Source organism: Nitrospinota bacterium, assembly GCA_027619975.1.
Lineage (GTDB): Bacteria > Nitrospinota > Nitrospinia > Nitrospinales > VA-1 > JADFGI01.
In genome coordinates this window covers 1-53554 of the sequence record JAQCGX010000023.1, presented here as the reverse complement: position 1 = coordinate 53554, position 53554 = coordinate 1, and the positions used below count along the sequence as shown (strand labels likewise).

The 53554-nt window shown below is 48.8% G+C and carries 40 protein-coding genes; 14 read left to right on the top strand and 26 right to left on the bottom strand.

The genetic code is table 11. The annotated features are described in order from the left end of the window. The first annotated feature begins 233 nt into the window (after nucleotides 1–233). The 3 genes from O3C58_09325 (at nucleotide 234) to O3C58_09315 (ending at nucleotide 5086) form a co-directional block, all read left to right on the top strand. Nucleotides 234–1265, top strand: coding sequence for a methyltransferase domain-containing protein (locus O3C58_09325; protein ID MDA0692056.1), 1032 nt, complete (start codon nucleotides 234–236; stop codon nucleotides 1263–1265). 80 nt (nucleotides 1266–1345) lie between these two features. Continuing rightward, the gene (locus O3C58_09320) at nucleotides 1346–2881 is read left to right on the top strand and encodes a radical SAM protein (GenBank protein MDA0692055.1); all 1536 of its coding nucleotides are present in this window, start codon (nucleotides 1346–1348) and stop codon (nucleotides 2879–2881) included. Between the two features lie 225 nt (nucleotides 2882–3106). Then, a complete protein-coding gene (locus O3C58_09315; GenBank protein MDA0692054.1) occupies nucleotides 3107–5086 on the top strand; it encodes a glycosyltransferase family 39 protein in 1980 nt (659 codons plus the stop codon). Nucleotides 5087–5119: 33 nt separating this feature from the next. Here the strand turns inward: O3C58_09315 and O3C58_09310 are convergent, their stop codons facing one another. After that, a complete protein-coding gene (locus O3C58_09310; protein MDA0692053.1) occupies nucleotides 5120–5551 on the bottom strand; it encodes a tetratricopeptide repeat protein in 432 nt (143 codons plus the stop codon). A gap of 155 nt (nucleotides 5552–5706) precedes the next feature. Here O3C58_09310 and O3C58_09305 point away from each other — a divergent pair, with 155 nt between their 5' ends. After that, a complete protein-coding gene (locus O3C58_09305) occupies nucleotides 5707–6261 on the top strand; it encodes a zf-TFIIB domain-containing protein (GenBank protein ID MDA0692052.1) in 555 nt (184 codons plus the stop codon). 51 nt (nucleotides 6262–6312) lie between these two features. On the opposite strand, the gene O3C58_09300 is transcribed toward O3C58_09305, so the two are convergent. The 3 genes from O3C58_09300 to O3C58_09290 all read right to left on the bottom strand — a co-directional run bounded on the left by O3C58_09300 (nucleotide 6313) and on the right by O3C58_09290 (nucleotide 9190). Beyond that, nucleotides 6313–6690: a tetratricopeptide repeat protein gene (locus O3C58_09300; GenBank protein ID MDA0692051.1), complete on the bottom strand. Its 378-nt coding sequence runs from the start codon at nucleotides 6688–6690 to the stop codon at nucleotides 6313–6315. 352 nt (nucleotides 6691–7042) lie between these two features. After that, nucleotides 7043–8521, bottom strand: a complete 1479-nt coding sequence (locus O3C58_09295) for a hypothetical protein (GenBank protein ID MDA0692050.1) — start codon at nucleotides 8519–8521, stop codon at nucleotides 7043–7045. Between the two features lie 3 nt (nucleotides 8522–8524). Beyond that, nucleotides 8525–9190, bottom strand: a complete 666-nt coding sequence (locus O3C58_09290; protein ID MDA0692049.1) for a hypothetical protein — start codon at nucleotides 9188–9190, stop codon at nucleotides 8525–8527. A gap of 95 nt (nucleotides 9191–9285) precedes the next feature. On the opposite strand from O3C58_09290, the gene O3C58_09285 reads away from it, so the two are divergent. Together O3C58_09285 and O3C58_09280 are read left to right on the top strand one after the other, a co-directional pair. Continuing rightward, the gene (locus O3C58_09285) at nucleotides 9286–10917 is read left to right on the top strand and encodes a peptide ABC transporter substrate-binding protein (GenBank protein ID MDA0692048.1); all 1632 of its coding nucleotides are present in this window, start codon (nucleotides 9286–9288) and stop codon (nucleotides 10915–10917) included. Between the two features lie 243 nt (nucleotides 10918–11160). Beyond that, complete coding sequence (locus O3C58_09280) at nucleotides 11161–12621, top strand: flippase (protein MDA0692047.1); 1461 nt, start codon at nucleotides 11161–11163, stop codon at nucleotides 12619–12621. A 220-nt stretch (nucleotides 12622–12841) separates the two neighbouring features. Here O3C58_09280 and O3C58_09275 read toward each other — a convergent pair whose 3' ends face one another. The 3 genes from O3C58_09275 to O3C58_09265 form a co-directional block, all read right to left on the bottom strand. Beyond that, the gene (locus O3C58_09275; GenBank protein MDA0692046.1) at nucleotides 12842–14047 is read right to left on the bottom strand and encodes a hypothetical protein; all 1206 of its coding nucleotides are present in this window, start codon (nucleotides 14045–14047) and stop codon (nucleotides 12842–12844) included. Between the two features lie 560 nt (nucleotides 14048–14607). Continuing rightward, nucleotides 14608–15021 carry a hypothetical protein gene (locus O3C58_09270; protein ID MDA0692045.1) on the bottom strand — a complete coding sequence of 138 codons (414 nt, stop codon included), beginning with the start codon at nucleotides 15019–15021 and terminating at the stop codon, nucleotides 14608–14610. Nucleotides 15022–15038: 17 nt separating this feature from the next. Then, complete coding sequence (locus O3C58_09265) at nucleotides 15039–15443, bottom strand: hypothetical protein (GenBank protein MDA0692044.1); 405 nt, start codon at nucleotides 15441–15443, stop codon at nucleotides 15039–15041. A 138-nt stretch (nucleotides 15444–15581) separates the two neighbouring features. Here O3C58_09265 and O3C58_09260 point away from each other — a divergent pair, with 138 nt between their 5' ends. The 3 genes from O3C58_09260 (at nucleotide 15582) to hutI (ending at nucleotide 19665) form a co-directional block, all read left to right on the top strand. Further along, a complete protein-coding gene (locus O3C58_09260) occupies nucleotides 15582–16499 on the top strand; it encodes a formimidoylglutamase (GenBank protein MDA0692043.1) in 918 nt (305 codons plus the stop codon). A 35-nt stretch (nucleotides 16500–16534) separates the two neighbouring features. Further along, nucleotides 16535–18238 carry a urocanate hydratase gene (gene hutU, locus O3C58_09255; GenBank protein MDA0692042.1) on the top strand — a complete coding sequence of 568 codons (1704 nt, stop codon included), beginning with the start codon at nucleotides 16535–16537 and terminating at the stop codon, nucleotides 18236–18238. 191 nt (nucleotides 18239–18429) lie between these two features. Continuing rightward, on the top strand, nucleotides 18430–19665 hold the full coding sequence (gene hutI / locus O3C58_09250) for an imidazolonepropionase (protein ID MDA0692041.1): 1236 nt from the start codon (nucleotides 18430–18432) through the stop codon (nucleotides 19663–19665). A 351-nt stretch (nucleotides 19666–20016) separates the two neighbouring features. On the opposite strand, the gene O3C58_09245 is transcribed toward hutI, so the two are convergent. Further along, nucleotides 20017–20865, bottom strand: coding sequence for a class I SAM-dependent methyltransferase (locus O3C58_09245; protein ID MDA0692040.1), 849 nt, complete (start codon nucleotides 20863–20865; stop codon nucleotides 20017–20019). Between the two features lie 164 nt (nucleotides 20866–21029). On the opposite strand from O3C58_09245, the gene O3C58_09240 reads away from it, so the two are divergent. Next, a complete protein-coding gene (locus O3C58_09240; GenBank protein ID MDA0692039.1) occupies nucleotides 21030–21497 on the top strand; it encodes a hypothetical protein in 468 nt (155 codons plus the stop codon). On the opposite strand, the gene sfsA is transcribed toward O3C58_09240, so the two are convergent. The 17 genes from sfsA to O3C58_09155 form a co-directional block, all read right to left on the bottom strand. Then, nucleotides 21490–22185 carry a DNA/RNA nuclease SfsA gene (sfsA, locus tag O3C58_09235; protein MDA0692038.1) on the bottom strand — a complete coding sequence of 232 codons (696 nt, stop codon included), beginning with the start codon at nucleotides 22183–22185 and terminating at the stop codon, nucleotides 21490–21492. The two genes, O3C58_09240 and sfsA, sit on opposite strands and share 8 nt — an antisense overlap. 54 nt (nucleotides 22186–22239) lie before the next feature. Further along, nucleotides 22240–23757 (bottom strand): NADH-quinone oxidoreductase subunit M, encoded by a 1518-nt coding sequence (locus tag O3C58_09230; protein MDA0692037.1) that lies wholly within the window; start codon nucleotides 23755–23757, stop codon nucleotides 22240–22242. Between the two features lie 7 nt (nucleotides 23758–23764). Continuing rightward, entirely contained in the window at nucleotides 23765–25633 is a 1869-nt protein-coding gene (nuoL, locus tag O3C58_09225) for an NADH-quinone oxidoreductase subunit L (protein ID MDA0692036.1), read from the bottom strand. Between the two features lie 5 nt (nucleotides 25634–25638). After that, nucleotides 25639–25938: an NADH-quinone oxidoreductase subunit NuoK gene (gene nuoK / locus O3C58_09220; GenBank protein MDA0692035.1), complete on the bottom strand. Its 300-nt coding sequence runs from the start codon at nucleotides 25936–25938 to the stop codon at nucleotides 25639–25641. 2 nt (nucleotides 25939–25940) lie between these two features. Next, nucleotides 25941–26477: an NADH-quinone oxidoreductase subunit J gene (locus O3C58_09215; GenBank protein ID MDA0692034.1), complete on the bottom strand. Its 537-nt coding sequence runs from the start codon at nucleotides 26475–26477 to the stop codon at nucleotides 25941–25943. A 26-nt stretch (nucleotides 26478–26503) separates the two neighbouring features. After that, nucleotides 26504–26998: an NADH-quinone oxidoreductase subunit NuoI gene (gene nuoI, locus O3C58_09210; GenBank protein MDA0692033.1), complete on the bottom strand. Its 495-nt coding sequence runs from the start codon at nucleotides 26996–26998 to the stop codon at nucleotides 26504–26506. 19 nt (nucleotides 26999–27017) lie between these two features. Then, nucleotides 27018–28037: an NADH-quinone oxidoreductase subunit NuoH gene (gene nuoH, locus O3C58_09205; protein MDA0692032.1), complete on the bottom strand. Its 1020-nt coding sequence runs from the start codon at nucleotides 28035–28037 to the stop codon at nucleotides 27018–27020. A 42-nt stretch (nucleotides 28038–28079) separates the two neighbouring features. Further along, nucleotides 28080–30572: an NADH-quinone oxidoreductase subunit NuoG gene (gene nuoG, locus O3C58_09200; protein MDA0692031.1), complete on the bottom strand. Its 2493-nt coding sequence runs from the start codon at nucleotides 30570–30572 to the stop codon at nucleotides 28080–28082. A gap of 14 nt (nucleotides 30573–30586) precedes the next feature. Further along, the gene (gene nuoF / locus O3C58_09195) at nucleotides 30587–31846 is read right to left on the bottom strand and encodes an NADH-quinone oxidoreductase subunit NuoF (GenBank protein ID MDA0692030.1); all 1260 of its coding nucleotides are present in this window, start codon (nucleotides 31844–31846) and stop codon (nucleotides 30587–30589) included. Nucleotides 31847–31853: 7 nt separating this feature from the next. Continuing rightward, entirely contained in the window at nucleotides 31854–32330 is a 477-nt protein-coding gene (locus O3C58_09190) for an NAD(P)H-dependent oxidoreductase subunit E (GenBank protein MDA0692029.1), read from the bottom strand. Continuing rightward, on the bottom strand, nucleotides 32330–33529 hold the full coding sequence (gene nuoD, locus O3C58_09185) for an NADH dehydrogenase (quinone) subunit D (GenBank protein MDA0692028.1): 1200 nt from the start codon (nucleotides 33527–33529) through the stop codon (nucleotides 32330–32332). The genes O3C58_09190 and nuoD overlap by 1 nt, the downstream gene beginning before the upstream one ends. Nucleotides 33530–33590: 61 nt before the next feature. Then, on the bottom strand, nucleotides 33591–34121 hold the full coding sequence (locus O3C58_09180; GenBank protein MDA0692027.1) for an NADH-quinone oxidoreductase subunit C: 531 nt from the start codon (nucleotides 34119–34121) through the stop codon (nucleotides 33591–33593). Beyond that, nucleotides 34118–34702 carry an NADH-quinone oxidoreductase subunit B gene (locus O3C58_09175; protein MDA0692026.1) on the bottom strand — a complete coding sequence of 195 codons (585 nt, stop codon included), beginning with the start codon at nucleotides 34700–34702 and terminating at the stop codon, nucleotides 34118–34120. The genes O3C58_09180 and O3C58_09175 overlap by 4 nt, the downstream gene beginning before the upstream one ends. After that, a complete protein-coding gene (locus O3C58_09170; protein ID MDA0692025.1) occupies nucleotides 34693–35046 on the bottom strand; it encodes an NADH-quinone oxidoreductase subunit A in 354 nt (117 codons plus the stop codon). The genes O3C58_09175 and O3C58_09170 overlap by 10 nt, the downstream gene beginning before the upstream one ends. A gap of 507 nt (nucleotides 35047–35553) precedes the next feature. Beyond that, the gene (locus O3C58_09165; GenBank protein ID MDA0692024.1) at nucleotides 35554–36894 is read right to left on the bottom strand and encodes a hypothetical protein; all 1341 of its coding nucleotides are present in this window, start codon (nucleotides 36892–36894) and stop codon (nucleotides 35554–35556) included. Nucleotides 36895–37266: 372 nt separating this feature from the next. Then, nucleotides 37267–39570: a glutamine amidotransferase gene (locus O3C58_09160; GenBank protein ID MDA0692023.1), complete on the bottom strand. Its 2304-nt coding sequence runs from the start codon at nucleotides 39568–39570 to the stop codon at nucleotides 37267–37269. Beyond that, on the bottom strand, nucleotides 39567–40331 hold the full coding sequence (locus O3C58_09155; GenBank protein MDA0692022.1) for a DUF4159 domain-containing protein: 765 nt from the start codon (nucleotides 40329–40331) through the stop codon (nucleotides 39567–39569). Before O3C58_09155 ends, O3C58_09160 begins: the two co-directional genes overlap by 4 nt. 200 nt (nucleotides 40332–40531) lie before the next feature. On the opposite strand from O3C58_09155, the gene O3C58_09150 reads away from it, so the two are divergent. From O3C58_09150 to O3C58_09140, 3 genes are all read left to right on the top strand, one after another. Next, the gene (locus O3C58_09150; protein ID MDA0692021.1) at nucleotides 40532–41623 is read left to right on the top strand and encodes an alanine--glyoxylate aminotransferase family protein; all 1092 of its coding nucleotides are present in this window, start codon (nucleotides 40532–40534) and stop codon (nucleotides 41621–41623) included. A 13-nt stretch (nucleotides 41624–41636) separates the two neighbouring features. Beyond that, complete coding sequence (locus O3C58_09145) at nucleotides 41637–42299, top strand: hypothetical protein (GenBank protein ID MDA0692020.1); 663 nt, start codon at nucleotides 41637–41639, stop codon at nucleotides 42297–42299. Nucleotides 42300–42360: 61 nt separating this feature from the next. Then, the gene (locus O3C58_09140) at nucleotides 42361–43281 is read left to right on the top strand and encodes a protoglobin domain-containing protein (GenBank protein ID MDA0692019.1); all 921 of its coding nucleotides are present in this window, start codon (nucleotides 42361–42363) and stop codon (nucleotides 43279–43281) included. Between the two features lie 287 nt (nucleotides 43282–43568). Here the strand turns inward: O3C58_09140 and O3C58_09135 are convergent, their stop codons facing one another. Further along, the gene (locus O3C58_09135; protein MDA0692018.1) at nucleotides 43569–51599 is read right to left on the bottom strand and encodes a tetratricopeptide repeat protein; all 8031 of its coding nucleotides are present in this window, start codon (nucleotides 51597–51599) and stop codon (nucleotides 43569–43571) included. Between the two features lie 258 nt (nucleotides 51600–51857). Here O3C58_09135 and O3C58_09130 point away from each other — a divergent pair, with 258 nt between their 5' ends. After that, nucleotides 51858–53381, top strand: a complete 1524-nt coding sequence (locus tag O3C58_09130; protein ID MDA0692017.1) for an NADH-quinone oxidoreductase subunit N — start codon at nucleotides 51858–51860, stop codon at nucleotides 53379–53381. Nucleotides 53382–53554 lie beyond the last annotated feature (173 nt).

Below are 53554 nucleotides of genomic sequence, written 5' to 3'. Positions count from 1 at the left end.
ATAATTGATAATCATTCAAATAGCCCAAGGGGATTATTCCCTTTGGGCTATTTTTTTGTTTCCGCTTTGAGCTATAATCACTGGCGCTCTATAATTTTGGATTTATAGACCGTGGTAAACTTGCTTTTTCAAACCAACTAATATAAAGCTACTTACTTCTACAAGTTCTGTTCAGGCGATAGGGTTCTTTTCGTAGGGATCAGGGCCATCTTCTTTGAATGCGCAGGATAGGGATGCTTAAAACTAATTTAGCTCATTCCAGTAATACGTATGAAATGACAAAAAGTAGCTGTCCTATGTTGCCGGTCTGCCCCCTTTGCAAAGATCAAATTGAGCTCTCTATTTTTGATGATGTGGTCAAAAATAATAATAAATACAATGTATACAATTGCTCATCCTGCCAGATTTGGGTAACCCACCCTTTTCCCACCCACGAAGAATTAGCGAGGTTGTACTCTACAGGAAATTACCGGACAAAAACTGGAAAGAGATTTAATCCAGTTCTGGAATATATCATTCATCTGCTAACTGTTAGGAAGCGGAAGAGAATCGAACGTTTTAGGGATCATGGGCGGATTCTTGATATTGGCTGTGGACGCGGACTTTTTCTTCATATCATGCAGGAAGATGGTTGGGAGGTGGCCGGGCAAGAGTTCAGTGAAACATCCGCTTCTTACGCGTCGAATATCTATGGGATTGATGTCCAAACAGGGGCATTAAAAGACTGTGAATACGACAATGAAAGTTTTGATGTGGTGAGCATCAACCATGTCCTGGAGCATTTGGAAAACCCGGACGAAGTGATCACTGAGTGTTATCGAATTTTAAAAAAAGGCGGCCTTCTTGTAACGGCAGTACCAAATATAGACAGCCTGCAAGCTTACTTTGGCAAAAGAAAATGGTTTCAGTTGGACCTCCCTTGCCATCTTTATCACTTTTCTTCAAAAAGTTTAATTGACCTGCTTGAAAAAAACGCGTTCAAGGTTGAAGTGGCAAGGCATTTTAAATTTGAGTACAACCCGTTTGGCTGGCTGCAGACTCTATATAATGCTACTGGAATCCGGGAAAATCTTTTGTATGACCTTTTAAAAAGTTCTGATCTGAGAAAGAAAGACCATGATACTTACCGAATCATGGATTACCTGAAAACATTTATTCTCATGCCTTTGTATTTGCCACTCTCATTAATGTTATCTATAATCGAGGCAATAATAAAAAAGGGTGGTACCATCGAAATATATTCAGTAAAGAACCCCTCATTGTGAGAGCGTACGGGATATATTGAAGATAAAAAATAAAACTTATACAGGAAGAAACCCCATAATTTTAGTCAGGGAATGAATTAATGGCAAAAGTTCTTTTAATAAATCCTTCCTACCAAGCAGCATATGGAAATTCAAAAGCATCGATCGTCAACCCATTTTTCCCAACTTTGGGCTTGGCGACCATCGCTGCAGTGGCCAAACAAGAAGGTCACGACGTAGAGATTTTAGACCTTTGCTGGCGCCCCTATGATTACAAGTTGATACAATCAAGTATTCGGTACGCCAAGCCGGATATTGTAGGGATCACCGCTACAACCCCTGGAATGAACCAACTGCGCGATATCAGTTGCATCATTAAAAATATATCGGAAAAAATTTTAATCGTGGGTGGGGGGGCTCACCCGTCCGCACTGCCGACAGAGAGTCTGCATGAATCCCGAATGGATGCAGTTTGTGTTGGTGAAGCCGATTACTCGTTCGCGGAAATCTGCAACGGGAAGTCTTTTCCCGAAATTAAAGGACTGTATTATCGGTCTGGGGGCGAAATTGTGAGTACCGGGCAAAGACCCCCCGTTGAAAATCTGGATGACTTGCCAATGCCTGCCTGGGAGCTTTATGATCCTGCCGATTACAAAAAGATTTCCAAACTTATTGCCTCATATCCACCTGTAGCTACCGTGGAGTTTTCCAGAGGATGTGTGTTCACTTGTGATTTCTGTGCCAGCAAAGTTACGATGTCTCTTGGTTATAGAAAAAAATCTCCAGAGCGTTGTGCTGACGAAGTCAAATACTTAAGTTCCTTGGGTTTCAGAGAATTCTGGTTGGCGGATGATATTTTCACCTCTGATCAAAAATGGGCAGGGGAGGTCAGTGATGCTATTAGCAGGGCAAATGTCGATATGCACTGGACCTGTAATAATGGAATACGCGTTGAAAGCGCTGATGATGATTTGTTCAAAAAAATGAGCAAAGCAGGCTGCTATCGGGTTTCCTTTGGATTTGAAAGTGGCAACGATGAGGTTTTGAAGGGCTTTGGAAAAGGAGGAAAAGCTACCATTGAACAGGGCAGAACTGCTGTTAAAAAGGCCAGGGCCGCTGGCTTGCAAACAAATGCATATTTAATGCTGGGTCTTTCCTGCGATGATGAAAATACCATGCTGGACACGATAGAATATGGACGGACCCTTCCAGTAGATTTGCTCAAGTTTGGATTGGCGATTGCTTTTCCAGGAACGGCAATGTTTGATAACTACGTGGAAAAAGGTTTAGTGAAATCTTTTGATTGGGATAAGTATGTTGTCTATTCCGATGAACAATTGTTTGCCCATGAAAAACTTTCTTATGAAACCCTGCAGAGTTTCATGAAGTACGCCTATAAACGAGCAGTTACATTGAACCCTGGGTTTGCAATCCGAAGATTTTCAAATGCAATCAAAAACGGAAACTTTTTGTCGGATTTATATCATGGGTTTCTTTTTGTTGTGATGCCCTCAGTATCGACAAAAAATACTTCTATTTACGCAGCCAAAGATCAATGGCCTCAATATGACTTTTTAAAAAATTCCCCCCAAAAATCGACGTACCAGACAGTTTCTAAAATAGCAGCCAATTATTAAACGGGATGAACCTGATTTATCCGTTGAAGGATTTATGATTTTCCCCCTTTAAGAGTTATGAAACCCCCTCCCTCGACGATTTGTTGCTACCTGAAATTCCTAGAAATATCAGAAATGGTTGTCCCTCAACCTAGAAAGCAAAATTTTTTTATTTTACTATACAATGATGGGCGCAGTGGTTGGAAGCGCTCAATTTGATTTTTAATAATACAATAAGCTTGGAAGATGAATATAAAGCAACCTGTTGAAAAAGTGACTCCTAAGTTTAGATTGTGGTTATTAATTTTCAATATTATCGCGGCCTTACTCATTTTTTTGGTTCTTGTAATACTCAGACTTCCTATTCTAATAAATGCGGATTATTTTTTAACCTACGATGAAGCCCATCAGGCTCTGCAAATACTAAATTTACAGGAAGGCGGCCCAGTTTCTTTTTATTATGATGGAGAACGATATGCGGGAATATTTTTGGGGCTCACCGCGATTCCGTTTTTCTGGCTTCTTGGAGTTGGGGCGTTGGCTTATAAATTGCCAGGAACCCTTGCTTATGCACTTTATGTATTATCGACTTACTGGATTGCCAAAAAAATCCAGCCTTCAGCCGCTTTAATCACCGTTTTACTTGTAATATTTTCTTCCCCTGCGATTTTGTTTATAAGTTCGAATAACTGGCAACACAACCTCATTATCTTTCTCGGCAATATTATATTCTTGTGTTTTTTTAAAATAAAAGAGTCTGAGGTTTCCGGGACAGGACCTGTTTTATTGCTTGGTTTTGTCATGGGGTTTGCAATATACAGTTATACCTATTCCATCCTTTATATTGCAACCATTGCCATATTATATGTGCTGAGTTGGAAGCACTGGGAAGTTGTTCGAAACACATTCTCCGTTAGAAAAATTCGTGCGCGGTTTCAAGATTCCCAATCAAAAAAACGGAAGCTGGTAATGGTATTAGATGGAGTTATTTTTGTTTTTTTTGCAGCAATTATATTTTCATACGTGTTTGGAGGTTTTGGGATAGATATTGCTGGTCACTCCATATTGCAGATCAATAAACTTCATAAACCGGTAGGTCAGCTGCTGGTCCTCATTATTGTTAGGGTTTTAATTTTTAATAAAGATATAAAATCTAAAATTAATTGGTTCAAGAATCTATTTGTGACCAGCAACGCTTTTTTGGGGCGTTTAATAGTAATTGGTTGTTTTGGATTTCTTATTGGTATCTCACCTAGAATCGCAAGCATTTTAACAGGTGAAACCAAAAAGGGAGGGCAGGGTTTTGATGTAGATTTGATCCCGACTAATATAATCGCTTATCTTTGGAAATTGGTATTTTATGACCTCCCAGAATTTCTTGGAGTGAGAGTCCCTCTAATTTCCATTTTTCGTTCTGATTTGACGCTTTTGAATTTGATCAATGGCGCTTTAGCTGCAGGGGTGGCTGTATTAATTGTCACCTCCTTTGTATTCTTTTTTAGATCCAGATGGCAAGAGATTAGGAAAATCGTTCGACTAAAAAGGCTAACGTTTGAGCCGTCATTGGTTTTCGCTGTTTTCCCCATTTTAATTTGCGCCGCAGTTCTGATTTTAAAAAATGGTCCCGATGTCAGATATTTACTTCCTCTTCATGGGGTGGTGGCAGTTTTTGGAGCACTCTACCTCGATAGTTTACGCCCGGCCCACAATAAAAAGTTTACCGTTTTTCTGGCAATTTGGCTTGGGTTTGGAATTGTTAACACCTACTATTTTTATACAAACACTGCTAGTACCTATTCTTTATACTATGCCACCGCCGATACTTATAATGCAAAGAAAGACGGAATTGTTAAGGATTTATCCATAATTAGAATGTCTTCCCCTTATGATGGGATAATAAAATTTTGCCAAGAAAAAGGAATTTCTTCTGCTTATTCTGATTATGAAACGGCCGGAATGATTACGTTTTTGACCCAGAAAAATGTCAAAGTGGGTGATTACTCAAATAATGATGGTGCAGAGAGAATTAATAGAATGCTGGTCAAAGAAAAGGATTTCGCAATTATTATTCCGTCATTGCAAGAAAAGGAACTTTCCTCTTATCAAGAATTTCTCGAAAAAACCGGGATTGAATACGTGCGAGAAAAGGTAGAGGGCGGTTTTTTGGTTTTTCGAGATTTTAGGGGAAAACCGGACGAGATCAATTTGTTGCGTTCTTTAATGTGACCTACCCTTAATTTTTTTATTTTTAGCGCTTATTTACATCCCCAGGTGTTCTTTCAGAATTTTGGAATCTTTGATTTTTGGATTATCAGGAGCAAGTTCCAGAGCTTCGCGAAAATGCTGGGTCGCTCCCCCGTGGTCTCCCAGTCTGTCGAGTGCCAAGGCTAAATTGTAATGCGCTTCGGCCAATTGAGGTCCGGCGGTAATAGCTTCCCGGAAGTGTTTTGCCGATGTCTTCCAATGCCCTTCTTTGTAATGTCCCACACCTTCATTATTTTCAGCAGCGCCCGGTTCCGTGTCAGGGGCCGTGATCGCCCCCAAAATGACGCGACTCGCAACATCCGCAATGGATTTTTCATTTGCGTCCGTGTTCTTTCCTTCGGAATCGGTTTTCCCCTTGTCGCAACCCGTGATTAAAAAAAACAGGCTGCAAAGTATCAAGAACGTATAATAGTGAGAATTTTTCATGGTCCCTCACGGCTGATTAAATGGTGGTGAAAATTTTCCTTGGGAAGACCCGTAATTTTCTGCAGTCAAGAAACAATATAGGATCGACAACCGGTTTTGTCAAAAAAGACGAATGAATTGCTAGGAACTAAAATTTACCGAAGTGGGAGTTGCTAATGAAGTGCCCGTCATGCCATCAGGAACTGACCCTAAAATCGGCAGGAGGCCTTAAGGTTTTCGCCTGCAGGGAAGGGTGTGGAGGGCTGTGGTTCGGACATTATGAAGTGCAGAAACTTCAAGGGCAATATATCGGTGCCGGAGAGCGTCTGTTGGATGTCCCAAGGGCCGAGGGCGTGCGGTTTTTTCGGAATGTGGAGGCCATTTGTCCTCATTGCACAACGTCCCTGTTATTGAGACATTTTTTCAGCAAGGAGATTGGAGTGGAGGTGTTCCAATGTCCCAAATGCGGAGGGTTTTGGCTCGATTGCGGGGAACTCGCAGGTATAAAATCCCGGTTTGACACGGAGGAGAGGCGAAAGCAGGTCGCGGCGTCCTATTTTGAAATTATTTTTGCGGGAAGGATTGCAAAAATGAATTTGCTGATCGAAGATGTGTTGAAAGCCGCCCGTTCTATCGTCAAAATCTTTTTATTTGTTTGCCCGGTAAAATATCTTTCAGGCAACCGGTTCCTGAAAAAAGAATACTTCAGTGACCTCAATGTTCCCAAGTGAACGGATAAATAACGCTGACAATTTGAAAGAAGTTACGGTGGTTGGAGATTTTTAAGTTGCAGGCGTGTCTTCGATAACGGCATCGGGTTCCAGAATTTTCAGAGCCCGCTTGTCGAAGGGAGCGGCATTTTTGTAATCGCCAACAGCCTCATACAGCCCGGCCAGAGTTTGCAAGGCGACTGCCACGTCAGGATGATTCGGACCCAGAGTTTTTTCGCGGAGATTCAAAACCCGCATGGCAAGGGGGAAGGCGGTTCTATATTCACCGGCATGGTAAAGGGACATCACTTTTTTATTTAAGGATTCAGCGGTTTCAACCTGCGCCTGGCCAAGGGGGGGGGACACAAAATAAATTGCGATGATGACTGTGATCAGAGAAGAAACGATTATTTCAAAGGAATACTTTTTAACAGCCGATTGCTTTGTCATAAAAAATGTCCCATTCTAGGCACTTCTGTTTATGGTTAGAGAAGCGTGAACAATTGGTTATTCAATGTTTTCAGGGAAGCATACTTTTAACTGCAAACGAATCTAACGTCAAGCCTTTTTTCGTTTTCAATGAGTTCAGTATACGGAACTTCGGTCACAAGCAAATCCTGTGAAAGTCACAAATGTGTTAAATTTGATGAATGGCAGGGCGGAATTACCTGGGAAAGAAAGCACAAGGAAATCTACGATTACTGCATGAAGAGCAAAGGCTGGGATGTGGAATAGAGTTTTGGGCAGACACCCTTATTTGAACTCAAGCGTATTTTGAGAAGAGTATAAAAGTTTCGAAAATTTAAAACCGCAGGGTTTCGAGTTTTTTAAAGCGGGGAGAATCCTGCAGGAAAAGACCGTCTTCCATTTTAAATTTGTTGCGACGCAGGTCGAGCTTTTTGAGGGATGCAAGATTTGGCGAAACGGCTAATGATTCCAGACCGGATCGGGTGATTTCATTGCCACTGACCTGCAGGTCCTGCAATTGCTCCAGGTGGTTCGACAGGGCCAGGGCTTCGAAACCCGTATCGCCCATGAAAATGTCGGTCGCCCGCAAGGTTTTCAGGTTCCTGAAGTTTTTTGACCCGGAGAGCATGCGAATGCCTCTCTCGGTGATTTTGTTGCGGCTGAGATTCAACTCTTCCAGATTATTTAAGTTGCTCGATTGTGTTAGAGCGAGAAACCCCGGGCAAGTGATTTCGGTGCGTTCGAGGTTGAGGGTTTTTAAATGCTTCAACATCGTGCTTTCGGCTAAAAGAACGGCCCCTTTATTGCCGATGCCATTGTGCATCAGGTTGAGGGAGGTCAGTTTTTTTATCGCTCCGGATTCTGTCAGAGCTCGGAGTCCACTGTGATCAAAATCGTTGGCACGCAGAGAAAGCGTTTCCACATCCGCCAACATTCCTGAGCGGGCCAGGGCTTCCATGTCCTTGTTGGTCAGACGGCTTTCGTTGAGGTTCAGGACGGAACCTGTGAGATTTTTTTTCACCAGGATGCGGATCTTCATATCCTGCAGGGTGGTTTCGCCCTTGCCGGTAAAACCATTGTCGTGCAAATATAATGTAGTCAGACTCATCAAGTGTTTGGAGTCCGCTAAAGCCTGTGCGCCGTCATTGCCAATGGAATTGGAATCGAGAATCAGCTCTTGAATACGATTCATTGTGGGAGCATGCGCCAGGGTCTTGGCCCCCGTGTCGGTGATCTGGTTCCAGCCGAGGTTTACATGCTGCAAATGGCTGAATGCTCCGGTTTGCACCCAATCGGCGAGGGTGCTGTCGCCAACCTCGTTGCGCCTGAGGTTCAGCAAGCGGAGCGAGGGGTTTGCAGGGCCATCGGGAAATTGTGTCAGCCGGGAGCGGCCCACGCGATTCATTTCGAGAATCAGAGTTTGCAGGTTTTCCAGTAGGGAAGATTTTATCAGGTGCAAGGCTCCTGCATCGCCGACTCGATTGTTGATCAGGCTGAGGAATTGTAATTTGGCAAAATTCGGAGACTTGGCCAAAGCTTCGATGCCAGCGTTGCCGATTTTGTTTGCATCCAAAACTAGTGATGTCAGATTCTTGAGAGAGGCGCATTCCGCAAGGGCTGTCAGCCCGGTGCTGGTGAGTTCGTTCCAACTCAATTCCAGGCGGGTGACGTGAGAAAGGTCAAAACTCCGCACCAGCAGAGTGACTCCCGCATCTCCCATGCGTTCATACCTTAAGTCCAGGCATTTGTTCTCCTCTTCGACGCTTTCCCGCAACCGTCGAACGAGGTTTAAATCGTGTTTTTTTGAGTCCATCAATCAGTCGTCAGCGACAAGCAAATCCGTCTTCACGGCTTTCAGGTTCTGCAGGCGTGCTGAATCCTGCATGATCTGTAAACCTTGAGGGTCGATTTTGTTGTACATCATGTTAAGAGTCGTTAAACTTTTAAGTCCGGGTGCCTGGGCGAGGGCTGTCATGCCCTCAAAACCAATACGGTTTGCGTCCAGGTGCAGGACCTTTAATTTTTGTAATTGGGTGGATTCGGCCAGAGCGATAGCGCCCGCGTCACCGATGCGGTTGAACGAAAGATCCAGCGTTTCCAGATTTTTCAGTGCGGAAGACTGAGCCAGAGCCACAGCGCCTGCGTCACCGATGCGGTTGGTGTATAAACTCAGGTAGCGCAAACCGCCGAGCTTGGAAGATTCCGCCAAAGCCCGGGCCCCGTCATTGCCGATCAGGTTTTCGTAAAGCCATAGCTCCTTGAGGGTTTCAAACAACTCCGATTCGGCCAACTCCTCCAACCCGATGTCTTTGATTTTGTTGGTATGCAGGTAGATAATTTCCAGGTCGGGAACGGACATGTTTTCCGCCAATTCCAATGCCTCCGGGTTGCGGATTCCCTTGTTGGAAAGATCAAGGGTCAGCCCATCCTTGCTGATACCCTTCTTGAGCCACCTGCGAATGTAGGAGATATCGTCTGCCATAAAATTTCTTGATTGGATTAAAGGATTTTATTCTAGCGATGTCCCTTGAAAAGTAAAGGATTAATATGGTGGAAAGAATGCTATTCTCTTAGCCTATGAATTTGATGATTCCTGTCAACGTTAAAGCCTTGCTAACCAGCTACTTACGGACATTTTCGTTTATTATCCTGCTGGGGATAATATCCGCCTGCACCGATTCCATTGACAATCATGGACGGTCGTTTCGCATGGCGGTCAGGGCCGAGCCGCCCACTCTGGATTGGTCGCTGGCGACGGATAGCATCTCCTTCAATATCCTCACCAATCTCATGGAAGGACTCACTCAGTATAATGCCGATCTGGAAGCGGTTCCTGCCGTGGCAAAACGCTGGGAATTTTCCGAAAACGGCAGGGTCATCACTTTTTATTTGCGTGACGATGTGTTCTGGAGTGACGGAAAACCGGTCACTGCCCACGACTTTGAATACTCCTGGAAACGCCTGCTCAACCCGGCAACCGCCGCCCAGTACGCTTATTTTCTGTTTGATATTGAAAATGCCGCAGAGTACAACTCAGGGAAAATAACCGACCCTGCAAAAGTGGGGGTGCGCGCGGTTACTCCCACGGTGCTCGAAGTCAAACTCAAAAAACCGGTGGTTTATTTTCCAAGTATCGTGACCTTCATGGTGACGTTTCCCATGCGAGAGGATATTGTGGAGCGGTACGGAGATCTCTGGACCGAACCGGGAAATATCGTGACCAATGGCCCCTTCACCCTGGATGAATGGAAACACGAATACAAGCTGATCTTAAAGGCCAACGACCGTCACTACGAAGGACGGCCAGCGATCGATACGGTCCTGATTTATGTTGTGGAGGAACCGACCACCGCCTTGACCCTTTATGAAACCGGGGAACTGGATATTCTGGAACTGCCGCCGGTAGCGATACCACATTATAAAAATAGCCCGGATTACCGAAGCCTGCCGCAGTTGCGGGGGTATTATTACGGCTTCAATGTCGAGAAACCGCCTTTCGATGACGTTCGCGTGCGGCAAGCATTTTCACACGCTGTGGATCGCTCGCAAATTCCGATCATCCTCCAGGGAGGAGAAATTCCAACTTCCTCCTGGATTCCGAAAGGCATGTTTGGCTACAACCCGGATATCGGGCCAAAATTTAACCCTGAAAAAGCGCGCCGGTTGTTAGCGGACGCCGGCTACCCGGAGGGCAAAGGCTTTCCTGTCACGCAAGCCATGTTCAATACAGAAAGCCGCAACCGGCTCATCGCCGAATTTCTGCAAGCGCAATGGAAGCAACATCTGAATGTGGACATTGAATTTGAAAGCCAGGAGTGGAAGGTGTTTCTCAGTCGGTTGCAGATGGACCCGCCGCCTCTGTTCCGGTTGGGCTGGGGGGCGGATTTCCCCGACCCGGATAATTTCATGAACCTGTTTATTTCCACCAGCGGCAATAACCGCCTGCGCTGGGCCAATTCCCGTTATGATGAACTGGTAGCGAAAGGCCCGGTCATTCGCGATCCAAAACAACGCCAGGCCCTTTACGACGAGGCGCAGACGCTATTGACCGAAATCGATACAGCGATGATCTCGCTTTTTATTCAGGTGCAAAACCTGCTCATCAAACCGCACATCAAGGGACTCGAAATGAACTCGATGGAGCTTCTGTACATCAAGCGGATTCACCTGGACCAGCGTGACGCTGGACTCAATATTGACGTTCGATAGGTTTATAGCTGGCTGAATTCCGCTTTACCCCTGCGGGGCATGAAGGCAAGTGTGAAATATCACACGCGCTGAGTTTTTCTTCTCCGCGTAGCGGGGCCAGAAAACATTACATGCCGTGAGCAAACTCGCCCTCCGCCAAGGAGCCAGCGTGACGCTGGACCCAGTATTGACGTGTGATAGATTTATTGGCGAGAAATATTGCACGTCGTTAGCAAAGTCACTCTCCGCGAAGGAGTTGAAACGATGGATGGACCTCTCAAAGAAAAAGCCGAGAAAGCGGAAAGGCTGGTAAAGAACTCCATCTGGCTGTTTGGCGCAGAGGGGTTTTCAAAAGTCATCGCTCTCGTGACCCAGATTATTGCCGCCCGGTTTCTGGGAGGCGAGGGGTACGGCATTTTCAGTTTTGCTTTCGCGGCTACGGGTGCCCTTATCGTATTCATCGATGCGGGCCTCAGCATTTTTTTGACCCGGGAAGTCAGCCGCCATCCGCAAAATGCCTCTGGCTATCTCCAAAACGTGTTGGTAATGAAGTTGAAATTATCTTTGGCGACGGGGCTGGTTTTGGCGGGAGCTTTGTGGATGGCGGCTCTGGAACCGGTGAGCCTTCTTGCCGCTGTGGCCATTGGGCTGGCGTTGATGATCAATGGATACACCGAAATGTACATGGCAGTGTTCCGCGCCTTTGAACACATGCGCATCGTTTCCATTTTATTGATTGCGCAACGGACATTGTTTTTTTTCCTGGGGTTGGCGGTTTTACTTCAGGGAGGCGATGTGGTGATATTCTCCACCGCTTTTTTTGTTTCTGCAGTTCTTATTCTTGTGGCCGCTCATCGGCAGATGGCTGTTATATATTCAGAGCCGTCACCGCCGGCGTCTGATCGCCAATTGGTGCGGGAGATTTTCAAGGGTGCATTGCCTTTATGCGGATTGCTCCTGTTCACCTATATATATTTCCGCATCGATGCGGTGTTGTTGTTTTTCCTGCGCGGGGAACTGGAGACGGGATGGTATTCTGCGGCGTTCAAATTGATTGAAACGCTTTCCTTGTTGATTGCCAGTATCCGTTTGGGAGTGTTTCCGGTATTGGCGAAAACCTTCAAGGAGGGGAGCGATCATTACCAAAAAATCTGGCAGCAAACCGTCCGCTATTTGCTTCTGATCAGCATCCCGCTGTCGGTGGGCATGTTTCTTCTCGCTCCCCGGCTACTGGGTCTGCTTTACGGGGCCTCCTTTGATACGGGCGGGACGGTTTTAATGATTATGTCCCTGGGCTTTCCTCTGCTGTGTTTGAACGATCTGGCGGCCTATCTGTTGCTGTCGCAAAACAAAACCCGCAGCGTTTTGCAAATAACAGGCGGGGCGGCAGTTTTCAATGTGTTTTTGAATTTGTTTCTAATCCCGAAATGGGGCATGGAGGGAGCGGCCTGGGCCGCCACGCTGACGCAATTTTTGCTGTTTGGCGTTTATTATTTCAAGGTCCGGGAAATTTGCGGGAACACAAAAATCCTCGTGTTGCTCTGGCGTCCTGTTCTGGCGGCAGGGGCAATGGCTGTGTTACTGATGGGTTGGGACACGCTTGCTTTAGTCCCCGCTGTTCTTTTGAGCATCGTGCTTTATTTTGCGGTGTTGGGGGTCTTAAAAACGTTCAATGATTTTGACCGGTTAATATTCAGAAGAATATTAAATAGAGGGCACCTCTGAAAATTAGTTTTTAAAAGGGAATTGAACATTGTAAAGAGTTTCTTAAATCAGTGGCACGGGCTTTCCAGCCCGTGCGAACAGGCTGGAAAGCCTGTCCCACTATAACAAAGACACTTCTTTGAATTGACGATATAAGAACATTTAGTCAATTTTTAGAGGTGCCCTAGAGATTAAATTTTTTAGTGGAGATTGAGAGAAAAGAGGGAGGCAGGTAGTGTTCTCAAACGATGGTTTTCTGAATGGATTCCACGACCTTTTCGAATTTTGCCAGAAACTCGTTTTCATCGTGCGGATGAATGCGGAAGGAAGCCGCTCCCGGATGCCCGCCGCCGCCCATGTATTTTCCGCCGAAGACGGCCCGCAGTTGACATTCTGTGGTTCTAAGGTCGATTCCTGAATAATCGGTGGACCGCCGCATTTTGATATAAATGCAGTCTCTGTCATCCGCATTTTTGCCATGAAAATAAAGCAGACCCACTTTGCCGGATGTGTTGGGGATTTGGTCCAATAGAAAACCCAGAATATAGGCAAACCAGGGCGAGTCGTAGGGCCGACAGACATCCTCGACCTGGGAATAAGTAGAGTTTAAAAGATTGAGGGAGCACACATCACCCTCAACCACCATCCGCTTTTTCAAACTTTTAATGCAAACTTCCTGGTCGAGAGACAGCCGGTTCAAATAATCCAGGATCTGCTGTGGATTGCCAAACTTGGTTTTTTTATCATCCCCTGGTCGAGCGCCATTCGGTTTCCTCCAGCGCGTATTCCTTTTCAGCTTATTTCCCAGGGACCCGACCCATTGAACGTAGCTTTGTTTACAGGGGACTGTTCGCCCGCCAACCGTATCGCCAAGAATACCCGTCAGGATACTGATGACGATATTTCTCTGATTAAAGGGATGCGGTTTCTCTGGGTATTTTTGGTGCAGTTTTTTGAGAAGTTCCCCGGTGATTTCCGTTGTGGCATTGGCTTTGCGAAACAGAGTCACCCCATGGTCCGACAGTTTTTCGCTGTCGGCTCCAAAATGGTGGTCGATTTCAATGACGGGGAGGTTGCGCGATAGCAGGTGCTCCCAAATGAAAGGGTAAAAGGGAACCAGCTTGGTATTGGCTGTATCGCAGAAAATAACCGCATCGACCACATCCTTGACGCCGGCAATTTCATCGGTAGTGCGAAGCGTGTGGATGCCGTTGTAATCGATCATTTTTTCCAGATAATTCAGGTTTTCACCCAAGGCATTGGAAATGACAATATAAACCTGCTTGTCCAGCATCCTGAGGTAAAGCGAAAGGGACATCATGGCCCCTACGGAATCAGGATCGATATCAGCGCTGAACAGAAAGGTATGATGGGACTCAATGATCGAGGTGGCTTGCTCGAGATTACCTTCCCACAGCTCTTTTGGAGTTGGAACTTTTTGTTTCATAATGATTTATTGGATTAAGCACGTGTTGATTGTAAAACAAATGCGGTTGTTGTGCAATTTAGAGTAGGAAAATCGGCTGGTTTAATAGTCGTTTTAGCCAATATTTCAATGAGTTCCACTTGGTATCGACCTTCCGATTATAAGGGGGTTTCCTTATAAATGACAAGGGAATAGTGTTGAAAAATAAGAATACTTTGCTTTGCGCCTCGTAACCTTCACCCACTGGGGAAGTTGGAAGGGGGGAGGTTCGGGGGAAAATTTCGAGCCGAATTTTCCAATTCAAATCGGAATCGAAAATGATCGCCAGCAAGGGGCGATTCGTGAGCGAAGCGTTCCCTTGCTACCCCCCTCCGGGGCATGAAATTTATGGAGGAGATATGACAGGGATGAAGGCAGCGGAAAGGATATCACAAGCGTCTGCCGCCAGCGTGACGCTGGACCCAATGTTAACGTTCGATGGGTTTATAAATTGACAAAGTTTAAATGAAAATCAGAAAGCGCTGCCCGTCGTGAGCAAATTCGCTCCAGGCCGGGGCCTGGTCGCCCTCCGCGAAGGAGGATTAAAACCCCGGGTCGTTGTCGAATACGTCGTTGTAATCCTCCGACATTTCGTCAGTGGAAGAGGGACGACACCAGTCGAAATCATCGTTTGCAGGGTCAGCGTCTTCATCTTTGAACGCCCCAGCCTCCTGAGCCAGAAGTGGGATGGTTGGCGCCGTTTGAAGAAACAGATTGGAGCTTCCACAACGACAGGTCGATTCCCTGGAGACTTCGGTGTCTTTGGGGAGAAGCAGGACCATCCCGCAATCTCCACATTTGATTTCCTGGTGGGTATCGACAAGACTCAGGTCAATCAGCCGTTCCCGACACTGACTGCACACGGCAGGCAGGTCAGGGGTATAGCTGTTGATCAGATTTTCAATCTCGCACGCCCGGCAAGCGACAAGAAGGTCTATGGGTTTGGGAGAAGGCATAGAGAGGGTTGTCAGGATTACGCTTTTTTCTCACTGCCTGCATCAGGAGTGAGTCCCATCGATTTGGCCATTTCCTCACGCGACATACCGCCCATCATCTTTTCCATCATTTCAGGAGACATTTCACCCATTTTGGTGATGTCAACGCCCATTTCCTTGAGCGCTCCTGAAAAAGGACACTTACTGGCGTTGCTCTTTGGAGCTTCAGCTTCTTCCGACTCGGCTCGGTCTTCCAATTGACCCGCCTCAGCCAGAACCATCCAGGACAGGGAATCGATTTGCTGGTTTTTATCGGCAGCGATTTTTTTCAGGGTTTCTCGGGTTTCATCGTGGGTGGAGCAATTCATGGCCTCTTTATATCTTTCGAGAGCCAGTTTCTCATGCTCGATAGCCTTTTTTAAAGCTTCGGCGGCTGCGGACATTAGGGATTCTCCTTAATTAGAATTTTGAATCCTGAAATATAACAAATAAGACTGCCGCTTACAAGATTTTAAGCGTTGTCTTTTGTCCCCGGACAATACGCTGTTTACAAACAGCCCGGCAGGACTTATATAAGTAGTATGATCGATATCAGGCTGTGGGATATTATTGGAAGAGGAGAAAGTGGTCATATCGTTCTTTTGGGATTTCCTCATGATCAGGGAGTTTCCCTCAACGGAGGCCGTGCGGGAGCCCGGCTGGGGCCGGAGAAATTTCGATTCTGGCTCAAGCGGTTCGGCACGGTTCACAATCCTGAAAAAGACATCGACTTGTCGTCACTTTCGGTCACCGACGCCGGTGACATCCCGGCTGACATCCCTCTTGAAGAAGCTCACGCCCGGTTGACTGAGAAAGTCGCCTCCATTTTAAAAAAAGGGGGCATCCCTTTTGTTATCGGAGGCGGGAACGATCAATCCTACCCCAACGTTTCAGCTCTGCTCCATCATCAGAAAGATAAGATGGTGGGGGTCATCAATATTGATGCCCACCTGGACGTTCGTCCATTAAAGGATGGCCGGGCCCATAGCGGGTCTTCGTTTCGCCAGTTGCTGGAAGATGATCGGTTCGATGGCGAAAACTTCATCGAATTCGGTGCTCAGGGAAGCCAGTGCAGTCAGGAACATGCCGAATATATTCGCGCTAAGAAGGGCCGCATCCTGTGGCTGGATGAAATTCAACATCATGGATATGTGATCGACAGTTTTCAGGCTTCGCTTGGCAATCTCGCCTGGAAATGTTCTTCTGTGTTTGTCAGTTTTGACCTCGATTCGGTGGCGGCCTCCGATGCGCCAGGGGTCTCCTGCCCCGGAATTTTGGGGTTGAGCGCTCAGGACGCGGTATCTATCGCCTATCGGTCCGGGTGTCACCCCTCGGTGTCTCTTTTTGACATTTCGGAATACAACCCGGCAATCGAGGACGAACGCACCGGCCGCCTGGCCGCCGCCCTGTTTTATAATTTTTGCCTGGGGGTCGCTTCCCGCAAGGAGAAGAAAAAATGAAACCTCCCTCTCCCGCCGCCAAACGCCCGATGGCCATGGAACTGTGTCCCAAACGGTCCCCAAGGGCTAGGACCTCATTGAAGCTGCAATGCTGTGACTGGGATACCGAAGCCGCGCTCCGAATGCTGAATAATAATCTGGATGAACGTGTGGCGCTCGATTGGCAACAATTGATCGTTTACGGTGGAACTGGCCGCGCCGCCCGCAACTGGCGCGAATATCACCGGATCGTTTATGAACTGAAACGGCTGAAACCGGATCAAACCCTCTGCATTCAGTCGGGGAAGCCCGTTTACATCGCCAGAAGTCATCCCGAAGCTCCCAGAGTCATCATCGCCAACTCGAATCTGGTTCCGGCCTACGCCACCCAGGAGCATTTTGACCATCTCGACCGACTGGGTTTGATGATGTACGGGCAAATGACCGCAGGAAGCTGGATCTATATCGGCACCCAGGGAATTCTACAGGGAACTTATGAAACCTTTGGGGCCTGCGGAAAACAGGAATTTGGTGCGTCCAGCCTGCTCGGGAAATGGATTTTCACCTCTGGCCTTGGCAACATGGGCGCGGCGCAACCGCTGGCGGGGACGATGAATGAGGCCTGTATCCTGATCGCCGAAGTGAATCCCGCCCAGGTGGAACGCCGTCTCAGGGAAGGTTATCTCGACCGGGCGACTGCATCAATGGACGAAGCCTTGCAATGGATTGATGAGGGTTTGGCGCAGAAAAAGCCGGTCAGCGTCGGGCTGATTGTAAATGGAGCCACAGCGGCGAAACAACTGCTCGAGCGCAAGCGGATTCCCGACATCGTAACCGACCAGACTTCCGCCCATAATCTCATGGACTATGTTCCCGAGGGTAAGAGCTATGATTCGCTGATGACTCTTAAGGGTAAAAATCCTGACGAGTATCGTAAACGTTCGCTGTCCACCACAGTCGAGCATGCCCGGGCGATGATCGAACTGCAAAATCAGGGCGCGGTGGTGTTTGACTATGGCAACAACCTCAGAGGCCAGGCGGAGTTGGGCGGGCTCGATATCCGTAAAAAGGATGGTTCCTTTATTTATCCAGGGTTTGTGCTTGCCTACATCCGTCCGTTATTCTTCGAGGGGCAGGGACCCTTCCGCTGGGCCATGTTATCTGGCAAGAAAAAAGACCTGTGGGCGGTGGACGACGCGGTGATCAAAACGTTTCCGGAAAAAACCGGCCTCCACCGCTGGATCGAAAAAGCCAGGAAGCAGGTGCCGGTTCTTGGCCTGCCCACCCGGGTCTGCTGGCTGGGCTACGGCGAGAGGGAAAAAATGGGCCGCGTCATGAACCGGCTGGTCAAATCGGGAAAAGTGGCGGCCCCCATCGTGATCGGTCGCGACCACCTCGATTGCGGCAGTGTGGCGTCGCCAAATCGCGAAACGGAAGGTATGGTCGATGGCAGTGACGCAGTCGCTGACTGGCCGTTGCTTAACTTTGCGGTCAACGCCGTGTCGGGTGCCAGCTGGGTCAGTTATCATCATGGCGGCGGCGTGGGCATTGGCAATTCCCTGCACGCCGGAATGGTCATCGTCGCCGATGGCACGCGGAAAAAACAGGATCGCCTCGATAGGGTCCTGACCAACGATCCGGGGTTGGGCATCGCCCGCCACGTCGATGCCGGCTACGAGATCGCAATAAAAGTGGCTAAAGAAAAAAAAGTTCCCCTGCCCCTCCTCCGCGGAGGGCGAATTCGCGGCAAACGCTTGTGATATCCTTTCCGTTGCCTTCATGCCCCGAAGGGGTACGCTTCGCTCGCGAGCCGCAAAGAAAGATTAGCCTTCTCCCCCTGGGGGAGAGGGTTGGGTGAGGGGGGTGTTGAGGCTTTTAAATGTTTTAAAAGATCTTTTTTATTGCGGTGTGTCCGGGGTCGCTGAAAACACTCATCTCAAAAGGAATCTAAATGGAAAAGGTCATTTGTTTTAAAAATATTGGTGAATTGATTCAGGTAGACCCTGAGGGCGAGACTCCGAAACTGGTGAGAAAAACCAAATGCGCCATGCTGGTGAGTCAAGGCAGGGTGAATAAGGTGATCCGTGATTCAGGGATCGACCCGAAAAAATATTCCAGGGTGATCGATTGTGAGGGAAAGTCCGTGATTCCGGGGCTGGTGGACTGCCACACCCACCTCATTTATGCCGGGGAACGCAAGGGTGAAATGGAACAACGCGCGACGGGAACCTCTTACATGGAAATTCTCAAGAATGGCGGCGGCATTCTGGGAACGGTCGACGCCACCCGCAAGGCGACGGAAGAAGAATTGTATGAATCCGCAAAAAAACGGGTGCGCCGGATGATGACGCTCGGCACCACGGCGTTTGAAATCAAGTCCGGCTACGGTCTCGACCTGGACACGGAAATGAAGATGCTGAAGGTCGGCCAGCGTCTCAGGAAAAACCTGAGAATCCCCATCACCCTTACTTACCTGGGCGCTCACGCGGTTCCCAAGGGACAAAAAATAAGTCAATATTTCGAGTTTGTGATGGAGCACCTGCCGAAATTCCGTGGCCTGGCGGACGGCGTGGATATTTTCTGTGAAAGGGATGTGTTCACCGTCGCCGACTTGCGGCGGTTGTTTCTGCACGCGAAATTGGTGGGATTTCATCAACTGCGCGCGCATGTGGAAGAGTTCTCGCATCAGGGGGGCTGTTATAACGCCGCCCAATTAGGCGCTATTTCCTGCGATCATCTGGAGCACGCCACCCCGCACGATATTCGGGCGATGGAGTTGTCGGGAACCACCGCCGTCCTCATGCCGGGGGTGACCTTTTTTCTGGGCGGAAAAAAGATTCCGCCGGTGCACGCCCTGATCGAAGCCGGCGTGACCCTGGCGTTGGGCACCGACTGCAATCCGGGCAGCAGCCCGTCTTACAATATGCAGACGGTGTTGACCCTGGCCCATTCACTGTACCGGATCAGCCCCGAGCAGGCCTTGATCGCGGCAACCTATGGTTCCGCCAGGGCGTTGGACAGCCACAAGGAATACGGCGGGCTCCTCCCCGGCCAGCGGGCGGATTTTCTGGTGCTCAAAACCAATGACTACAGGGATATGTTCTACTATTTCGGCGAGAACTTCGTCGATCAAACCTGGTCTGCGGGAAAAAAGGTGAAAGCCGAAAAAGACCCGGTGGTTTGTTAAGACAAAACTTTTTTACAGGATCAACAGGGTAAAAAAACAAGGTCTCGTTTTTAAGAGGGAGGGGGAGTTTGATGTTAAAAGATTGGCTCCCCCTTCTATGAAGGGGGCTGGGGGGATTTAATTTCTATGCCATCAAAAAATTTTCATCCAAATTTGCACTACAGTGCCTTCTTAAGGGCATCTCTAAAAATTAGTTTATTACAGGAAATCGAACACTGTACAAGGATTTCTTATATTGGTGGCACGGGCGACCTATCCTTAAATTTAAGGGCAGGTCGCCTGTTCCACTAAAACAAAGCCATCTCCTTAAGTTGACGATTAGGAGCATTTAGTCAATTTTTAGAGATACCCTTATTTCTGACTGGCGGGTTTTATTGGAATGGGGCGGGCACTCAAAGCTAAAAACAAGGGAATCTCCTTCCGGGCCCGGTTTTCCGCTTTTGCCCGCTTTCCCGGTTCACTGTTTTTTTCGGATGCCCATTCTTCCAGGCGCTCCACACAAAGGCCCGCCGCCGCCAACGCCTCAAAATAATTTTGTAGCGATCGGTGATACGTATAAGTATATCCTTCGGAGCTTGCCACCCGTGGCGTGATTATCGGGATGGTGAGATCCGTTGCGTAACGATCGACTCGTCGATACTCAATTTTTTTCTCTTCATCCCAGCCCCAATGCGTTTGCCGGGGAATCCGAAAACAAGGATGGGTTGTCACGAAAACAAAACGCCCGTCCGGCTTCAGCCATTGGGCCACGTTACGAAATACCGGCTCAATCTCTTCCATATTTTGCACGGCCAGAAGACAGGCCACTGCATCAAAACTGGATAATTTAAGAGCGCTTGCGTCTCGCGCATCGGCCACATGGAAGTGAATAGCAGGTTTCGACCGGGACTGCGCGAACCCGATCAATTCTTCGGATAAATCCAGCCCCTCCACCTTCATTCCCTGAGCTAAAAGATATCGGGAGAACACGCCCTGCCCGCAGGCCAGATCCAGAACCCGGCTTCCGCTCTTCAGGTCCAAGAGCTTGAAGACACCGGGCATAATGATGTCTTTTTGAAAATCGGACCCATACATACCCACCAGCGCATCATACCAACGCGCGGCCTGGTCCCAGGCGGTAACTTTGCCACTCGACGTTTTGTTTGCTCTTGTGGGTGGTTTCCTGCGGGTTTTAACTGGAGTGCGGTTTATTTTTTTCAAAAGAATTAACTTTGGGTAATAGAGTTGAGAAGAAATATTTTGCCAACCTTTTGAGGGACTGGCGATTTAAAAAAAAATCCTTTATAATTCGAACTGCCGAGCGATGTTTGAAGCTTGCAACCTTCCCACGAATTATCGCCCATCTTACCACAACAGGTCAAACCATGAAAAATCGACAATCCCTTATTCTCCCACGAAAAATTTTCGTTCTGTTTTTCATCCTCTTTTGGACGGCCTGTGCCCATTATTCCCATGTCGATAGAGAGGAAAACCTGCAAACGAAAATCCATCAGTTCAACAAACGGTTTGAGGCAAAAATGATGGACCTCAGCGCCCCCTACCTGCCAATTGCCAAACGTCGCCAATTCCTGACCGATTCACTCAAAATAAAAGAAAATGTTGTCTTTTACGAGAGTTCAGTATTAGATGCGAAACTCTTCAATGATGACATCCCGGTACAAACCAAGACGGATGGTCCGGTCAAAGAGTTCAACAAAGCCATCGTCACCATGCGTTATCAGCTGTCCATCCTGCCCAGCAACCAGTTGAAAACCATTCTCGTCGACCAACTTTGGTTCTGGGAAAATGAAGATTGGTATGTAGACCCCAAACTGGATAACTTCTTTAAGTAGGCAAAACGATAGCGACCGGGTTTTCGAGGGAAACTGAGGATGACGTGACCTTGCAGTTGTGCCCATACAACTCGACACCCTGCTCGTGCGCTTTCCGCAACCAGTCTCCAAATTTCGGATCGACCGCATCGTTGGGAACGATGGATCGCGTGTCCGATCTCTGGGAAATGAACAGAACTGCGGCCCGAGTGCCTTGTTTGCGTAATTCGATCAATTCCTGCAAGTGCTTGACTCCCCGTTCGGTGGGCGCATCGGGGAACTTCCCCACCGTGTCTTCTACCAGGCTCACGGACTTCACTTCCACATAAGCCAGACTGCCGCCAAACTCCAGTTGGAAATCGAACCGGCTGTTTCCCATTTTCACTTCGCTGACAAACTTTTCATAACCCGTCAGAAAAGGCAGAGAGCGCTTTTCAAGAGCCTTTTTCACCAGGGCATTGGCAAACACCGGATACACAGAGACCCATAAAGACCCGTGACGAACCAGTACCAACGTGAAATCTGTTTTGCGTTTGGGACCGGGATTATAAACCAGTCGCACTTTACGACCGGGGATCATCAATCCTGGGAGTCGACCGGGATCGGGAACGTGCGCGAAGACTTCTACCCCCTCGATGGTTACTTTTGCGAGGTAACGGTTGGGGCGTTCGAGAAAAATTCCATCTACGATACGGTCGCCGAGCTTCATGAAGATTATGAAGGGTTGAAAGTTAAGAGCGGGATTTAAAAAAAAATCTTAACTCTAGTGGTGCGCGTTCTTTTCCCCGCTATGCAGGTTCACGGTTTTTTCCACGTGCAAAAGAGAATCCACCGAAGGAGAAACGCGGTCGATGAAAGGCTTGGGAAACAGACCAATGAAGATGATAAGCACGCAGGCGGGAAGCAGTAAACCGAATTCTGTCCGATTGATATCCGTCAGGTTTTGATCGGTTTTGGGGTTGGTCTCCTGCATGGAACCCTGGAACATATACAACATGTATATAGACGCCAGCACGATAGAAAGACCTGCCATCAATACATAGATGGTTGAAAGATCCGATAACAGATGCGAGGTCCACACCCCCATGAGGATCAAAAACTCGCCGACGAATCCGTTCAATCCCGGAAGACCCAGCGCCGCGAGGGTGATCAGCATAAACATCCCATAAAGCACAGGCATGGATTTTCCCAGGCCGCGAAAATCTTTCAGATTTCGGCTTCCGGTCTTTTCTTCGAGAATCCCCACGATGATAAACAAGGCCGCCGCAATGATGCCGTGATTGATCATTTGCAGGACACTGCCCTCGACACCAACATTGTTGAGAGCAAAAATTCCCAGAGTGATGAAGCCCAAATGGCTGATACTGGAATAGGCCACCAACGCCTTAAGGTCTTTCTGTGCGACGGCGATCCACGCCCCATAGACGATTCCAATAGCGGCTAACGCTCCAATAACAAGGCCCATTTCTTCCACTGCGTCCGGAAATAAGGGAAGACAAAACCTGAGAAACCCGTAGGCTCCGGTTTTGGACATGGCCCCCGTTAAAATAATCAGCGTGGGAATCGGGCAGGCCACATAAGTATGCGGCAACCAACTGTGGAACGGGAATACCGGCACCTTGATGGCAAATGCGAGAAAGAAAAACAAAAACATCCATGTCTGGGATGCCGGGTCTATTTGGGTGTGCACCAGGGTCTGGATATCAAAGGTCAATTCCTTGGTAGCTTCAAAATGCACCACGCTGATACCGATAATGGCCACCAGCATCAACAGACTGCCTACGAGCGTGAACAACACGAATTTCGTCGTCGCGTAAACCCGCTGGCCCTCTCCCCAGAGGCCAATGAGAAAATAAGTCGGAACCAGCATCAACTCCCAGAATACGTAGAACAGGATGGTGTCCAAAGCCACGAAAACACCCAGCGTCCCCGCTTCCAAAGCCAGCATCAAGGCAAGAAAATTTCTCAAGCCATTTTTCTGCTTTAAAGAATAGATGATGCCAATCCCGGACAAAAAAGTTGTCAGGATCACCAAAAGCAGACTGATGCCATCGACCCCCACATGGTATTTGATATTCAGCATGGACACCCACAGGAGGGAGGCCTCAAACTGCATCCCTGGGTTGGTAGAGTCGAATGCCAAAAGGAGCCCCAGAGACAGCAAAAAACTAAACCCTGCCGCGCCCAGAGCAACCATGCGGATCAGTGCTTTATTGTCTTCCTGCAAAAACAGAAGGACCAACGCCGCAATGAGGGGTGTGAATACGATGAGTGTTATCATTTTATCTCTACAAGAAAACTACAAACATCAAAATGGTGACCATTCCGACAACCATGTTCAGCGCGTAAGTTCTTACTTTCCCCGACTGCCAGAGACTGATGCCCCGGCTGACTTCGCGCACCTGCGCCGCCGTTTCATCGACCGCTCGATCGATCCCTTCCTTCTCAACTTTTTGCTCCAGGAAAGCGCCAATGGCCCGCATCGGCTTGACGATCAGAAAATCGTAAATTTCATCAATATAGTATTTGTTGATCAATAAATCGTAGAGCGGCGCCAACGCCTGTTTGGCAAATTCCAGTTTATCGTGACTGGTCAGGTAGATAACGCCCGCAGTCAGAATGCCACCGATACCAACTATGACGGCAATGGTCTCCAGCATCGCGTCTTCATAGTGGTGCGCTTCGCCTCCAAAAACCGGAGCCAAAAACTGATCCACTCCATGTGCGGCAAAGCCCATGAGCAAGGCAAAAAAAGCAAGGATCACCAGCGGCACAGCCATGAGCATCGGCGATTCGTGCGGGTGCGCGTCGGGATCACTCTGCTTGCCAAAAAACGTATAAAAATAAACTCTAAAAATATAGAACGCCGTCATGCCTGCCGTGACCAACGCGATCGCCCAAAACACGATATTCCCCATTTCCGCATGATAGGCACTCATGATGATGGCTTCCTTGCTGAAAAAACCGCTGGTCAGGGGAAATCCCGACAGGCAAAGAGCGCCGATCAAAAAAGTGATATGAGTCAGCGGCATTGAAAACCGCAGTCCTCCCATTTTGCGGATGTCCTGCTCTCCGTTCAATCCGTGAATAACGCTGCCGGCGGCCAAAAACAGCAAGGCTTTAAAAAATGCGTGAGTCATCAAGTGAAACATTCCCAGGCTGAACACGCCGAGGCCCATGGCAAGAAACATGTACCCCAGCTGGCTCATGGTGGAATAGGCGATGACGCGCTTGATATCGTATTGCACCATGCCCATGGAGCCCGCGAAAATAGCCGTGATGACCCCGATCCCCGCGACAAAGTCCATCGTGTAGGGAGCCAGTTCGTACAGAACATGACAGCGGGCGATCAGATAAACGCCGGCGGTGACCATCGTAGCGGCATGGATCAGGGCGCTGACCGGAGTCGGCCCTTCCATCGCGTCGGGAAGCCAGGTGTGCAGAGGAATCTGCGCCGACTTGGCGAACGCGCCCACCAGCAAAAGCAGGGTGATCAACAACACCGTATCGTCATTGGGGAGAAATTTACCCGGAGCGGCGGCGAACACGTCCATGTAGCTGATGGACCCAAAGGAGTTGAATATAACAAATGCCGCGATCACCATCCCCACATCGCCAATGACGTTCATGACAAACGCCTTGCGTGCCGCCAGCACCGCACTGGTCTTATGCCTCCAGAAACCGATCAAGAGATACGACGCCAGGCCGACAAACGCCCAGCCGACAATCAGAAAAAAGAAATCGGCGGCGGCTACCAGGAGCAACATCGAGAAAATGAAAAGATTCAAATAGGCGAAGAACCGCGTGAACTCCGGGTCATCCTCCATATAGCTGAGCGAATAAACATGGATCACGAAACCCACGCCGGTGACGATCAGAAACATGAAGACGGAAAGCGGATCGACCAAAATCGCGAGATCCAGTTTGAAGGTCCCTGAGGATATCCATTGATACAGCGATTCCACGTGCCCCAGCCGATCTTTTGGAGCCAATGCCAATAAGTCGCTCAAAGCAAACAGCGCGGTCAGAAATGACAAGCCGACGGTGGCGCAAGCGGCTTTACCGGCGATGATTTTGGGAATTTTATTTCCAAACCAGCTCAAACCCACAAAACCGAGCAGGGGAAGGATCAAAATAAGCCAAGCGTAGAAAAACAATGGTTCTATCCCTTCAATACGTTAATGTGATCGACGTTGAGATCGTGCCGTGTCCGGAATATTGTGAGGATGATCGCCAAACCCACCACGACCTCCGCCGCGGCGACGGTCATGATGATGAGGGCAAAAATCTGTCCATCCAGGGTTTTTAGAAAACTGGAATAGGCAATCAATAAAAAGTTCACGGAGTTCAACATGAGCTCCACGGACATGAACATAATGAGGGGATTTCTTCGTATGAGAAACCCGGCGGCCCCGATGCAGAAAATGGCCGCACTGACAATGAGAACAAATTGGCTTCCCATAATTACTTTACGCGCCTCCTGGCGGGTGAATAGGAAAACTTGGCCAGACAAATAATTCCGATCGTGGCAACCAGTAAAAGGGTGGAAGCCAGCTCAAAGGGTATCAGATGACGGCTGAACAACTCGACTCCAATTGCTTTGGCACTGCCAATGGCTGCCAGAACATCAGGAGTCAGGTTTCCTTGAACGGGTTTGGTCGTCCCCACTCCTGCCGCCAGCAGAAGCTCACCGAACAAAAGAAACACGAACGTAAAAGCGCCGGAACGTTGAATCGAAGGTTCCACAATCTCCTTTTTGCCACCCAGAAGTGCAATGATAAACAAAAACAGGATCATCACCGCTCCCGCATAAACAATGATCTGCACGGCGGCGATAAATTCCGCATTGTAGAGAAGAAACAGAAGAGCCAGGCATATCATATTGCCGATCAGGTACAAGGCAGAGTAAATTGGGGAGGCACATAGAATCACGCCAAGGGATGCCAGCACCGCAGTGGCCCCCAGCAACATAACAACAACCTCGTAGGTGATTTCAAACATGTAACGCTCCTGAATACTTTCCTAACTTATTTATTGACGCGCTCGGTATTGCCCAGAATATTGACCCGGAACTGATTGGGTTCGGGATAAACCAATAAATCCTGTTTCGTCGCGATGTATTTATCGCGATCGTAGTCGGCCAGTTCGTAATGCTCGCGCAACACCACCGCATCCACCGGACAAGCCTCTTCGCAATAGCCGCAGTAAATACAGCGGAGCAGATTGATTTCATAAACCGCAGCGTAGCGCTCTCCGGGAGACACCCGGTTCCCTTCGGTATTCTCAGCGGACACGACGTGAATGCACCCCACCGGACAGTTGATCGAGCAGAGACTGCATCCCACGCAACGTTCGAGACCATTTTCATCGCGGTTCAAAAAATGACGGCCCCGGTAGCGTTCCGGCATGGTCCGCTTTTCCTCCGGGTACTGAAAGGTCACGGGTTTGGTGAGCATGTTTTTAAAGGTGATGCTCAAACCAATCAATAAATTTTTAATTCCTGCTACGGCGGTTTGTATCATAAAGTCCCTTGATGGGTCATCACATCACTTTAATGACTGCGGTCACCAACAAATTAAATAAACACAACGGTAGAAGAACCTTCCACCCGAAAGTCATCAACCGGTCGTAACGAATTCTTGGAAAAGTGGATCTCAGCCAGATAAAAACACACAAGAGAAAAAACACTTTTCCGGCAAAAGCCAGAATCGGCCAAACGGGAATCCCGTAGGAATTCCATCCACCGAGAAACAACAGCGTCACCATCGCGCTCATGGTGACCATGTTCACGTATTCGCCCATGAAGAACATGGCGAATTTCATGCCTGTATATTCCGTATGAAATCCCGCTACCAGTTCCTGCTCGGCTTCCGGCAAATCAAACGGCGCCCGGTTGGTCTCCGCCACGCCGGCAATGAAGAAAAGCAGAAACGCCAACGGTTGCATCAAAATAAAGGGAACAGTCTTTTGGCTTTCGACCAGGTCGATCAGGTTCAAGGAACCGGCCAAAACAATCACGCTTAAAGCCGAAAGGCCGAGTGTCAATTCATAACTGATCATCTGCGCTGACGATCGCAACCCGCCCATCAGCGAATATTTGTTGTTAGACGACAACCCTGCAAGCACCATCCCGTAAATGCCCATCCCGGAGATCGCGAAAACAAACAATATTCCGGAATTGATATTGGCGCCCCACAACCCGATGGTCTGCCCGAATACGGTGAAAGAATCTCCAAAGGGAATCACCGAAAACGTGACAATGGCGGTGAACACGACAATCGCCGGCGCCAGGTGGTATAAAAACTTGTCCGCCGAACTCTGGATGATCGACTCTTTAAACAACAGCTTGATAGAATCGGCAATCGGCTGACAAAGCCCAAACGGGCCCACACGGTTCGGACCCAGTCGCACCTGAAACCGTCCCATCAACCGACGCTCCAGCCATACCAAAAGCGGAACAACCGAGAGCAAGCCCACGGCGATCACCACGGCTTTAACGGTGCCGATGATAAACCCCGCCTGCAATACCGGATCTAAAAATTCCAGAATGTCATCCAACAAAACAAGACTCCATGTAACAACCCCACTTAACAACCCTTATCTTCAATTCTTGCGGATTTCCACCCAGCTGACGGCATCCGCGCCATTTACCAATCCTAAAACATCCTGTTCATCTGAAACTCTGGGAAGCACCACACCGCCGGGATTGCAGCGGTTGGAAATTTCCACCTGCGCCTCGACTTTGGCATCCCCCGAAATCACGATCACATCATCGTCATCCTTCAACCCCAGCTTTTTAGCGTCTTCTTCATGCAGATGCACGATCGACGATTTGAACTGATGCGCCAGAGTGGATGAGGCATCCAGAATTTTGTCATGCGCAAAGAGATAATTTGCAATTCGCAGTTTCAAAAGGGAATCGCCCTTCGGGCTCTGTGCTTTTGCCGCTTCCGGGGACGCGCCATTACTGCTTTCGGCGGAAGTCCGGGCCATCCCCTCTTTCTTAATAGACTTTTTGCTGATTTCATTGTATCCGCGAACCTTTTTGGCAATCTCATCGGTGACGCTGAAGGACGTGATGTAATTGCTTTCATCCCCCAGAGTTTTGGCCATCATGGAAATAATTTTCCAATCAGGAGGATGTGTTGTTTTCAGCCCGCCTTTTCTAAACTGTACGCGCCCACCTATATTCGTGGTGGTTCCCTCATCGTACCCAGGGCCATTGGAAGGCAATACAATATGAGCCAGTTTAGAGGTTTCGGTTTCACAGATGTCGTGAACGATCAGCAGATCGATTTTTTTGAGCGCCTCTTCCACTTGTTTGCCGCCGGGAAAATCGACCACCGGGTTCGCGCGATAGACAAGAAGCGCTTTCAATTCTCCCGATGCCGCTTTATGAATCATTTCCAGCGCGGACAATCCAGGAGTCAAAGGAGCTTCGTCACCCCATTGCTGTTTGATGGCCTCATTATCGGCAAGAGACACACCGCCCGGATAATAATCCGGCAAAATTCCCATATCGAGAGCGCCCACTGCATTGGTATGAGGTGCGGCGGGAATAGCCCCGCATTCAATATCAGGAATCTTTTGAATCTCAGACAACAGATGTTTGAGGACATCCACTGATCGCCCAGTCAATGCGGCGGGATTATAAACCACCGTCACCTTTTTATTCGACTTCAACATCTCGACCAAGGCATTCATCTGCTCGGCTTCAATGCCGGTTTCTTTGGCGTCGCTCCCTTTTCCCGAAAGGCACCCGGCCAATGCAGAGAACACCTGAGCGTCTGTGCCGATGTTGTATCGCAAAGAAAGATGCGCGTATTTGTCCATAAGGGTGCTTTGATCATTCAGCACCGCAAGTTTCACGCCTTGTCGAGACACCACTTTTTTGATTCGCAAATCAAGAATCGGCAGTTCTTCCGTTGGGTCGCTGGCGATCAGCAAAACCAGGTTCGAGGTCTCAATGTCGCTGAAATCATAATGGTCAATGGGCAGTCCTGGCGACTCGGCATAAACTTTGTGGTCGATGTTATTGGTACCAAACCCGAAGCGGAATAATTTTTGATATAGATAAAGCTCTTCATTGGTCCCATAGGGCGAACCTATGAAGCCAACGCTTTGGGGCCCATGTTCGTCCACAATTTTCTTGATTGCATTGGCAGTTCGTTCAACGGCATCTTTGACAGAGGGCGTCTTGACGCCTCCATCCAATACGGTCAGGGTCGCTCCTTCATGGTCCACGCCGCCGCGGACTTCCTGAATCCGGTTTTTGCCTTCGAGAAAATCATATCCCCAGCGGGCCTTGTCGCAAATCCATCCATCGTCCACCAGGTCGTTGGGACGAGACTCCATTCGCATGAATTTATTTGTGCGCACTCCCATCGTCATATTGCAGTTACAACCACAATGGGCACACAGAGTATCGGAATTGGTCAGGTCCCAGGTCCGGGCTTTGAATCGAAACTGCGTATTGGTCAGCGCGCCGACCGGGCAGATGTCAATCACATTTCCAGAAAAGCGGGTGTCGTAAGGCTCGTTATTGAAGGTTCCGACTTCATTATTAAACCCCCGGTTGTTCATGACCAAGGTATTATCCTGCTCAATGACTTCACTGTAGCGCGTACAGCGCTGGCAGGCGATGCACCGCTCGCGATCCAGGGTGATCACTGGGCTTAAAGGATTGGCCTTCACATTATGGGCGCGGTTAAATTCCATCCGCGTATCACCGGGACCGTACTTGAATGTGTTGTTTTGCAGAGGACATTCCCCGCCTTTGTCACAGATGGGACAATCGAGCGGATGGTTCAGCAAGGTGAATTCCAATACCCCTTGTTGCGCTTTTTCCACTTTAGGCGTGGTGGTTTTGACGACCATGTCCGGCCCCACATCCATGGTGCAGGCGGTCATCAATTTGGGCATCTTTTCTACTTCCACCAGACACATGCGGCAACAGCCCAGTGGCCCCAGCTTTTCGTGGTAGCAAAAAACGGGAATCTCGATACCAACCGTCCTGGCCGCATCCACCACCTTGGTGCCTTTGGGAACGGTGACCGATTGACCGTCTATGGTTAATGTGATCTGCTCATCTGCCATGATTATTTATATCCTCAGACGGCGGACTCAGCCGTCATTTGTCCAATTAGTTCTTCATAGTCGGCGCGGAAATGCTTGATACTGCTGGCCACCGGCCCTACCGCCGCATCTCCCAGCGGACAAAAACATTTAAAACTCATGTTGTCGCAAATATCCACCAGCTTTTCCACCTGCGCCATCTGCCCCTGTCCTATGTGGATCTGGTTCAACAACTGCCACATCCAGCGGGTGCCTTCCCGGCAGGGAGTGCATTTTCCGCACGATTCGTGCTTGTAAAAACTGGCCAGTCTCAAAGTCGCCTCCACCACGTTGACGGTGTGATCCATCACGATCAACGCGCCGGAGCCCAACATACTCCCCGCCGCTTGCAAAGACTCATAATCATAGGGCGTATCTACCAGATCCGCAGGCAACATCGGAACCGAAGAACCACCGGGAATAAAGGCTTTCAACCGATTGTCGTCGCGAATGCCTCCCGCGATATCATAAATAATTTCCCGGACCGTCGTCCCCATGACAATTTCATAATTGCCGGGCTTTTTAACATGGCCCGAAACGCTGACCAGTTTGGTCCCCTTGCTTTTTTCCGTGCCCAGGGCCGCGTACTGCTCCGGGCCCTCGTTCACAATGTTTGGAACAACACAAAGCGTCTCAACGTTATTGATGATCGTGGGTTTGGCATACAGCCCCTGAACGGCTGGAAATGGCGGTTTCATTCGCGGTTCGCCGCGCCCGCCCTCAAGCGAGTTGAGCAACGCCGATTCTTCCCCGCAAATATAAGCCCCGGCCCCAAGATGGGTGTGAATGTCCAGATTAAAACCTGAACCTAATATATTTTTACCGAGATAGCCTTTGGCGTGGGCTTCTTGCAGAGCTTTATCCATAATCTCGCACAGATCGTAAAACTCGCCGCGCATATAAATATAGCCGGTTTCGATCCTGCACGCATAGGAGCAGAGAATCATCCCCTCGATGAGAAGATGCGGATTCTTGAGCAACAGCTCACGGTCCTTGCAGGTTCCGGGCTCACTTTCGTCGGCATTGCAACAAAGGTAACGGGGAAATACATCCTTGGCCAGGAAACTCCATTTCAACCCGGTGGGAAACCCGGCGCCGCCGCGACCGCGAAGCCCGGACGCTTTGACCATTTCTATGATTTCCTCCGGCTCCTTGGCAAAAGCTTTTTTCAGGCTTTTGTAGCCGCCTTCTTTTTCATAAACCGCAAGCGTGTGCAGGTTCTTTTTATTTATATTTTTAAATAGAATCTGTGTCATGAAATTTCTAGTCCAGGGAATCCAGGATCTGATCGATTTTTTGGGTGGTCAGGTTTTCATAAAACGTATCGTTGATTCGCATCATCGGCGCCCCTGAACAGGCCGCGAGGCATTCCTCCCGGTGCAGGGTGAACTTTTCATCCGTCGTGGTCTCTCCCACTTTGATGTTCAGTTTATTCGCAGTGTGTTCCAAAAGAGCATCGCACCCATTCAACTGGCAACTGATATTGATGCAAAACAAAATCATATATCTGCCCACCCGCTCGGTGGAATACATCGTATAAAAGGAACTGACCGATTGCACATACGCCGGAGAAAGATCCAGCCGCCGTCCAATTTCCCGCATCGCATCCGGGCTGACATATCTTTCCTGCCTTTGCACAAGCGTCAACAGCGGCAACAATGCAGAGCGTTTGTGCTCCGGCGGATACTTCTTGAGTATCGCTTCGATTTTTTTTTCATCCTCTTTTGTAAACGCGAACATCAGCGGTCCACCTCCCCCATCACGATATCAATGCTCCCAATGATCGCAACCACATCCGCAATAAAAGAACCACTCATCATTTGACACATTCCCGGAATCGCCATAAACGAAGGAGCGCGGAGCTTCACCCTGTACGGGACATTACTGCCATCGCTGACAATATAAAACCCCACTTCGCCGCGTGGACCTTCCGTTGGCACATACGTCTCGCCTCTGGGAACGCTGACCCCTTCTGACACCAATTTGAAATGGTGAATCAAGGATTCCATGCTGGTGTGCAGGGTGTCTCTTTCAGGAAGCGATACTTTATTATCCTGCACTTTATAAGGACCGTCCGGCAGGTTGTTCAACGCCTGCGCCACGATGCGCCGGCTCTGCCGCAACTCTTCCACCCGCATCAGGTAACGGTCGTACACGTCTCCATTCTTGCCGACGGGAATGTCAAACTCAAAATTTTCGTAGCCACCGTAGGGCCGCTTTTTACGGAAATCAAAATCCACTCCCGAGGCGCGAAGCGCAGGGCCGCTCAAGCTCCAGTTGATGGCTTCTTCCCGTGTCATCACCCCTACCCCTTGAGTCCTATCCAGCCAGATAGGATTGTGGGTGAGCAGTCGTTCGTATTCGTCTATCTTGGCGGGCAGGTAATCGATGAACTTGCGTACCTTGCCCAACCATTCAGGAGTGGCGTCTTTCATCACCCCGCCAATGCGGATGTAACTGGTCATCATACGTACGCCGGAAATTTCCTCGTTGAGATCAAGGATCATCTCCCGCTCCCGCCAGCAATAGAGAAACACAGTCATCGCGCCGATATCGAGCGCATGCGTGGCCAGCCAGACCAGATGACTGCCGATCCTGGCCAGCTCGCACATGATGACGCGCAAATACTGCGCCCGTGGCGGAATTTCACATTGCAAAAGTTTCTCGGTCGTCAGGCAAAAAGCAAGGTTGTTCTGCGGCGGGCTCAGGTAGTCGAGCCTGTCAGTCATGGGGATGACGTGGACGTAACGTTTGTTCTCCGAAGTTTTTTCGATCCCGGTATGGAGATAACCGATTTCAGGTTCGGCGGAAACGACGATTTCGCCATCCATTTCCATGATCACCCGGAACACTCCATGCGTACTGGGATGCGACGGCCCCATATTGAGGGTCATCGTATCCTTATCGCGCTCCAGCAGACCTTGTTCGGTAACGCTCATTTATATATAGAACCTGACAAGAGGTTTAAAAATTCTTAGTTCACTGATGGTCATGCAAATTTTACCGGGTCGGGGGTTTGGATTTTACCAGTTCACTCTTATAATCACGATTGTGAGAAAACGCCACATCTTCCGTCGTCAGCGGATAATCCCTTCTTAAAGGATGCCCCTCCCACTCTTCGGGCATAATGAGGCGCTTCAGATCAGGGTGACCGGGAACATCGAACCCCAACATATCAAAAAGCTCGCGCTCCGGGTAAAGAGCGCCTTTCCATAAGTCCGACACCGTCGGAACCGAAGGGTTTTCTTCCTCCAGGCCAACACGAATACGAACGGAGTGATTATGTGCAAACGAGTGCAATTCGTAGACAGCTTCAAATCGAGGTTCACGATCCTGATCGAGATAATCCACGCCGCGAATATCGGACAGATACTCCATCCGCAGATCGACATCTTCTTTCAGAGCTTGCGCTACTTTATGCAGGTTTTCCTGAGACACAAATATTACAGCGTCACCGAGGTGCACTTCTGCGCTCTGAATATCGCCTCCCAAAGACGATTGAATTTTCTCAATCAACTCCTCGGACGTCATGCCACCCTCTTTTTCGCGTTGCCCGTACCCGCTTCCTGCATTATTTTTTCCTGCAATTTGATGATGCCATAAAGAAGAGCTTCTGGACCGGGGGGACAACCGGGAACATAAACATCTACCGGAACCACGCGATCGACGCCCTGCACAATGGAATAATTATTGAAGATACCACCACAGGAAGCGCACGCCCCCATGGAGATAACCCACTTGGGCTCCGGCATCTGATCGTAAATGGTTTTGAGTATCGGGGCCATTTTCTGTGAAACCCGCCCCGAGACGATCATCAGATCCGCCTGTCGTGGAGAAGCGCGAAACACTTCCGCTCCAAACCGGGCCGCATCCCACCTGGAATTGGCCATGGCCATCATTTCAATGGCGCAACAGGCGAGGCCAAACGTCGCAGGCCAGAGCGCATTTTTCTGAGCCCAACCCACCACCTTGCCGAGCTTGGTGGTTAGAATACTGTCGTAGACCGCTCCCGCATAATCATGATTGAGCGATTCCACCGCCTCTTTGACATTCAACTTTATATTGTTTACTTCGGTCTCAAACGCTTCGACCGCAGAGTCAATCAATCCCATTCCAAACCTCCTCGACCCCAGACATAGACATAGGCCACTCCAAAAATAGTAATAAAAACGACCATTTCGATCAGTCCAAACAGCTTGAGCTGATCGAGAGCCACCGCCCAGGGATACATAAAAACCACCTCGATATCAAAAATGATAAAGAGCATGGCTATGGTTGCAAAACGGACAGGATATCTTCCCTTGGCTTCTTCGCGCGGGATGATACCACACTCATAAGGAATTAATTTTTGGGGGGTTGGGTTCCTGGGTCCGAGAATAGTGGAAAGCGCCAAAAGGGCTCCGACCACAACCAGAGCGACGACCGCAAATACAGAAATGAAAAAATATTCCGTCATTTAATAAAGGTCCTTACAATTCTTATTAGAAGAATCCATTGTATGAACAATTCTCCAATCAGATTTGCTTGCCAGGTTAATCAAAAAATAGACTTAAATGCCGAAATTTAATTCGCAGGACAGTCGTGTGCCAGCAATAACATCGGGTTATGTTAGCACTATCCCATTCGCTGAATGAAACAAAGCGATTGGAGTGGGATTATATCAGCCTTCGACCCCCTGTCAATACGTGATTGGAAAGAAAAAAAACGCTGTAAAATAGAAGGTTGGCCTTCACCTGGCTCCATTTATTTTCAATGACATTGAGGAGTTTGGGAAGAGATCAATTCAGATGTGAGACAATAAATCTACCACACAAATGATACCTAAAAAAACAGTGTTGCAAACAGGCGGGGCTTGGCGACTAAACCCAGAAATATTTAGAAAACAATAGAATGGGAATTTTAGAGGTGAGGTTCGAGGTCTGATGGGTTTATCAGTCGTGACACGACACTCGAGTCACAACACTCACTCCCGGTATTCAATGTGCAGGCGATAGATGAGGCCGGTTCGGTTGTCTTCGGGAGTTTCGGCGTCCGGTTTGGCGAAGGATATAAGCTCGAATGAGATGGTGTTCTCACCATCTTTGACGTATTTTTCAATATCGATGATAAACGGATCTGGATAATCCGACCCGCCATATTCCTGTTTTAACCCGACATCGTTGACGGTGATGTGACAGGCGTCATCGGAACGCAGGAACAACTCGCCACGAATCAACGCCCCCTTCCTTCCGGGAGGAATACTGAATTTCACGCAAAATTTGTTTTGACTGCCGGTTTTCGCTTCTTCCAGAGTCACCGACTCGCGTATCCAGATCCAATGGCTTCCCTTGATTCCCTGCCAACTCGGGTCCATCTGGGCAATGGAAGCCGGACGCCAGCTTCCCGTCTCGACATCGTAAAATTCCGTTTCCCTGCCGCTGGCAAACACCAGGGTTTTGGTTTTGGAAGCCAGGGATTCAGCGGGAGCGAGGTCCACCGGCTTGCTTTTCTCCCACATCAGGTCGTTCATTTCCTTCCAATAATGATACATCCCGTTTCTTTTGTTAACGACCAACATGCTTGGACGGGGTGTGGTGCGCCCCAGGTACGGGCCGATATCGGCAAGGATGATCCCACTGGCGTCGCCGGAATCCACCGAAATAAATGAATGGGACGGAATAGTATCGTAGGTATGAACGATCAACTTGCCGTTTGAGGAGGATGCCCCTGAAACCTCTGCGATTTCATCCGCAACTTTCTGTAAAAGCAGGAGCGATGTTTTGATTTCGTTGAGAAAGGTATTTTTTCCCCCGCCCTGTTGGGTGATGAGACTCACCACGGGAGAATTGGGGTCCATTAGCAAAAGCTTGACGTGGATGCCACTGAGCACTTTTTCCTTGAGAAGTTCCCGGCTGGAGGTGGAAATAGACAGCAGCGACGACCCGCCGATGAAAATTTCCCGCTTTACGTTTTTAAACAGGCCTTCAAAAGAAGTCGCCTGCCCCAGTTCCGAACGATTCTTGTAAATACCTTCAATGCCTAATCGAACCGCATCCGGATTCAAAAGTTCCTGCAGGGCATCCTTGTACTCCTTAAAGGTCAGCTCTCGCAAAAAAACTTCATAGCCGAAGGAGACGATGCCGATCAGAGAGATCAGCAGGGAAAACTCTTTGATGGGATGCAGCCAGATATTATCGGACGCGAGAAAATGATCGGCGGTAATATAAGCCGATCCGCCAAGCAAAAAAATGACCAGTGCAAGAAAAACGATGCGATCCTGCACCCACCGCTTAATATTTGGCCCGCTCTTGGTTTTTTTTTGCATAGTACCCTTCTATCAACAAACGATTAACGCCCAATCAGACTGATTTAAATTAAGGGCACTTCTAAAAATTGACAACGGCACCGAATCGCCAATTCAAAGAAGCGTCTTTTGTTTTAGCAGGACAGGCGACCTACCCTTAAAGGTTATACGGAAGTGCGGAATTTAATTCCGCCTTTCCAGCCTGTCCGCACGGGCTGGAAAGCCCGTGCCACTGATTTAAGTAAATTTTGCACACGATTCTATTTTCTGTAAAAACTAATATTTAGAGATGCTCTTAATTCAATCCGCACCCGTCCAAGCGCTTGATATTACCTGAAATCTTTTTTTATCACAATGAACATTATGGTTTCAGAAGGCTACATTTAATCGGTCTTAACTCAAGCCGGATTTTCTACGGGTCCACCAATCGAGCATGAGAACCCCCACCAGCAGACCGTAGGCCCACCAGTTGTTCCACAATGAAAACGTTTTTCTTTTGGTTTGCACCAGGACCTCCGGGTTTTTAAACTTGTAGTTCGTCAGATCTATAGTTTCGTCCAGCACCACGTATTGACCGCCAGTGATCTCGGCCACATTTTTCAACAAGGCGTCGTTGACCAGGGGCTTGTCGAATTCGGCATTGTCTCCCAAAACACCGAAGCTGATCGCATCGGAGATTTTTTCCCCTTTACGGTCCACTTCGACTTGAACTGAATAAAACCCTGACCGGTCAGGAAGAAATTGAAAACCCCCGTCGCCGTTTTGATCCGATTCCAACAATTGCTTTTCGCGCTCGCCGGTGACTTTAACAACTGTCAGGTTCACCTTTTCTCCAGCCGAGGGTGTGTAGTCTTCCTTAAGAATATTGAATTTGATGAGAACCTCTTCGCCTTCCCGGTATCTTTCCCTGTCCGTTTCCAACCGTAGCAGACGGGTCTCCGGAGCGTGAGTCATCCAGGCAATCACATTATTCCAGAATCTCTGGTAATACCTGCCACTGCCCCCCTCCCCCACACTGCGAAAATTCCAGTTCCAAGACGAATCAGTCGCCAGCACGACGCTTCGGCCTTTCCCTATTTGAGCGGCAACTAAAACAGGATGGGACGGCTTGCCCTCGGCGGTTCTATATTCGGCCAAAACGTTGGCATCGGGTTTCGGTACGAGACCCAGATTCAAACCGCTTAACGGGGGAAGAGATTGCCAGGTTTTTTGGTTGGACTCCGCTTGCTTTTCCAGACGCAGGATGGGGTGGTGCAGCAATGTTTTCCCCAGCACGGGACGAAACTCCTCATTCAAGTACTCCTTCACTCCCCGTTGCATGTTGACCGGCAAAATGTCTTCAATGGGAGTCCGTTCATAACCTCCCCCCTGGAAGGATAGCTCGCCGCCAATCATCAAAAACGCTCCGCCTTTCAACACGTAGTTTTTGAGATTGCTGAGCAAACTTTTGTCGATGAACGACTCAAACCGAAAGTTCTGAAAAATGATCAAATCGAACGAATTGAGATAATCGCTGAACAGCAAGTTGGAAGGAAAAGGAATCAGACTGAGTTCCGAGGTTGGCGCCCCCACATCGTCGCCCAGCGTTCTGAGAATGAAAAAAGACAACAGGTCCACCTTGGGGTTGCTGACCAACACCTCACGCAGATAACGGGAATCCCAGGAAGGCCGGCCATTGAGATGCAGCACACGGGTACGATCGCGGATGACCTTAATCTGAAAATCTTTTTGGTTGTTGGTCGTAATGGATTCCCCCGCAAACAGTGGAACGGACAGGGAATAAACAGGGTTGCCCAGGGTCTTGGGAGTGAACTGCAAGTCCACATTATAGAGAACCTGATCTTCCCGAACCTCCACAATTTTCGATATGAGGATGTCGTTGCCTTCTTTCAGCACCAGCGAAACATTTTTATTGCCCATCGACGATGCGTACAGAGTGACGGCAAGATCGATCGGCTGGTGAACAAATCCGAAATCAGGCGCGTCCAGGCTTTGAATCGCCAGATCTTTAAACGATTCATTAGTACCCGCCTGAAAGGTATGAATTGGACCTTTGAATCCGGCAAGCAATTGCAAAAATTCGCTGGAAGGATCGCCGGTCCCCTGGGCCAGATCGGCGCCATCGGTAAACAGAAAAACCCCCTGCAGAGGTTTCTTTTCATAATGCTTTTTTAAATCCGAAAATACCTTGCTGAAATCGGTGTTCGGCGTCCGGGGTTGGTATCGTTCCGTCAAATTGTCGTCGGCGATGGAATCGATATGATCAGAGACAAAAAAGGTCTCGACGTTGTAATCCTTTTTTAAACTGTCAAAATATTCCCGGTTCGCCAGAATCGTCTTTCGTACCAGGTCGATTCTCGTCTCCTCAGTGGGAAACGTTTTAATGGCCATGCTTTTGCTGTCATCCAGCAAAACCGCAATGGAATTTTCCTGGGAATGGCTTTTTTTTAACACCAGTTGCGGTTTGAGAAGAAGGAGAGCCAGAAGAATAAACGCAAACACTCTCAAACTGAACAGGAAAACTTTTTTCAAGCGAGAGGGGATACGGGCCATGCTGGTCCAGAAAAACCACAATGCCAGTGGAACCGCAACCGCCAGACACGTGAGAATCAGCTCAATATTTTCAGGAGCCCATTGAATGCTCCACTCGTTATATTCCGCCGGGCTGGCACCGAGGAGTTCGATGAGGAAGTTCACTTGGAGGGGTGTCTTCGCAATCTTTCGAGGATGATGGGCAGGTGCACCATGTCCTTTTTATAATCCAGAGTCAGGGAATACATGACGATGTTGACGGCCAGCCGGATGCTGCCCTGCCTTTGCGCGGTTCCACCGGCGATAATGTCATAGCTCCAATGTCCCAGTTTGTCCCTGGCCCAGGCGCCGCCGAGATCATTGGTTGAATAAACCAGAACGGTCCGGCCTTTAACTGAAATTCCTTCAAAAAAGGGATTAACAACGACACGTCCCACCGCCCGGTTGATCAGATAAAACGACCGGTAAATGGAATGGTCCCGGTTTATCTTCTGCAAGGGGATTTTTGGAAATAACCGCGACATCAACTCCCTGACCGATGCATCGAACCCTGAATTCGCTTTGGAGGAGTTGTCATCGATCAGAAGAAACCCACCAAAGCCCAGATAGTGCCTTAGTATCCGCAACTCTTTTTTATTAAAAGGATCAAACGCCGCATTTCCAGCCATATAGATAAAAGGATAGCGGTACAAGTCGGGGTCGGTGAGTTCTATCTCGACCACTTCCCGGTTGACCTCAATGGATGTTCTGCTGGCCAGTTGCGCCATCAGGCTTCTCACCGCTTCCGGTCTCGGTTTATAGTTGCCGCCACGATATTTGATTATGGGAATCGTCAGTTTGGAATCATCCGCCGACGCTTGCGGAACAAAAAATAATCCATCGGCAAATAAAACACAACCCATCATAATGTAAAAAAAAGAACGCATGATTTGAGTGTAAACAGGATTTCCTTTGTTTTCAATGAGTATCCTCAACGGGACTTTTATGAGGATAATACGGCTTCCAGATATTGAAAAAATCTTGTCTCTAACCTAAAAAATTTTGCCTAACTCGCACGCTGTTAGGTTAGACTGCGTTTGAATCAACTCGCTAAAAATAATTTCTAAATCTTCAGAAAATTAATCCCTTGAAACCACCTGTTCTGCTAAACCCCGGCCCGGTCAATGTGACCCCCAGAGTGCGGGACGCCCTACTAAGAGGCGACATGTGTCATCGGGAGGTAGAGTTTGCCGACCTGATGGGTTCGATCCGCCAAAAACTGCTGAAAGCTTTTGACATTGAGAACGAATACAGCGCGGTTCTCATCTCCGGTTCTGGAACCGCCGCTCTGGAGATGGGTGTGTCCTCCTGCCTGAGTCCAGGGAAATCCATTTTGATCATAGAAAATGGCGTATACGGCGAACGCATCTCACAAATAGCCGATATCTACGGATTTCAAAAACATGTAGTTACTTATGGCTGGGGAGAATCGCCCCGCCTGGAAGATATAGAAAATGCTTTAAGGAAACACCCGGACATTGAAGTGGTTGCTATGGTGCATCATGAAACCACGACCGGCCTTTTGAACCCGATTCAATCGGTGAGTCAACTGGCACAAAAATATGAAAAAAAATTCCTCGTCGATTGTATCAGCTCTCTGGCTGGGGATGCGTTGGACTTCAAAACCTGTCTCATAGATTTCGCCATCGGCACGGCTAACAAATGCCTCCAGGGTCTTCCCGGTGTTGCCTTTGTGCTGTTTCGCAAAAATGATCTTTGTCGGCTGAACTATATTCCCGCCCGGTCGCTTTACTTTAATCTGGTGAAACATCATGGGGCCCAGGAAGCCGGAGACACGCTGTTCACTCCGGCGGTACAAATCCATTACGCTTTCGATGAAGCGCTCGACGAATTGCTGGAAGAAACGGTCGCCGGAAGAATTCAGCGTTACAATCAGGCCGCCAATCTGTTTCGTAAAGGCTTTTCCGAAATGGGGCTGGAGTTTCTGATTCCTGAAGCCACCCGGTCCAACGGCCTCACTGCCCTTCGTCTGCCAAATGGCATCACTTATTCCGAATTGCACAGCCAGCTCAAAAACAACGGATTTGTGATCTACGCTGGCCAGGGAAATTTCATGAACCAAATTTTTCGGATTGCTAATATGGGCGACCTTAAAACCGAAGATATCAATACCTGTCTACGCATTTTAAAAGAATGCTGCTCCGCAACAATTAAATAAGGCTTAGGAACTTATGGGAATTTATGAGTTGATGCGGGAATATGCAATTGAAACCAGAGTAAGACAAGACCCTACGATGCTGACGCCGGAGTTGGGATACAGTCTCTCGTTATTTCACACCGGGCTTTTAGAGGCGGGGTTATCTCATGAGGACTCAGATGACAAGCCCTGGGTGACCGCTCCTCCGACGGATCTGGACGGTTCTCATCTCAGTTATTTTGTCGTGGCATTTCTGCCTTTCAGTTCCGTCTCTGAAAATGACGAAATAAACACCATTCTATTTGATGTGTACTCCTTTTTCAGATGGATGGATAAAAGTGGCATTGAGCACGGCTTCTCCAAGTTCAACCTCATGGCATTGATCAAGGATTTGTGTTCCATGCAGGAGCGATGCCTGCAACTCAGTCACCTTCTCGACCACGAATCCGGACGCACCCTGGAAAACCATCCAGCGATTGTTAAGACGATCAACGATATTTTTTCAGTAATTCATATCGAAAACCAAATGGTCACTCTTAAAGGCCGTAAGGAAAACGAAACAATCCATTTGCGGTTGCCTGCGGATATTCTTCCCATGATAAAACTGGACGACTCTCTGGAGCTGGTCCTGGGAGACACCTCAGAGAGCTGGGTGCTTCTGGAAGCGGGACAGGTCTTCCCGGCATTTCCCACGTAATAATTGCCCTGAGAGCCAGACTTTTTTACCGTTTCAGCATTAAAAGAAATCATCCCCTATTATGGACACCGGATTTCAAAAAGATTTTCCCGCTATAAAAGCCAACTATCGTTTCACCAAAGAGGATGAAGCTTTGCTGTTGCAAATGAAACCGCAACTGGAATCATCCGCCGATGAATTCCTGGAAGGGTTTTACGAATTTGTCTGGAGTTTTGGAAAAACAGCGGATTTTTTAAAAGATGAAGCGGTTCTCACCCGGCACCGCAGTAAAATCCGCCAATGGTATCTGGATCTTTTCGGCGGCGCTTATGGCATCTCCTATTTCCTGAAGCTTTATAAAATAGGAGAAATCCATGTCAAACTCGGTCTTCCCACCCATTATGTCAATGCGGCGTTCAATTACGTTCGGGTTTTTACCCTGGGTCGCGTCAACCAACAATTTAGTAATGAGGCGGATTTAACCGACAGATTCAAGGCCATTGAGAGGATTCTCGATATCAATCTGGATGTGCTGACCAGTTCTTATCGAGAGGAGGAGATGAGCCGCTATTTATCCCTCTCCAGCATTGAAAAGACGTTATTGGGATTCCTGAAAAAAACCAGTTCCTATTTTAATTATCTGCTGGCAGTCGCGTTGGTGATGGTGGCATTTTTTGCCATCGGCTTGTTCGGATACGATGTCTATCTGCTGTTTTCCGGAAAGTCGGCTATAGAAACAGGAATTTTAACCGTTCTCGGCAGTCTCTTGATCCTGTGGGCGGCCATCGAGTTGATCCATGAAGAGATGAATCACCTGCGTGGCGGCAAATTTGCTCTGGAGGCCTTCATCGTCCTCGCTATCGCGGCTCTCATCCGCAAAATTCTCATTTTCTCACTTTCTACTACAAAAACGATGGATGTCTTGCTGTATGGAGTGTTGGTGCTCTGTCTGGCGCTGGCCTACTGGCTGATTGTGCATCGATTCACCCCCGCGAAACGATAACCAGCCGGGGGCTGGACCCAATATTTACGCGCGATGGGTTTATGGCTAACTAAACCCTACTTCGTGCCGAATAAAAGACCTTTGATAAATGATCGTCATTGCGAGCATGGCGAAGCAATCCAGAAAACCTGGATCGCCGCGCCGCCTATAGCGGCTCGCGATGACGAGATTAACGATTTGCAGATAGCACTGGTAGTTGGACGGTCAACTCTACCAAAAGAACCTGGCAATAAAGATGGACTCCTTATTCACCAATTTAACGACAGGCTCCAAACAGGTGCACACCCCTAACGGTAATCCCCGGTCAAATTGAAACCCGCCCAATAAGAAGGATGCGGATACAGCCGCTTCACCAGGAGCTGGGCTTTACGTAGACTTTCCGCTTTCGTTTCCTGTGCATAGTTGCGGTAAAAATGTTTGATGAGAATCGCGGTTGAAATATCGCTGACCCGCCACAACGACGACAAAATGGAGTGCGTTCCGGCATAGATAAATGCCCGGTTCAGACCCACCAGTTCATCTCCGCCGGTGATCTGGCCCAACCCCGTCTGGCAAGCGCTCAGGGTGACGATATCCGCTTTGATATTGAGGGAAAACACCTCATTGACCTCAAAGTTTCCATCCGCCGCCGTGTCCTTGGTCAACTTCAGCGATGAAAACAGAGGGTTGATCGGGTCGAACTCGCCGTGGGAAGCGATATGAATGATCTGATAATCCCCGATGTGTTCGTTGAGCCAGCTTTCGGTAGCTTTTTCTCGTGTCAGAACATCTATCTCAGGGAAATCCCATTTGATGGCGTTGGCTTCCATCTCTGCCAGAGGCAGGTCGTAATTGAGGTCACCTAAATCGGGATTCCCCAGAGCAAGGACTTTCACCGATCGCCCCTTGGCGATTTTCCTGTTAAAGGTGTATTGAAGTACCGAGGCGCTGGGTGAGAAAAACAGGGGATGTTTTTCCATCAAATAACTTTCCCCATCCCTTAAAGAAGAAAAGGAAATGTAATGCAGATGACTGTGAGGAATGATGCCTAATACCCGTTTTTCGGCAATCAAGGGGTCAATGGGCCGGATCAACCAGTTATAAAGTTGCGCGGTCTGGTCATCCAAAGGCGCTAACTGTTGCATGCGTTTGCGGTAATCCGCAATCAGCGCTCCCAGGTCCGCCTCTTTCACGGGAGTGCGCACCACCTCAATCCCACTCTGGCGGATGACCCAGGCGACCAGCTCGTTTTCAGTCACCAGGTATTCGACAAGGGCTACCTGCGGTTCCAGCAGTTTCTCCAGTTCCTTGAGAGTGATGGCCTCCACAGTGACGAAATTGGAAATTTCAGGGCTTTCTTCTTTGGCCTGAATCAACAGATCCTGATAACGACTGCGAGCTTTCACCAGATTCGCCGCAATCTCCTTGATGACTCCTTCATCCGGCCCCGACCGGGCAACGCCAAGCGCGTCTTCAATGGAACGGATCTTTTGTTTTTGATCGGTCAATTGATCGTATAGTTTCTGGCTGACATCGTTTTTCAGACTGATTCTCTGATTGCCCAAGAGGTCGATAAAACTTCTGGATTTAGCCCGCTCGGCGTAGTTAAAGGATTCCTCCACTTGTCCCAGATCCAGCAGGACGAGAATCAATTCTTTGTAAACATCCTGTTTATCGGTCAGAAAACCGTTTTGAAATTCTTCGACCTTGATCGCGGCGCGCATGCTATCGACTACCGCCACCGCCTGTTTATAGGGGTCCACGGCTTCCGCCAGTTTTCCGGCTTTTGCCAGGCAGGCTCCCTGCCCTCTCAAGGCCCGCCAGTGCACTTCGGGGATATTCAATTTCGCCGCAAGCTGGCCGGTCTCCTGAAAAACCGGAATGGCCTTTTCACATTCATTTTTTTCCAATGCCAGATGACCGGACTCGAGCATGGATTTCACCAGGTTGATCTGGTTGCCGATCTCGCGGCTCAGCTCCATCGCTTTGGCAATATGAGTTTCCGCCACATCCAATTGTTTCATGCGCATAAAACTCATTCCCAGGTTGCGGTGGGTGTACCCCTGTCCCCATTTGGATTTAAGCTGGATGTCTTTTGCCAGAGCCTTGTTGAAAAACTCGATAGACTTTTCGTATTTTTTGTCTTTGCGGTAAACCAGACCGATGTTGTTGTTGGCGGAAGCGACATCCAGAGGGGACTGAATTGCCTCAGCCAGTTCCAGACTGTGATTCAGATTTTCCAAAGCGCGTTCAGAATCGTTCAAGGTCCAGTAGATCAAGCCGAGAGTGTTGTAGATAAAAGTCTGCTGGCGTTTGTCCGCAATTGCTTCGGCAGTCTCCAGTGATTCTTTCTGGAAACGAAAGGCTTTCTGATAATTTCCCTGGAACCAGTGAGAATTCGCCTGATACAGCAGGGCCTTGGAAAGCCCCGCTTGCAGATCTTCGGCGGCGGCCAGAGACTGGGCCTGTTGATAAAAATCCAGGGCCGGGGTGAAGTCCCCCTGTTTTTCAGAGACCAATCCCAACTCCAGCAGAGTTTCCACCTTCTGCTCGTTATGTCCCAATTCCTCGAAAAGCTGATAAGCCTGCTGAAAGTATTTTTTTGCCTGCGCGTATTGGTTCAGCCGCAGATAATAAATTCTGCCGATACGCCTGAGTTCCCGCCCGCGGTTCAGGTCTTCGCCAATTTCTTCGTTCAGTTTCAGGGAAGAAGTAAATGCTTCCAGCGCTTTGTCGAAATCGAGGGCATTTTCTTCAACGATTCCAAGCGTGCTGTAATTCTCAGCCAGACGGTCCAGAATTTCGTTTTTCTCATAAATGGCCAGCGCCTCACGCAAATGGCCAACAGCTACGGGATAGTTTTCCGCTCGGGAATATAAAATTCCGAGAAAATAAAGCGCCTCCGCCCGTTCTTCAGGATCTTCTTTTTTGCGGGCGCGTGCCACCAGGTCTTCCTGGTAGCCGATGGCCTTCGGGTAATCTTCCAGGTTATAAGCGGCCTGAGCCAGGGTTTTGATGATTCTTTCAACCAGACTCTTGTCCGGCAGAAAATCCACCAGGGCGAGAGCCTTTTCCAAATGATCGATGGTTCCCAGCCAATTCTTATCCGTAAACGCCTGGGCGCCGTCTTTGGCGTTGGCCATAAAATGAGTCTGGGCGAACTCCTGTTTCTCCGCGTCCTCCATCCCTGCAAATCCGTAAAACCGATAGCCCGCCCATGCCAAGGACTCCGGGTGACGCTTGCTTATTTCCATTTGCGCCTGCCGTAACGACTCGGCCGGTTTTTCCTGACGAAAAGTTTTATAAAAAGCTCCCATCATTTCCGCGTGAATGGCGGGATCAAACGCCCCACTGCGCAAAAGAATCCCTGGATACCCCTTGCTCGTCAGGGCTTGAATCAGAGGTGCGGTGGGGGACAATCGCAGCTCTGGATGAAACTCCGGTTCGACATTATTCAAGGCGATCAGGTTTGCTTCCGAAGGTTGCATGAAAAGGTCGCGAAGCTGGACTCGCTGAAACTGATTTTGCCGTCCACCGATGCTAATAAACGAGTCCGAGGGATCAAGCCGGCCCAGGTGGGTTCGGCTGTCGATATTCACCACGCCATAATGCGGCCACACACTGCGAAAGTGATCAAGATCGGTTTGGTCTCCTGTGAGGTTGACGGCAGAAGCGAAACCGGCGGCCACCTTATCGAACCCGGAAGCGTCCACACCAAGAATGCGTGAATTGTAAAGATTTTTTTGCGATTCGGAAAAATGGTGTTGCGCTAAGGAAGAAATAAACGTCACCGGAAGCGTTTCGATCAAAGTCTTCCCGCCCGCAGGCAGGGCCGCCCAGGGAAGAAACTCCAATGCGCCATCGGCGAGGAGTGTCAATGACTGGCTCTTTTGGATAGAGTCCTGAACAGGGACTATCAGGTGCTTGGCAATCAACTTCAGATCAGAGGCTGTCGGCTCAGCGCCTTCTCTTCCCAGACGCATGATGCGCTCGGACAGTTCTGCATTTATGGCAATTTGGCGAACCTGAACAGATTCCGAATCCATTTCCCAAATCAGCAGGCGGTCAAAAACCCTCTGATATATTAACAGAGTCTCTCCGGCACGAAGCTGACCCTGAGTTTCTTCAAGCGAAGGAACGTACGGGGAAAACAATGCGCCAAAAGCAGGATTTTCTTCCTGCAAAGCGCCCAGAACTTCCCGGTATTCTTCCACAATTTCTTCGGTTCCCTGCTTCGCCTCATCTCCCTTGCCCTCCATTTCAAGGGAGGCCGACGCCAGGTATCGGCTTGCATAGCCGCTGAGTTCATCGTAATAATTGCGCCGGTCTTCGTCGATCAGATCCAGCCCAGGTCGGAGGGCCACCAACAACTGCTGGCGTCCCTTTTCTGAAAAAACCAACGCCTCGGAAAATTTTTCCTCGTCGTACAATAATCGGGTGAGCGCGAGATACAGATCTTCCACCATCGCCAGGGTAGAAAAATCCCTGGACACAACGCCGTAGGGAAGCGCCGCTAAAAGCCGCTCCGCTTCCAAAAGAACAGGCAGACGCTGGGAAGGCTCCGCAACCAAAGACTCGATATATTTGTATTGCCACCTAAGATGAGGCGGTTGAACTTTTTCGGGTTCCTTTTTCTCTGTGTCTTTCTCTTTTCCCACCAGGCCAACCGTTAACGCCAGGTTTTGCTGGAGGACGGTTTCCAGTTCGGGAAACGATTTTTTACTCTTAGAAAGCAGGGCAATCCCTTCTTCAAAATGACTCCGGGATCGCTTTATATAATCGTAGTCCTGCCGTAATCCCAATGTCGAAGCCGCGACAAGCGCCTTCAACGATTTCAGTGATGGGTTCGGGGCTTTTTCGTCCTCAGTTCTCGTCGGGAAATAAAACCCCAGGTAATGGTTAAATATTCCCAGATAATTCCTGGCGAGCAGGATATATTCCGGACTGGAAAACGTTTCCATCGGCCCTATCTCTTTGGATGATTCTTCCAGGAGCTTAATAACGGCTTCGATTTCCTTTTTCAGAGGCGCTAACGGTTGATACTGACACTTGGTAAAAACCACTCGACCGATATTCGCGGCGTTGACAGCTATCCCGTACTTATTGTTCAATTTTCGGCTGAGTTGATAGGACTGCCTGAAATAATCGAGACTGGCATCATACTGGCCCTCGTGAAAAAGAAAGTTTCCGATCTGGTTTTGCAGCAGGGCTTTTTCTAAACTAATGGGGATATTTTTCTCAACATCCAGGTCCGCAGGGATCAAGGCCAGTTTCTTTTTAAAATATTCGATCGCCTTCCCATACTCCTTAAAATCGCTGTAGATCTTACCTATGTAATGAAAAATAAGTTTTTGTTCGCCCACCAGATCAAACCCGGTGGCCGCCCCTGAAACGTCCTCGCCCACGCCGGTTTCAACCTTCAGGTTGATCAGCCCGTCTTTCTCTTTTTTTTTCGCGCGTTGTACCACCCCGTACTTTTCGAGGCTTTCAATAGCCTGAAAATAATCGTTGAGCGCCTGGCTCATGGATTGAGTATCCGGTTTGGCCTTCTCCTGATTGAGCATGAAGATATTATTGGCGATGTTCCGGAGAGAGCGGGAAAGCGACACCTGGTTGCCCGCCTGCTGATTGAGCTTCAGAGTTTTGGAGAAATATTCCACCGCCTTGGCATGATCTCCCTTGTCCTGATAGACCAGAGCGATCCGGTCGTTGAGCTCCGCCATTCGGTTCAGATCATTTGTTTCAGAAACGATCTTAAGGGCTTCTTTATATTGCACCAGGGATTCGTCATGGAATCCCGATTTGAAAGCGCTCTCACCGAATCTCTGATGAAAAATGCTTTCACGCTCGGAATTAAAAAATTTAACGCCGCTCGATTTTCTTTTGTTGTAATAATGGTAGGCGGAAAAATGGTTGCTCAACAGAAAGTGCCCATTGCCAAGGTTCAAAGCCAAGTCAGCTTCGTTATCGGGATCGACGGTTTCATCGTTCAAGGCCAGGGCCATCTGGTATTCGGACACCGCCCGCTCTAGATAATCTTCCCCTTTAGCCAGGCGCTCTTTTTGTTCATAAATCCAGCCCAGGGTTTGGTGAAAGAACACCTGCTGGGAATCAATCGCCAGCGCCTGGGAGACTGACTTTTCCGCTTGCGCAAGATCCGTCAGAGAAAGGTAGGTGTAGGCCAACCCCAGAGCATAATGATCCACCGCGGAATCTTTGCGACTCTTCAACCGGTCCTTATAAAACCGGATCGCAGGATCAATTTTTTTCAATGCCGCAGCCGCCTGAAGATACCCTCTATGGGCTTCCACGGAGTCGGGGCTGAAATCAATCAGCTTGAGGAAGGTTTTCAAGGCCAGCTTGACCTCCCCAACTCGCAATTCCCAAGTTCCCTTTTCCACCATTTTGCGAATCCATCCCGCCTTTGCTTTTTGCCGGTGGTCCTCAAGCAAATCGGAACTGGCGGAAATTTCATCATAGAGCGTCAGACTTTTGTCAAAATTTTCCTCTTCAGAATAAATGTTTGCCAACGCTACCCTGGCATTGAACACCTGAGAATTCGCTTGAGCAAACTGGTCGATGGTTTTTTTGTAGGCTTCCTTGGCCAACAGGTTTTCATTGGCTTTATAAAAAAGTTCCCCAATCCGGTTCTGAATGGCGCCGGCCAAACGAGGAAGGTCTTTATATTTGCTGGTGAGGGCTTGCAGACTGGAAACTTTCTTTTCCAGGGTGGGCTGTTTTTCGTAGATTTTTAAAATTTCATCGATTGCCTTATCGGTCCAGAAATCCACATCATCATAATCCTGCACCACTTGCACGTAGGTCTGCACCAGACGGTCCTGATCTCCCACCAGGGAATAGATTTTATTCTGGGAAAACGCCGCTCCGGCAGAAAGATACCGCTGGCCTGGATATTGATTGATGACCTTTTTGTAAAACTCCAAAGCCCGGCTCTGATGGTCCAACTGGAAATGAAGGTTTCCCGTTTCGAAAAACGCACGCGCCCCGACAGCCGTCGAATCGGGATAACGGTGGGCGATTTTCTCCAGAAACCCCAACCCGACATTGACATTTTCCCTATAAACAGTCTGGCCTTCATCACGCGAACGGTTCATCTTCAGCAATAAAAGGTCGATCTCCGCCAGTCCTCGATATTCTTTTTCATCGGGATGCTTTTTGATGATCTCTTCAAACATGCGGTGGGCGGTGTCCAGATGCCCCCTTTTTTTGAATCCCAATGCCAGGCGGTAACGGGTGCGGGCGAGGCTTTCTTCGTCATCAAACTCATAAATAAGATTGGTATAACCTGCCAGGCAGAGATAGGAGTATCCCTCCGGCCCAGAGCACAGGTCATCCACAACCTGAAGAGAATTGCCGTAACCGGAAGCTGTGGGCAACAATCCTTCCGCGGGGATTTCCCATATATCGATACTGTTTTGCTGGTTGGAGGTAAAGATCAACTTCCCGGCAACGCTGCTTGCTGGAAATAAATCGTAAGACCGGCTGTCTGTGAGCTGACGCAATTTTCCCGGCTTTCCGGCAACCCATTCGACCTTCCAGATGCTGGGGTTGTCGTCGATCGTCAATTCGCCGTCAAAATTAGTATCTTCCTGATAGCGGGTGAAATAGATGTGGTTTCCATTTTTTGACCAGGAGGGAGTGACTTCGATGGCAGAACCGGAAGTCATCTGCACACGAGCTCCGGTTTTTAGATCCTGTACCCACAGATCACGGGTTCCATCACTGGAAACAAAGGCCAGGTAGCTCCCATCGAAAGAAATCGCGGGGTTCACTGCGTTTTCGATCACCAGAGATTTCGATTTCGTTTTCAGCTCGATCTTGAAGATTCCGCGCTCCCTGGATTCGGGCTGGGTCGATGTGAAATAAAGGAATTTTTCATCAGGCGACCATTCCGGGTCTTCTTCTGGCAAGTCCGCCAGCGTCAACCGGGTCGCTTCCGGTTTCCCCTTTTCCAGGTCCAGGAGATAAATATCTCCCTTGGGGTCGGACCGATGGGAAACAAATGCCAACCGCTTGCCGCTGAGGCTCAATTTTGGAGAATTGTCTTCAGCGCTGTGATACGTCAACTGCTCATCCAGGGGCTGTACCCCAGGACCTCGATGCTTCAACCACAAGTCGAGATTTCCGGAACGGTTGGAAACAAATATCATTCGCCTGCCGTCCGCCGACAGGGTGGGAGCAAAATCCTCGCCCGGATGTGTCGTGACCTGGACGGGAATGTTAAATTGGGAAGCGCCAAAGACAGGAGCGGTTGTTGCGAAAAAAAATATCGGCAACGCGATGGTCGGTAATAGGAAAGTTAATCTAAGAAGCAACATGGAGGCATCCCTGAAGTTGGGTTGGGATATCAATTATAATCTAAAAAAAGAGGCTGCATAAGCGTTTCCGAATTCCGATTTTTCCTCTTCAAAATTGCTCACTCTTACACAAATGAGCATACGAAATTTTTCCTTATAAAGAAACATTTCCTTGAAAAAGATGAGGAAATGCTATAAAAAATGCATTACACGTCATGCATGTACGTACTATATTCAAGCCATCTCTCAAGAATGCCTCTTGGCGACAAATTCTAAATTATGAGTCTCATTAATTTTTCAGACATGAATTGGTTCGCCCTGGCTCCGGAACTGACGGTTCTGATCACCGCTTTGTTTGTGTTGATGGCGGGCCTCAACAAAAATCTCAATTCAAACCCTTATCTTTCACAGACCGCGCTCTCTGGAGTGGTGATCGCGCTGTTTTTCTCCGTTTACCTTTGGGGGCTGGCGCCGACGGCTTCCAGCGGCGAAGACCCTGAAATGTTCAGCCATGCCCTGCTGAACGACCGGTTTTCCCAGACGTTCAACATCATTTTTCTACTAATGTCCCTGTTTGCCATTTTCGGCTCGGTGCGCTACCCGCAACCCGATCACGAAAATAAGGCTGAATATTTCTCTTTGATTCTATTCGCCGTGATGGGAATGATGTTTCTGGCAAAATCAGGAAACCTGATCACTGCATTTATTTCTCTGGAAATATTTTCCGTAGCGCTTTATATCCTGTGTGGATTTTCGGCCAAACATGGAACCGGACGGGAAACGCCCTCGGCGAAACTCGAGCTTTCCTGGGAAACCCTGTCTTCTCAGGAATCCGCGGTCAAATACCTGCTGACCGGAGCCTTCGCATCTGCCATCCTCGTGTACGGCATGGCCTTGATGTACGCGGGAACGGGAACCACAGAGATTCGGCTGATCGGACAATTGATCAAGGAAAACCCTTACAGTTCCAATTTGCTGGTTTATATCGGCATGGCGCTGATGTTTTGCGGGCTGGCATTCAAGGTGTCGCTGGTGCCTTTCCATTCGTGGACACCGGACGTTTACCAGGGCGCCCCGACTCCCATCACCGGATTCATGTCTGTTGCCACTAAAGCGGCGGCTATGGCCCTCATCGCCCGGATTTTTTATATCGCCCTGCCGCAATTGGAGGAAGTCTGGATGCCATTCCTGTTCGGCGCATCCGTGCTGACCATGCTGGTCGGCAATATCGCCGCTATCTTTCAGAACAACGTCAAACGCATGCTGGCTTATTCCGGCGTCGCGCATGCCGGGTATCTCATGATCGGCATCGTGGCCAACAGTGAGCAGGGCATGGCCAGCATCATTTTTTATCTGGCCATCTATCTGTTCATGAATATCGGCGCTTTTGCAGTCGTGTTCATCATGGAAGGCGAAGGGCAGGAAGGCAACTCGATTCACCGCTTTAAAGGTCTGGCCAAGCGCAGTCCTCTGCTGGCGGCGGCGATGAGCCTGTTCATGGTTTCCCTGGCGGGTTTCCCCCCAACTGCTGGATTTTTCGGTAAGTTCTACGTTTTTATCGCCGCGATCAAATCCGGATACACCCTGATAACGATCCTGGCAGTCATCGCCAGCGTGATCTCAGTGTATTTCTATCTGCGCGTGATCGTGATGATGTATTTTCACGAAGAAGACGAGGAAGTCCCCTTCACCATCAACAAGGGGATGGGCGCTCTCGTGATGGTGAGCACTGCGGCCATTCTGTTTTTCGGAATTTTCCCCTCCGCACTGATGCAACTGGCAATAGATTCCATTCCGTTTTAAACAGTCTTTAGGATATCTCTAAAAATTGACTAAATGCTCCTAATCGTCAACTTAAGGAGATGGCTTTGTTTTAGTGGAACAGGCTTTCCAGCCTGTTCGCACGGGCTAGAAAGCCCGTGCCACCAATATAAGAAATCCTTGTACAGTGTTCGATTTCCTGGAATAAACTAATT

Excerpts from the sequence above, each read along its gene's own strand:
- O3C58_09285 (MDA0692048.1), top strand. The coding sequence starts at position 9,286 with ATGAATTTGATGATTCCTGTCAACGTTAAAGCCTTGCTAACCAGCTAC.
- O3C58_09275 (MDA0692046.1), bottom strand. The coding sequence starts at position 14,047 with ATGAAACAAAAAGTTCCAACTCCAAAAGAGCTGTGGGAAGGTAATCTC.
- O3C58_09240 (MDA0692039.1), top strand. The coding sequence starts at position 21,030 with ATGAAAAATCGACAATCCCTTATTCTCCCACGAAAAATTTTCGTTCTG.
- O3C58_09300 (MDA0692051.1), bottom strand. The coding sequence starts at position 6,690 with ATGACAAAGCAATCGGCTGTTAAAAAGTATTCCTTTGAAATAATCGTT.
- O3C58_09190 (MDA0692029.1), bottom strand. The coding sequence starts at position 32,330 with ATGTTCGCGTTTACAAAAGAGGATGAAAAAAAAATCGAAGCGATACTC.
- O3C58_09305 (MDA0692052.1), top strand. The coding sequence starts at position 5,707 with ATGAAGTGCCCGTCATGCCATCAGGAACTGACCCTAAAATCGGCAGGA.
- nuoK (MDA0692035.1), bottom strand. The coding sequence starts at position 25,938 with ATGGGAAGCCAATTTGTTCTCATTGTCAGTGCGGCCATTTTCTGCATC.
- nuoF (MDA0692030.1), bottom strand. The coding sequence starts at position 31,846 with ATGACACAGATTCTATTTAAAAATATAAATAAAAAGAACCTGCACACG.
- O3C58_09145 (MDA0692020.1), top strand. The coding sequence starts at position 41,637 with ATGGGAATTTATGAGTTGATGCGGGAATATGCAATTGAAACCAGAGTA.
- O3C58_09265 (MDA0692044.1), bottom strand. The coding sequence starts at position 15,443 with ATGTCCGCAGCCGCCGAAGCTTTAAAAAAGGCTATCGAGCATGAGAAA.
- O3C58_09135 (MDA0692018.1), bottom strand. The coding sequence starts at position 51,599 with ATGTTGCTTCTTAGATTAACTTTCCTATTACCGACCATCGCGTTGCCG.
- O3C58_09290 (MDA0692049.1), bottom strand. The coding sequence starts at position 9,190 with ATGGCAGACGATATCTCCTACATTCGCAGGTGGCTCAAGAAGGGTATC.
- O3C58_09155 (MDA0692022.1), bottom strand. The coding sequence starts at position 40,331 with ATGCGTTCTTTTTTTTACATTATGATGGGTTGTGTTTTATTTGCCGAT.
- O3C58_09140 (MDA0692019.1), top strand. The coding sequence starts at position 42,361 with ATGGACACCGGATTTCAAAAAGATTTTCCCGCTATAAAAGCCAACTAT.
- O3C58_09315 (MDA0692054.1), top strand. The coding sequence starts at position 3,107 with ATGAATATAAAGCAACCTGTTGAAAAAGTGACTCCTAAGTTTAGATTG.
- O3C58_09175 (MDA0692026.1), bottom strand. The coding sequence starts at position 34,702 with ATGGGATTGATTGACTCTGCGGTCGAAGCGTTTGAGACCGAAGTAAAC.
- O3C58_09295 (MDA0692050.1), bottom strand. The coding sequence starts at position 8,521 with ATGGACTCAAAAAAACACGATTTAAACCTCGTTCGACGGTTGCGGGAA.
- O3C58_09230 (MDA0692037.1), bottom strand. The coding sequence starts at position 23,757 with ATGATAACACTCATCGTATTCACACCCCTCATTGCGGCGTTGGTCCTT.
- sfsA (MDA0692038.1), bottom strand. The coding sequence starts at position 22,185 with ATGAAGCTCGGCGACCGTATCGTAGATGGAATTTTTCTCGAACGCCCC.
- O3C58_09310 (MDA0692053.1), bottom strand. The coding sequence starts at position 5,551 with ATGAAAAATTCTCACTATTATACGTTCTTGATACTTTGCAGCCTGTTT.
- O3C58_09280 (MDA0692047.1), top strand. The coding sequence starts at position 11,161 with ATGGATGGACCTCTCAAAGAAAAAGCCGAGAAAGCGGAAAGGCTGGTA.
- O3C58_09260 (MDA0692043.1), top strand. The coding sequence starts at position 15,582 with ATGATCGATATCAGGCTGTGGGATATTATTGGAAGAGGAGAAAGTGGT.
- nuoG (MDA0692031.1), bottom strand. The coding sequence starts at position 30,572 with ATGGCAGATGAGCAGATCACATTAACCATAGACGGTCAATCGGTCACC.
- O3C58_09320 (MDA0692055.1), top strand. The coding sequence starts at position 1,346 with ATGGCAAAAGTTCTTTTAATAAATCCTTCCTACCAAGCAGCATATGGA.
- O3C58_09165 (MDA0692024.1), bottom strand. The coding sequence starts at position 36,894 with ATGCAAAAAAAAACCAAGAGCGGGCCAAATATTAAGCGGTGGGTGCAG.
- O3C58_09325 (MDA0692056.1), top strand. The coding sequence starts at position 234 with ATGCTTAAAACTAATTTAGCTCATTCCAGTAATACGTATGAAATGACA.
- nuoD (MDA0692028.1), bottom strand. The coding sequence starts at position 33,529 with ATGAGCGTTACCGAACAAGGTCTGCTGGAGCGCGATAAGGATACGATG.
- O3C58_09270 (MDA0692045.1), bottom strand. The coding sequence starts at position 15,021 with ATGCCTTCTCCCAAACCCATAGACCTTCTTGTCGCTTGCCGGGCGTGC.
- O3C58_09180 (MDA0692027.1), bottom strand. The coding sequence starts at position 34,121 with ATGACGTCCGAGGAGTTGATTGAGAAAATTCAATCGTCTTTGGGAGGC.
- nuoI (MDA0692033.1), bottom strand. The coding sequence starts at position 26,998 with ATGATACAAACCGCCGTAGCAGGAATTAAAAATTTATTGATTGGTTTG.
- O3C58_09130 (MDA0692017.1), top strand. The coding sequence starts at position 51,858 with ATGAGTCTCATTAATTTTTCAGACATGAATTGGTTCGCCCTGGCTCCG.
- O3C58_09215 (MDA0692034.1), bottom strand. The coding sequence starts at position 26,477 with ATGTTTGAAATCACCTACGAGGTTGTTGTTATGTTGCTGGGGGCCACT.
- hutI (MDA0692041.1), top strand. The coding sequence starts at position 18,430 with ATGGAAAAGGTCATTTGTTTTAAAAATATTGGTGAATTGATTCAGGTA.
- hutU (MDA0692042.1), top strand. The coding sequence starts at position 16,535 with ATGGAACTGTGTCCCAAACGGTCCCCAAGGGCTAGGACCTCATTGAAG.
- O3C58_09170 (MDA0692025.1), bottom strand. The coding sequence starts at position 35,046 with ATGACGGAATATTTTTTCATTTCTGTATTTGCGGTCGTCGCTCTGGTT.